Source organism: Saccharibacillus sacchari DSM 19268, assembly GCF_000585395.1.
GTDB lineage: Bacteria > Bacillota > Bacilli > Paenibacillales > Paenibacillaceae > Saccharibacillus > Saccharibacillus sacchari.
The window spans coordinates 1,983,995-2,041,665 of sequence record NZ_KK073875.1; the positions used below are offsets into that span (position 1 = coordinate 1,983,995).

Below are 57,671 nucleotides of genomic sequence, written 5' to 3' on the forward strand. Positions count from 1 at the left end.
CCCGTTATGATCCACGTACCCGTACTCCCCCGTTTCCGGCCGCTTCACCAGCATCGCCCCGTTTTCGCTGCCGAAAGCCGCTTCGAAACGAGGTTCGATTCGGTATGCGCCGTTGGTATCGATATATCCCCACAGCCCGTTCGCGTCCTGCACGACCGCCAAGCCTTCGGAAAATCCTTTGGTATGCGGAAACGTCGCCTGCACGCGTACCCGGCCGGAAGCTTCGATGAATCCCCACAGCCCATTCGATTCGAACTTCGCCAGCCCTTCCGTAAACGGCCCGACCTCGTCGTACTGCGGCGGGATGATCTCGTTTCCGTCTTTGTCGATGAATCCCCATCGGTCCCCGCGCATCACGGCCGCTTTGCCTTCGACGAAATCGCGGGCCGCATCATACGCGAACCCGGTCAGCGGATTGCCTTGTTTATCAATAAAGCCCCACTTCTGCCGCAGCATGACGACCGCATAACCTTCCTGAAAATTGCCCGCGTACCCGTACACTGTATCCAGCGCCGTTTTTCCGCTCGGATCCATAAACACCATGCCGCCGGACTCGTCCGGCATCACGGAAGCGAGTCCTTCGGAAAAGGCGTTGGCTCGGTAGAATTGTTTGTTTAACACGTTCTCGCCGTTTTTGTTGATATAGATCCAGCTTTCGCCCGCATAGGCAGCCTGCTCGTCACTTTGTTTCATCACGACGGCCATGCCGTTTTGAAAATCGCCGCCTTCCGCCTGAATGACCCTTTTCCCCGTGGCGTCGATGTATCCCGTATCCCGGCCGATCCGCACGAAGGCCAGCCCTTCCGAAAAATGCCGGGCTTCGTTGTACAACGGCGGCAGTACCAGCTCGTTCGCCGGATTCGCGTACCCGTATTTGCTGTCGACCAGCACCGGACGCCAGTCTTTGGAACGCAGCGTATCGGCGGCAGCCACGGGAGCGGGCGCATGGCGGAACCCGTCGTCTTCTTTCCCGTCTTTGCAGCCAAGCATCAACAGCAGCACAATCGCAAAAGCGGTCAAGACCGCTCGAAACCCAACTTTTTTCACCCGATCCCCTCCCGCGGCAAGTACGGAGAAGCAAATGTTCCCGACTCTCTTATGTATCGCTTAACCGTTCCGCGGGTGGGGCCAAACAGAATTCGAAGACTTGATCTCGTCGCATAACCGAAGAACTTCCGGCCAATTCGGCGAGCTGCGGAATGCCTGCATGTTCCATTCCCCGTTTTCTTGAAGCGAGACGACTTTGCCGCGAAGCTCGGAGCTTTTGCGCATCGTTTCCCGATCAATGAATCCGGATGCGTGCAGACGCTCCAAATTGGAAGGATGCAGAAAAAACAGGCCGCATTGGTTGAGGGTATGGATGTAACATTCCGTAAGATCTTCGTCACTCAGCGTCATCGAATTTCTCTCCCCCTATCAAGTTCGAATTTTAAAGTCGTCTGCGTTTCCCGTGTTGTTCACGACTCCGGCCAAGCTTTCCGCACGCTATTCGTTTAATGGATAAAGGATGCCTTCCGCCTCGATGCTGCTTCATACCTTCACCAGACGAGTCATCTCTTCGGATTCCGCTTCTTCATGCCCGGCTTGTCGCAGCGCTTCAATCACATTTTCCAATACCTTTTTCCATTCGGCCGTAAAAGCTTCGATGTCCAGCGTAACCGGACCGCTCCGGCGCAGCAGTTCATCCAGGCCGTTTCCGATCTCTCCCCATTTCGATTCGATCGTCAACCGATTATCGCTCCACTCAAACCGCCACTCGTGAGCAAACGTATTCGACACCCAATGATTGGTCAGCTTGCCCGAATGCCGACTTTGCAGTTCTTCGATGATAAGCAAAAGATCTTCGATCATGCAAGAGAGGTCGTACTTGTAACTCAGCAGGATCGGAATATGGTTCCATACCAGTACCGCATGCTCGCCGTGTAGGGGAAACACCGATTCCACCGCATCCCATGGCGTCTCGTCCTCCTCCGATCGAACAGGAAGGCTCTCAGGCGCTCCGGCTTGTATAAAAAATGACATATTATTCAGCTCCCGACTTCTTACCATTTTCCTGATCATCCAATTTGACCGTTACTCATCGATCGGCTTGATCAAGATTGCATAAATCTGATTTTGCAGCAAAACCCGACTTCGAAATTAGCAGCAGAAACCACCTTATACTCGATTGAATTTTCGAAGACATGCTGTGTGTAAAAAGTCATTCCTTTGTATTCCAAATACTTTAAAAAGTCATGAAAAACGATATTAACGTCGATGATGCTGTACTTTCTTACATTGATATGAATCACGTACATCGACTCGTGCGCAGACACGAAAAAATTCTCGATTTGATCGAGATCTGCAAGAAAATCGTTGATCTCGATATCCAAACCGGGGTCCAAGCCATAACGTATGTTTTTCAAAACCAGTTCAAACAACTCGTTTTTCATCGCTTATGTCCTTCTTTTGTTGGAGTAGGGTTCGGGTTGTCGATCGCTTCTTGTTTATCTTCAATTCATTCGTATACAACATCCAAAATTGTCCCTTTTCCGACTACCCGAGAACCTGCCTGGATAGAAAAAGAATGGCCTACCTTGACCAAATGACCGATCGCTTCGAATGCTTCTTCCTCGATCGTAAACATATGGATCAAGACGTCGTATGTTCTGCCTCTGTAAAGAATGTCGACTTCGTCTCGTGCAAGAATCTCGCCCGAAAATAACAGATCGTTCCCGAAATTGATCGCCGGCCTCAAAACATGTTTGGCTGCCAAATCTTTTGTTAAAGCATTCGTATTTTGCGAAGGGGTGTCTAAATAGATCGTCGCCTCCAACAGCAGCATGCTACACCTCTTTCGATCTTCGGCGTGGAACAAAACGTATCCCGTATTTCTAAAAATCTTATTTCCCCACGATCCCGTTCCAGACCTGAACGACGATATGCGGCGCATTTTCCTGCGGATAAAGCCAGATCGTAACGACCAAAGTCAGCGCAACCGTAACAAGGAACGTCGCGGAAGCATGTTTATTCGTAAATGCTCTGCTGATCAAAAACGCGAATCCGATCAGTCCGAGATTGATGATGTACGTCAAAGGAGTCGTGAGAATTCTGCCTAATCCGGTGTTCGGGAAGATCATGAATAGTAGAAAAAGCAGAATCGTACTCGGCAGTACGGCTGCGATAAATTTCGTGAAAACAGGTGCTTTGTTCTCCGCATCGGCTTCTTTCGGCATCGTTTCTTCCCCCTTTTCATGATTCGTCCGAACGATATTTTTGCAGCAATTTTTGCGCTTCTTCAAGCAACGATGCTTTTAATTTCCTGTTTTTCTCGCCGGCTTCGGGACGTTCAAAAATCTCCAGCGCGGCGGGATCGACCTTCTCGTCTTGCAGCATAAATTGTAAAGTTCGATAAGCTTCGCGTGCGTAAAGTTTTTCGACTTCCGTCCGGTTTAGCTTTTGTCCGTTCTTCGATTTCAGTCTTGCTTGGAGAGAAAGAGATTCTTTTGAAAAAACTTTTTCGCTTAATAAGCCATGATTATTGAAAAACTCGCGAATCGTGCCCAACTGAGTGATCGAAACTTTATCTTCTTTTATTGCCGTGATGATAACGCTCTCAATAGCGAGCAGCCTTTTTTCTTTATACTTGTTCAAGATCTCGGATAGCAGGTGTCCATCGAGGCTTTCTTTTTCGTCCAACTTGTTTTTAAAATAAGCCCATATCAAATGCTCTTGAACCTCTTCCGAAAAGTTCAACTCGTTCATCACCGGATAAATCCGATTGATCATGTTTTGCGAGAAGGCTTCTGGAATCCTGCTCTGCTCTTCGTCTGAGATTGATTCAAGGAAATTTTTGATTTGAAGTAAAAATTCCTGCTCGTCTTTTTCGTCTTCGATTTTTTGGATCATCTTTTCTGTCCGCTGTTTGCCTGACGGATGACGAGATTTACGACCGCGACCAGCAGCACGGACACCATAACCCCGCAAAGAAGGATGTACCACAGATGTCCCATACCGGTTCCGCCGAGAAACACGCTGCCCAAGAATCCTCCGACCATACCGGCCAGCAGGCTTCCTACCAAGCTTCCCGGAATGTGTTTGACCATCATTCTCCAACCGATCCACCCGATCACGATGCCGAGCAGCACTCCTATGATCATGCCGCATTCACTCCTTTCAGCTGTACGTCATTCGTGTCCCTTAACGTCCTTTGATCCAATCCCATGTTTGATACACGATATGAGGGGAACCTTCCTGCGGATAAATCCAAACGGTCATTACCAGCGTAATTAAGACCACGGCTGTCCATATCCAGACCGATCGCTTTTTGCCCCACCGACGAACAGCCAAAAACCCCAAACCGATTATTCCGATATTCACGCAGATCGTAAACGGAATAGTAACGATTCTGCCTAACCCCGTGTAAGGAAAAATCTCGATCAGGACAAACGTCAGAACGATGCTCGGAATCAAAGCGACGATAATCGCTGTTAAAGTTCTCAAGTTGGCCGACATTTTGCACCCCTTTCTTAATTAATGATATATACCCAAAATATCCCTTAGGACCAATTCAATTAAAACTTCATGTCAAAAAGAACCGTCTCTCCGACAAACCGGAATGACCGTTCTTCTTTATCCGTTGAATGCTTTTTTGTAACAGGAAGGCTTTTCGGCACTTCGGCTTGTATGAAAAACGGCATATCATTCAGTTCCCGACTTCTTGCACGATTTGGCCTTTCCGGTTGAGCAGCTGCACGGTATGCGACTTGATCCACCTCAGCGAACCCAAATGTCGGGCATAAGCGAACTCGTCGGGCTGTTCCGACAAGATTTTCGTCTGCTTTTTCACTATGCCGTTTTTGTCTTTGATGACGAGAAACAGATCCATATATTGAACGGAATGTTGGCATAACACTTCCGCCGACTCTCCCGTTTCAGGATGCTTCGCCTTTTTCCACACCCATTCGTTCCGATACTCCGCTGCCCGGATTTCATCTGCGACTTTTTCGAATACGGACAACTCCCACTCCTGCACTCGGGCCGCTTTTTCAATCCCTTGCATCAACAGGTCGAGCGTTATTTTCTTTTTATCCGTATCGCCGCTTTTCAAAAACCCCTCTAAATCGAAGGACATCGGAATGCTCAATACGCCTCCTATGCCGGACATCCGCTCATTGCCGACAACCGGTACGCATTCCACGATAATCTTCCAAATCCCTTCGGTTTGCATGCCCGGAAAAAGCCGTTCGAAAAACGCGGTCATACATCGGGTCTGCAAACCGTATTCGCGCCTTTTCCATTTCCAGTTTTCCTGATAGTCCAGCCTGACTGCTTCTTCCCGCGTGAGTCTGTATTTGAGCATCAAGTGTTCGACAGCTTCGCTTTGCGGTTGATAAGGAAAGTCGATCGCGAATTCTTTGAGAATCAGAAAGCTCACTCCTTGTGATTGACTATGATTCATCAAGCCGCTTGATCAAGATTGCATAAATCTGATTTTGCAGCAAAACCCGACTTCGAAATTAGCAGCAGAAACCACCTTATACTCGATTGAATTTTCGAAGACATGCTGTGTGTAAAAAGTCATTCCTTTGTATTCCAAATACTTTAAAAAGTCATGAAAAACGATATTAACGTCGATGATGCTGTACTTTCTTACATTGATATGAATCACGTACATCGACTCGTGCGCAGACACGAAAAAATTCTCGATTTGATCGAGATCTGCAAGAAAATCGTTGATCTCGATATCCAAACCGGGGTCCAAGCCATAACGTATGTTTTTCAAAACCAGTTCAAACAACTCGTTTTTCATCGCTTATGTCCTTCTTTTGTTGGAGTAGGGTTCGGGTTGTCGATCGCTTCTTGTTTATCTTCAATTCATTCGTATACAACATCCAAAATTGTCCCTTTTCCGACTACCCGAGAACCTGCCTGGATAGAAAAAGAATGGCCTACCTTGACCAAATGACCGATCGTTTCGAATGCTTCTTCCTCGATCGTAAACATATGGATCAAGACGTCGTATGTTCTGCCTCTGTAAAGAATGTCGACTTCGTCTCGTGCAAGAATCTCGCCCGAAAATAACAGATCGTTCCCGAAATTGATCGCCGGCCTCAGAACATGTTTGGCTGCCAAATCTTTTGTTAAAGCATTCGCATTTTGCGAAGGGGTGTCTAAATAGATCGTCGCTTCCAACAGCAGCATGCTACACCTCTTTCGATCGCCGAAGCGGCACGAAACGGATCCCGTACTTCGAAAACAAATCGTTTAACTGCCGGGCCGATTCTTGTTCTTCGCTCGGAAAAATGTTGCGCCAATCGATCATGTCCTCATGCTGCCCGTTCATCGTATACAGCGTAAATGGCGTCGGGAGTCCCGGCTCGCAGCACAGAAGGTCATCCAAACTAAGCAAATCCCATCCGTAATAACCGGCAGGTCCGATCACAGCCTCGCCCAGGGCCAGAAAGAAAGTATTTTCGTCTTGTACGCCTTGCAGATCCAATTCGAACAACTTCGCAGAATGGCCGATTCCTGTTGTATGTCGGTTGGCTAGATATCGCACCGCGTCCAACCATCCTTTTTGCAAGTCCGCGGACAGCGACATCCATGCGTTTTTACGGATCGGCAGCGAATCTTCCCACAACGACCAGACTTGCCTTACGGAATCCGAGACGACATACGCGAAAGCCATCTTAAGCTCCAGATTCCGCACGCCTTGCTCAAACTCTTGCTGCTTCCAACCGATTTTGCCGACAGGCGCAACGTACAATTCGCTTAAGACTTGGCCTGCCCGGTTTCGCACTTCGATCGTCAACGCTTCCAATTGAACTCGCGTTCGGTTGCGGTATTTGGCAAACGACGGATTGAGCACAAAATCGATCAACGTGATCGTAGAGACTTGCATGCCTTCATCTTCCGGCTCGTATTCGCGTACCTCTGCCCATCCGGAAATTTCACTGCATGTTCCCAATGTTTCGCCCGATTCCGTAATGAACGTAAACTTTTCAAACGATTCCTTCAACACATCCATCGCCTTTCGGAAACAAAAAGTGCTTTTCGAAAAATCAGTCATACTCCCAACGAAAATATTTCGATAAGTTCGAGGCTATTTCCGCCCATGTTTCTCCGGAACAAGTTTGAAGCCTTTTTTGGATCGAAGACCTGACGCGGGAGACATCGTAATTTCTCGTAATGAGCATACCGCGTCCGAATTCGGTTTCGTTCAACTCCAACGTCTTCTCCAGCCTCGTCGGACTGATGACATCGATCACGAACGTCTCGCTCCCCTGCATAGACTCGGCTCCGATATCCAGTTCGATCTGGATCAAAAAGTCGTCCGCCTCCTCGCCGCAACTTTCCTGCGCAACCGTGAACGACTGCAATTCGGGTTTTAACATCGGAACCTCCTTGCTGCGTTTTTCCTTAATCTTTCAAGCTGTTACTTTCAACTGTTCCCTTCACTATCCAAAAAGCGAAGCAATTCCCGTGCCGGTCCGTATGTCGGGTTTTTGAATATCACGCTTTGCAAAACTTCCTTTGCTTGCTCACGCTGATTTTCTCTCAATAGCATTTTCGAAAATTTCGTAGCTACCTTGCTGTTACCGGAACTTAAAGCAAATGCTTGGGCGATGCATTTTTTAGCCTCGTACTCGTCGCCTACTGCGGAATAGGATTCATACAATAATTCAAACGTTTTAAAATGTTTTTGAAGCTCGGCAGATTTTAACAAGCAGCGTAAAGCTTCTTCGAAATTTCCCGATTCGTAACTTTCCAAGCCCAAACCGTAATAATATCGTCCGTCTCGGATCATGATGAAAAATCAAGCCTCCCAAGTTTTATGATTCAGAGTTTGTCGAACGAACAATCGAATCTACCACGAAAACCAATGCGCATGACGCGAAAAATGCAAATACAAGACTGAACCATCCACGCATTCCCCAGTACTCAAAAAAATGATTCCCGACCAGAGCACCGATTACGCCTGCAAACAAACTTGCGATCAACCCTCCGGTAGTATTTTTCGCCAAAAAAAACCGTCCGATCAAACCAACCGTTATTCCGATCATCAAAATCCAAAATAAACGCGGGCCTCTTTGTTGTAATTCTTGAGTCAGGGACAGAAACTCTTGACGGTTCCCGACTGCATTTGAAATCTGATAAATAATGTGCTCTTGATTTTCTTGAGGATACAACCAAACGGCAATACCCAGAGTAACGACCCCGACGATGATCCAGACCGCAATCGAAAAGCGATGTTTAAGAAGATGCACGATCAAAAATCCAAGTCCGATCACCCCGATGTTCAGCATATACGTCAAAGGAGTAGTCACAATTCTTCCCAGTCCTGTATAGGGGAAAATCTGAAATAAAATCAGCAATAAAAGAGTGCTCGGCGCCAACGCAGCCATGAACTTCAATAAATTATTCATATACGCGATACAGTCTCCTTTTCCGATTAGGGGCAAGAGTTTGTTTCGTTCGATTCCTTTAAAGCCATATCGCTTATTACGAGTTCTCTTTTTAAAGGAGTTAGTGTTCCACTTCATTTTATGACTCGCTTACTCTTCTACTTTCTTGACTTGGTCGGTCTCCAGGTTGATCTCAAAGTGTTCAATGGGAAAAGGAAGCTCGTCCGTAGTCGATAAATGATAAATATTTACAGTGTCCGTTGGTTCTAAATATGCCCAGTTCACATCGTCTAAAACTAATGCGCCTATACGATCTACGGGCAAATCAATTTCAATTCTTTTTTCTTCTCCGCTCTCTATATTTTTGATAAAGAGTCGACTATAGCTGTTTCTCTGAAAAATATTAATAATTTCGATGCCATATTGGTAGTTATCGTCGGATGTCGTTTTCATAGTATCTGCAGCAACCGCTTCTTCCAGCCATCCTTCTGCGGAAATTCTGTTTACCGTATGCCAAGCCATACTGATCATAACGATTGAAAGAACGATTATTACAATTTGCATGACAGAACCAGGTAATGCTTTTTTACTCAAACAAAAATACAAAGAGACGCTCGATAGCACAGTCAAAGGAATACCGATCAAAAACAACATCACGGTTCCCACTAAATCGATCGTACTTTGGAAATTCGCTGTAAAACCTAAAAGCATCCATGCCGCAAAGAAAAACCCGATCACTCCTATAATCCCGAAAGTAATTTTTATATACTTATTCATCCCTGCCTCACTTTCGATCTTTGCTCAGACAACGGCTTAAATTCCACGTGGTTCCCCTGCCGATCAATATACGAATATTCTCCGATCTGTTCTCGGCTTACCTTCATCAGACCATGCTCGGTAGGAAAAGCTTCTAAATATTCAGGCTCGATCACGATTTCGCCTTTCTTGTCGATGTATCCCCACTTTTTGATATCATCCACGAATACCGCTGCCAGTCCTTCCGAGAAATCTTGGGCGTCGTCGAACTTCGGCGGAATGACCCACTCTCCCGAAGAGTTGATGAACCCAAAATTTCCTTTATATTCAACAACGGCCAAGCCTTCCGAAAAAAGACTTGCAGAATCGTAAAGCGGGGCCACGATTTCTTTACCCTGCGCGTCGATATACCCCCACTTGTTTCCGGTCTTCACGGCTGCGCTCTTTTCGTTAAAAGCAAAAACTTCGTCATAAATGAGCGGCACGATCACTTTTCCCGTCCGATCGATGTATCCCCATTTGTCCTGTTGCGATACGGCGGCCAATCCTTCACTGAAGATATGGACTTGATCATAACCTTCGATAACCGCTGCACCCGTCTGATCCATAAACCCTTGATCTTCGATATAACTGAACCACACAGGCGCCAAGCCTTCCAAAAAGGCAAACACTCTGAAGTAGTCCGTTTTCACTTTGGTTTTGCCCGAAGTATCGATCACGCTACAATACTCGATCCCGTCCATAACGCCCGGATCTTTCCTTTTCATCGTCACGGCTAAGCCGTCTTCAAAATCATTGGCGTAATCGTAACGGGGGTTAATCGCCCATTGCCCGGAACGATCGATATATCCCCATTTTTCGTCTTTATGTACGGCTGCCAGCCCTTCGTTGAATTCTCTGGCACTTTCGAACTGAGCTTCGATTACGATTTGGCGGGCGTCGTTTACGTACCCCATCAGGTTTTCGTTACCGATGACGACAGGATAAATGTTGCCTTCGACGGAAGCGGCAGGCTTGAGCTTCGGAGGTTGGGGCTCTGCCAAGCAGCCTTGCAATAAAGCGCCTGACAGAATCAGAGCAACCCACATGAAATTTTGAGGCTTAACGAAACGTTTCACAGTCATTCCCCTCCTTCGGGGCGTGATACATCCTTTTCTTTGTTATTCAAAAAGCAGAACATACAAACCGCCCAACGCAACAAGGGTACCCAAACTCCCAAAAATTTTACCGAATACTTTTTGTGACGCAGGATTCAACTGTTTTCCGTAAACATTGGATTTCGGAGGCGAGAAGAACGCTTTTAGCGAAAGAAATAAAATGACCAGAGCCGCTACGACTAATAAGATGTTTTCCATGAAAACTCACCTCCTAGTAGCTTAACCAACCTTACATTCAACTTGACCAAGCCCGTAGCTTGGATATATCATTCTTTTTACTGAATATTAATAATTAACAGTATCTCCTATTTACCCAATAGCTATGTTCTATTCGTGCTTCGGATCGATGATTTATAAATAAATCTGTAGCGGACCCATATATCGCTAACTCCCGTAGGGTACAGCTTAAAACAAAAAAAGATCAATCGAACGAGAGTTTCTCTCGCGTTCGACTGATCTTCTAATGTATTCAACTATTGAGCTGCCGGTTCCTCGCGAATCTCATAACTCTGATCGTCCAGCGTTACCTGTTCGATCGAAGAATCAAGAGACGGAACGATGCGGTAAACCGCTTTGTACACGTACTCGGCGGGATCAGCCGACTGATAGTCAGTCTCGGCTTGATCCGTCTCCGCTGTCGGAGCGTTAGTGTCCGTGCCTGCGTCTTCCGTCCCTTCGGTCGTCGTCGAATCCGAAGAAGCCGGGTCGTCGACCGCACTGCCGCTTTCGGTTCCGTTATCCGTTCCGGTCGCTGCCGGGTCGGTCGCTTCGTTCTGCGCGCTCGGATCGGTCACGCCGCTTCCGGCGGTCCCCGTGTCCGAAGCGCCGCTTGGATCGGCTTCGGTATCCGAGCCGGCGGCGCCCGATGCGTCGCTAGTTCCGGCTGCGCTATCTTCCGGAGCGGACGCGCCGTTGCCGTCGGCATCGCTGCCGGTTGGCGTATCGCCGCTTCCGTTATCCGAGGACGGGTCCGCAGAATCGTCGGTACCGGCTGCGCCTTCAATCGGTTCGGGATCGGCGCCCAGCTCCCAAGTCGGACTGTCGTAACTATTCCGCGTGCCGTCGGCCAATTCAAGCGTCAGCGTATGTACCGTATTGATAAAAGCATCCCGCTCTTCCGCCGTGCGAAAACCGAATTCCACGGTCTTGCGATCCGAAGGAGCAAATACCAGGAACTCCGGTCCTTCGCTCTCGCCCGGCACGGTCTCCCCGGTCGTTCCCGGCGTTTCCGCATCGGTCTCGCCGGACGGATCGCTTGTCGGATCGGTCGTCTGGGCGGTCTGTTCTTGTCCGCCCAGCACGCCGGTTCCGTACAGAATGCCGACGGTCGCGCCGCCGACGATCAGGAGAGCAAGCACGCCCATCAACAGCAGCGCCAAGCCGCGGTTTTTGCGCATCCAGCGCACCAGCGGCGAAGCCTGCTGGGACTGTACTTTGCGATATACCGCCGCAAGCGGCGCAGGCGCGCCGTCGAAATAATCGCGGCGGTTGTTTTTGTCCCGGAACGCTTCCCGGTCATGCGCCGTGAAGTAATGCAAAATCGCTGCTGAATAGGCCGGATCAAGCTTTCCTCCCTGCACGTAAGGCTCCTGCGAAGCCGACCAGGCGAAGAAACGGTAGACGGATTCGCGTCCGCTGGCGTTCGAGGAGTTCATCCGAACCGCATCCACGAGGCGACGGTAATCGACGTCCTCGCCGCCCCCGCTCAAGCTGCGGGAGAAAGCAGGCATCAGGCGGCTGTAGCGTCCGGCGGCAATCTCGGCAGGGAGCAGACGGCGCCCGAGCTTCTGGACCTCGTCCATCTCCCGAACTGCCAACCCTTCTAGCAAGCCGGCATCCGGGCGTTCCAGCGTGAACCACAAGTAGGCTGCACGCAGCGCGGCGTAACGTTCGGTTCCGCGCGGGCCGCGCACTTTCTTTTTGCGATCGGCTTCGCTCTCTCCTTCGAACAAGAACCCAAGTCCCGTAACCTGCTGCAACGTGACTTTTTCCCATTCCCACTCGTCCAGCAGGTATTGAATGGCTTCGTCGGCCAGCGCAACGCACAGCGGGTGTTTCATCAACTCTTCGCCCGTGCCGTCCATCAGGCCCGCCGTCGGATTACCGTCGCCGCGCAGCGTCTCGACCACGCCGCGAACAGCGGATACCGGTTCGCTTGAACGACGCAGCTTGCTGCCGAGCACTCGGAGCGAGGCGTCGCAGAAATGCTCGTTATTGAGCAGCCCCGGATGATCGTCGGACCATTTTTGCACGATCCGAATCACGTCCGCCGCATCCCCCGCCGACTCCATTTTCCGGTCCAAATAAGGCTCGAACAGCATCTTGGACAGTTGGCGATTGCCGATCAGCGTCGAGAAGAACGTATCCGCAAGCTCCGGATCGCTCTCGATCACCGCATAGTACGCTAGCTCTCCGTCTTTGCGTTTCTGACGGCTCACCATCGGCATCAAAGTCAGCAAATAACGCAATACGAGCGCGCCCGCGCCTTTGCCGCCGACCCGGAAATACGCCACGATGTCGCGCAGCAGCTCGGGTTCGGGAATCCGTCCGGCCATCAAGTCTTGAAGCTCGCTATCAAAGCGTCCGCCGAGCAGGTCGAGCATCCGCGCCTTCAGACGCGAATCGCCCGGACGTCCCGTCCATCCGAGCAGCAGTCCCAGAATGCCCCGGCGATTTTCCTCGTATACGCTCTCGTCGCCTTCCTCGATCCGGAACAGACGCGACAATTCCAGATAACGCTCGGGGTTCAGCTCGTCCGGCGTGCTGCCCAGCGCCTCGTCCGCAAACGAGTAGAATCGCTCCAAACGCTGCGGGTCGCGCAACCCGTCCAGCAGAAAGTCAGCCAGTTCCTGAAGGCTTCCGCCTTCCGCCGCGTTGACGATCCGCCCCCGCGAGAAGTCGAACAGAAAGTCTTTTTCGATGTTCCGGTCGCCCGGACGCATCGAACCTTGTTCCACAAAAGTCAGGTGAACGCCTTTGCGGCTTTGCGGTTCGCGCGAGTACGTCACGAATCCGAGGCGACGGCGGAATTGCGGCGGCAGCGCCATGTACAGCACCTCAAGCAGCCGCAGCGCACGATTCGTCATCTCCGCGACAGGCGCATCCAGCGTGACATATACTTTGCGCCGTCCGTTGATGGATTCCATTAAAGCAAGCAGCATCCGTTTAAACGAAGCGCCGTCCAAACCCAGTTCTTCGAGCTTGTCCGGGCCGGTCTTAGGCTGCGGCAAATCGCTGCGCATCGGCAGTTCGTCCAACTCGGGCAGTACGGCACTGCGCGGCAGTTCCTCGACCGGTTCGGCTTCTTCCGACACGTAATCGGCATACAAGAAATTCATGTATTCCGACGTCAGCGCATCCGCTTTTTCTGCCGGAATCACATAGTTATGGGTAAAAAAGGTGCTGCGCAATCCTGCAAAGTCCACCGACTTGTACAGACTGCGTCCCAGTACGACATCGCCGTTTTCAAGCTGCACCAGATGCACGGCATCCGGATACGCAGACTCTTCCTTCACGCCCGATGCGGTCAGTTCGGCCGGCGCATCGTAGGTGCAGAGCGGATGCAGCGTCTTTTTCACGAACGAATCGTCCAGTCCTTGCGAGCGCGAGATCGTATCGTAACCTTCCGTGTCCCGGAAAATGCCGCTCCGCGCTCTCGTATACATTTGCTGTCCGATTTTTTTGGAGGAGAAAGGACTCACGTGTTATTCTCTCCCCTCGATATATTTGAGTTTATGCAGCAGCCAGATAAACGGTTCGTCGACCCGGATCGGACTGACGACGCCCTGGATTTTCTGGTCGACCGGATTACTGCCGAGCGCCGACACCGCGAAATAGCCGGTCTCGTTGAAGTAAACGTCCATCGTGCCTTTAAACGGACGGTCGACTTTTTCGATAAAGCGCCGAACTTCCCCGTCGATATTGGAGAACTCGGTCAGGTCGAAATAATCGTGGTGCTCCATATTGTTGAAAACGTTGCTGTTCGGGCGAATATAATCTCCGTCCTCGTCGGCCAAAGCGCGCAGCATATCGCTTTTGGTCAGCACGACGGCCGTCGGGATATCCGTTTTGCCTTTTTCCTGATGCGAAATGAAGTCGCTGAACATGGTCAACACCACGTCGCGCGGTTCGTCGTAACGGTTGGTCCATTCGCCCGGCTTGTCGCCCAGCATAATGCGGATCCGCTCGCGGATCGAACGGATTTGCAGCGGGTCAACCATGAACAGGATGCCCGCGGAGTTGCGGATATGCCGGCCGTGCAGATTCAGATACTCTTCGTCCACCATACCCTCGCCCGCCACGTCGAAAAATACGAGCGTGAGTGGCGGCTTCTTCTCGTCTTTGAACACGAATTGGAAAATGAACGGTTCCTGCATCCGTTCCTTCTGCGTGGAAGCCAGCAGGTCGCCGCGCTCGAACAACGGTTCTTCGTAGTTCATGCGGAATTTGCGGCTGATCTCCGCGTTCAGCGGCATGCACGCCGCGTCGAACCGGTCCGCCGTCGTCTGCTGAAGCGTGTGGATCAGCGACGTCATGTAGACGGACTTGCCGACCTGCGACGCGCCCACGATCGAGATGATGTTGCTCGGCACCTTGCCCGCCGTCACCGGCAGCTCGTTATGGCAGTGCGGACACAGGCGTCTGCGCGTCGTCTCGCCGTAGCGGTCCGTCAGCGCGGTCAGCACGTTATCCGTGTATGTACGATGTTCGGGCAAAATATCCTGCGGATTCAGGATCGCTTCCATATCGTAAACCGTATCCAGTCCGAAACGCTCCCGATACCGGTTCAGCGGCGCGTCTTCGCGAAGCGCGAAATCCTCGTCGTCCTCGCGGTGATGCGAAGCGCGGAACACGACCTCCTCCGGCGAAAACTTGCTGAAGCAATACGGGCAGACGATATCGTAAAACAACGGCCTAGGCTCTTCTTGAGACTTTCTTTTGAATAGGTTGAAAAAGCTCATTCCCTTTTTCCTCCTTCTAGATCGCAAGCAAGCTCTAACCCCCATGGGCAAAAAGCTTGCTTCCGAGTGGCGCAGCCACATTCTTTTATCTGTTCGTCACTCATTATTCCGGCAGCAGCTCGTACAGCTGCCCGTACTTCTTCCCGTCCGTAAAAAACACCCGCACGTAATCGTTCTTTCCGACCTCGATCTCCGGCAAGCCGGTGCGTCCTGCCGGGAACGGCGCGGCAAACGGATACATCGTCCCGTCCTGCGGCCCGGTCGGGTGAGAGCCGCTTTTTTTCACGTAACAAAGCACATCTTCCGCCAGCGGTACTTCGCAGGAAATCTCGATCTTGACCGTCTTGAATGCGCGGAACAAAGGCTTCTTTTCCCGGATCGCATACCGGATTTTGGCCCGCCCGGCAGGCGTCTCCACGATATTCGAACCGTCCGGCTGCCGGATCAGCACTGGATCCCCGGAGCCCGGCATGGCCGCGTACACCATATAAACGTAACGCCCGATCCCGTTCAAACGGTCTCGATAACCGCCCGCCGTCTTGTACTCTTCCCGCGTATAGAGCTTCAGGCCGGACGCATCGAACCCTCCGTCCGGTCCGAATGTCACGGATTCCGCGTCCGATGTCAGATCGTGCTCGGCATCCAGCGCGCGGCGCCCGACGTACACCGAGTCGGTGCCGGCAGGCCATTGCCACTGAAGCGTGCAGACGTCGCCGCTTACCCGGCGAGTCAGCTCGCGGATGACCGGCGAATCCGGTCCCGCTTCGATAAACCGCATCGCGGATGTCCCCTTTCGTCCAATCGTTCGTCAAGCTTCATAACTTCCTTCATTATAACACAGCCGTCCCGTTCATTCCCCCGCCCGAAGCCCAGTCATATGGATAAAAAAAGGAGACGAAAACAAAAGATACGACAAAAAGGCAGCCGACGTTCCTTGCGTGCATCGGCTGCCTCCCGAACTTTTTCAAGCTGATTGTCTTCAACATCGCGGCGCGGTTTTTTCCCGGATCCTAAACATGCGATTTTGCAGGAAAGCTGGGCTTGTTCGGCCGATTGTTTACTGTTACTCCGTCTGCCCCTGACGCAGCAGCCCCGCGATCGTCGATTCGAACGAAGGGAACGCGTACACCAGGCGATCCGCCTGCTCGGCGGTCAGCTTCAGCGTGATGACCGGCGTCAGCGCGTTGATCACGTCCAACGCTTCGCGGCTGTAAGCCGAAGCGCCGACCAGCAGACCTTTGCCGTCGAATACCAGCGTCATATGCGCATCGGTGTCTCCCCGGCCGGCGAAATCCCACTGTTTGCCGAGTTCGACCGGTTTCACCTTATAACCTTCCGACTGCTTCGCTTCTTCCGGCGATACGCCGATCTGCGCGATGCGCGGCAGCGTGAACGCGATCGTGGCAATCGGCGGATAATTGATCGGAGCATCGCTCATCCCGGACAGGAGAGCGCCCAAATATTTCGCTTCGAACACGGAGGTCGGCGTTAGACGCGGCTGCTTTTTATCCAACACGTCGCCGCTCGCGTAAATATGCGGCTGGGACGTGCGCAGATACTCGTCGACGACGATGCCTTTTTCCGTATACTCGACGCCCGCCGCTTCCAGGCCGATGCCGTCCGTATTGGGAATGCGGCCGGTAGCGTTGATGACCAGATCGGTCTTCAGCGACAAACCTTTTTCCGTGAACAGCACGAACTCTTCGCCCTGCTGCTCCAAACGAACGGCTTTATCCTCGAAATGGAACACCACGCCGTCGCCTTTCATTTTTTCGATCAACGCTTCGGCATAAGGCTGATGGAATCCCGACAGGACATGATCCGAATTTTGCACGACTTCGACCTCAGAACCGGCTTTGGACGCGATCGACGCGATCTCCATCGCCACGTAGCCCGCCCCGATTAGCACGATCCGCTTCGGCAGCTTCGGCAGGTACAGGAAGTCGTCGCTTGTTTTCAGCAGCTCGCTGCCCGGGATCTCCGGCAGCATCGGGCGCTGTCCGGCCGCAATAACGAACTTTTCCGCCGTATAGCGTTCGCCGTTCACGATGACCGTCCGCGCGTCTTCGAATTTCGCTTCGCCGTGCACGATCTCGACGCCCGCGTCGCTCAGCATTTTGCCCAGGAAATCCGGCAGCGGATCGAGAATGGAGTTTTTGTGCTCCATCAATTTCGACCAATCCAGCGAGAACGAGCTTTCCAATCCTTTTCCGCCGTACAGCTGCGCGTCTTCGATCGTTTTGATCGGGCTGTCCAAAATGATCTTCGGATTGCAGCCGTAGCTGGTGCAGACTCCCGCAATCTTGTGGCGCTCGACGATCGCGACTTTTTTTCCGGCTTGGGTCAAAGGCAGGGCAGCGTTCCAGGCCGCTTGGCCGCTTCCGATAAACAGGACGTCAAAAGCATGTTCGGTAGATGGTGTCATGGGATTCTTCCTCTCGGATTGGATTTAGATAGCATGCTATTTAATCACTCGCAATATCTTTACCCGTCCCATGAAGCGGTTAACCGGAGCACGGCGGAAGTTCATGAGTCGTCCGCATCATGATGCGACGCCGGAATTGCCCGACCCTATCCGTTTAAAAACCGCTGCTGCGATCTCCCGGACGATTGCCCAGACCCGCGGAAGGATTGGTCGCAGCGACGCCTTTGCCTCTGCGTCCGCGTTCTTTACGTTGCTGTTCGCGAATCGGAACGATCAACGTAAACAACGCGATGATCGTCGCCAGCGCCAGATCCGCGAGCAACCGGACCGTCGAATCGCCGAGCGCGTCGCCCTGCAAACCGAACTCCAGAATCAAGCCGGCCGCAAGCCCCGCTACCGCACCGCCGATCCCGAAGCTTTTGGCCAGGAAACGGTTGTCGAACATGACGCCGAGCGCGATGCCGAGACCCGCTCCGATCAGGAGAATGAGCACGATATGCAAAATTTGCAGATACGTGCTGCCTGCCGGCGCTCCCGTGCGTTCGGTGAGCAGCGTGTGGTCGTCCAGGTTGCGGTAAATGTCCTGAAAAGCCAGAGAGATTTGGTCGGCGTTCGCTACGTCGGTGTAAGTGCCGCCCGTACGTTCCGCCACGTTTTGCAGCAGTTGGAATCCGTCTTCCGCTTCGATGACGAGACCTTTTCCGAGACCGATCGCATTGATCGGCACTCGTTCGCTTTGATACGAAGACAACACGTTATCCAAATTCACGTCGGTAATCCCGTCGGATAATAAAATGACCATGGCCCCGCTGTCGGAGTCGCCTTGATCGCGAATATGTTCCATGGTTCCCGTCAGCGCCTGATCGATGTTTGTCGAAAACTCCGTTGTTTGGATCGCATCGATCTTGGCGTAAATCTGCTGCTTTTCGTTGTCGCTCGTTATCCGGGTGAGCGGCTGAACCATCTGGGGTACATCGTCAAATGTAAATACGGCAACCCGCTTATCCGTATCCATGCGGCCGATCAGTTCTTTGGCCGCGGTAAAACGTTCATTCTGCGGATCGGTATCCGTCATGCTGCCCGAATTGTCGATGACCAACACGATATCGTTGATCTTCTTCACGCCGCCCAAATCCAGTTCGTACACGAATTCGAACAAGGCTCCCAACGCCAGAAAAGCAGCCAGCGTAACCGGAACGAGCATTTTCCACGAGAAGCCCGAATACCGCTCTTTCCAAGACCGTCCGTTAAGCTTCGGCGAAATCGTCTCCGCTATCAGGCAGCCTAGCCCGATGCACAAAGCCAGCACGCCGAAATAAATGCCGACCAGCAAAATGCTGGACGTCTTTCCTTCAAAATGATTCAGCAACCATTCCCCGATCCCGAAGCCGATCGCCCCGCCGACCAAAGCCAGCAGCAGAAGCAGCAGATTGATTTTTCGCTGCATCCTTACTCACTCCCTTAGTTCTGATCAAGCTTCTAACCGAAAGCAAGAAGCTTGATCAGAAGTGGCGTAGCCACAAATTTTTATACCGCATTTCATCCGTTGACGCAGACCCCTTATTCGATTCATGCCGCTTGAGCTTTACCAAAAATAACTGCATATCTCCCGTTATTTCCGCGCTAAATCGTTTTTCGCCCCAAATACCTGCATATCTCCATTTATTCAGTGAATCCACGGCTTCATACCTCTGTATCGCCTTAAATAAATGGATATTTGCAGGTAAATCGCGCCCTAGTACTCTGTATCGCTTAAACTTCAGGGTAAAGCCGTTTAAGTCGAATTCGTGCATCTTGAGTGGTAAACTGCCAATTCACCGTCGAGTGAGCCTCATTTCGGTCAGATTCCCAAGCTTTGACGCGCGAAACCATTTCGCTTCGAGTGGAGACATAATCGGATAACGCCTGCCGACTTAGAACACCAATCTCAATTTCAGCCATGTTTAACCAACTTCCATGTTTCGGCGTGTAATGAATTTCTAACTTGTTCGCGATTCGCTTGGCTTCCGCGGGTTCAAAAGCTTCATAAAGCGATCCAATACTGTGCGTATTCAGATTGTCCATCACCAGCACGATTCGCTCGGCTTCTGCATAGTGGACGTCCACAAGCTCTTGAATACACGCCGCAAAGTCGACTCGCTTGCGTTGGTCACTCACTCGAACATGACGTTTGGACTCAAGCGGGGCAAACATCATGAACAGATTTACAACCCCATTTCGCTTGTATTCATAGTCTATTCGTTTAGGCGAACGAGGTTTAACTGGAATCGAAGACCGGATTTCTAGCGTGAGCTGTCGATTCGTTTCATCGAGACAGACTAAAGGACGTTTCGGATCGTACGGACGTTGGTATACATCCAGAATATCTTCCATATGAGCCACAAACTCTCCAGAAGCTTCGGGGATGCACCACTGCTTTTTCAGCCAAGGCTTAAGTTCGTTTTTTTCATCAGGCGCTGGACACTCATCGGAGAAATCTCATCCACCATGTCGAGTTGAACCATCCGATTCGCAAGCAGCCGAACGGACCACTTGCTGTAGCCCTCTGGCGGTTCACTGCAAGCCAGAGCCACCAGCTTGGCTTCGGTTTCTCCGTCGAATTTGATCTTGCGATTGATTTGTTTTTCGCGCTCTAACGCCGATTCAAAGCCTTTTTCGACTAATCGCTTTCGTAGATTTCGAACGGTGCTTTCGCACGTGCGATACGCTTCAGCAATTTGGACATCCGACCATGAGGGACCGAATTCACCTTCATCCGCTTGCAGCAACATGTGAGCCTGTCTGATTTTGTAGCCCGCAACTTTTCCTTTTTGAATGAGTTGTTCCAACTCGGTGCGTTCCTCTTGGCTCAACTCGACAATCCATTTTTTAGGCATGGTTAGCTCCTCAAATCAGTTTTAGATGATATATCGGTGCGTAAAACCGTTACCGTTAATTTCTACAGATACAGAGTACTAGGCCTCGCCTTGCTCCTCATTAAGTGGATATGTACAGCTAATTTTTCGAACCAAACACGGTCGCACCGACAGTTCTTCGACGAAGGAATCGCTGTCGGTGTTCCATTCCCGATCTGCTTCCGACGGAGTTTGCATACGCGTTTCAGCAAAAACCGCCGAAACTCTTTCAAATCCAAAACCCGTCAGATCTCCGGCAAACAGCCCGCGTCGATTGCGTGGAACAAATAGCCCGCTTTCACATAAGCGTCGTAATACACGCGCCCGTTACGGTAGTACATCAGGTCTTCGATATGGAAGCCGCCCATCAGGTTCAGCTTCTCCACGCCGTCGCTGCGGCGCTCGTGGACGTAGCCGACGCGGTAGATCCGCGACGTCTCTTCCTCGTTCAGCGCGTAGCGCATGAATTCGCCGTTGCCGTCGCCGAAGAAATACTTTTCTTCGTGGCGGTGCTCCTGCGTGTAGTCGAACAACCGCAGCGTGATCGACGCGCGCTCTTCCAGCTTGCGGTACAGAATGCGGAACAGGTCTTCCTTCGTCATGGTCTCGCGGTTCTCGTATTCGACGGCGACGTTCGCGCGGCGCAGCAGTTCCTGCTCGTACGTCTGCACGAGCGGCTCCGCGCCCAGAATTTCGCGCGCGCATAGCTCTTGCAGCCGCTGAAGCAGGCGCCGCTCCCCGGCGTGCATCGCCGGAAGTCCGGCTTGATTGATTCCAGCCAGAATGCCGTTGCCGTAACCCGGACCTCCGAAGCCTGAAGCGCCTCCGGCGTAACTTCCGCCGCCAGCACCACCGACCGTCTCGGCATCCCTTTCGCCGCCAGCCCCGTAAGCGTCCTCCGGACGCTCCGACACCAGCGCTGCCAGATCGCCGAGCCTGCGCTCTTCAAAGTAATAATCCCGTCCGCGGCGATCTTCGGCGTCACGCATGACCGCGTCGACGACGCGGTCATAATACGGCATCAGGTTCTGCCCGATATAATCGTCCGCGCTGCGCGCGCTGTATTCCGCGGCGCGGCGCAGTCGCTCTTCCAACTGTTCGACGCGGCGAATCGTCGCTTTGTACTGAGCATGCAGCTCCACCAGCGCGTCTTCATACCGCCGATACAACTCGATCTCCATATCCAGCCGCAGAATGCGCAACTTCAAGCCGTATACCTGCTCGAAAAAATACCGTACGAAGTTACGCACATTCTGACTGTCGCGCAGCAAAGCCTTTTTGAACGGCTGGTCTTCGACGATCCCGCCGTACAATGCGTCCAGTTCTTCCCGCGCCCCTTCGCGCTCCAACATCGCTTCGCGCATCCGCTCAAGCAGCGCCGACGGCGCCGCGTTCGCGGATTCCGACGAATCGCTCCAGGCCGCGATCCGGTACAGCCCGTGCCGCGCGTCTTCCGCCGCGGCCCGCGAAGCGTACTCGCGCAGCCCGCGCCCGATATCGGCTTCGCCCAGATACCGCTGCGCTTCCGCTTCGAAATTGCCGCGGAAAAAACTTTCCGCGGCTTTCCCGAACAGCGTCTCCTCGGCTTCCGCCAACGACATCCGCCGAATCGACGAATACGAAACGGACGAACTCATGATGCCGTTCATGTCCTCCAACTTGCCTTCGTCCGGCGCCAGCCGCTCGGCCCGCCCCCGCATATGCGGACGGTCCAGTTCCAGCCGAGCCAGCTGCTCGGCGGCAGGCGTCTCCGGAATCTCTCGCATGCGGCGGTTCAACCCGCGCGCGAACTGGTACAGCACCGCGAGCGCGATCGAACGGTCCGGCCGCGTGACCCGCGCGAATCCGCCGGAAGCCAGTCCCCGACGGCCGGATTCGCTGGACAATCCGCTTTTGAACGCCGAATTGTTGTACTGTCCGGCCCCCGTTTTGAGTCCTTCCAGCGGCTGCTCGTCCGCGGTTCCGGCAGTCCCGGCGATCGAGGCGGCCGTGCCCGCGTCGCGGCGGCGGTTTTTGAGCAGATGCGCGTGGCAGATAATTTCGTACGCCCCGCGCAGACCGCCCGGCGCGGCGATGCCCCGTTCGTTTTTGTCGGACAGGATATACACCAGGTCGAACAACGGCGAAGGGGCGTGGTTCACGTCGATCTTCAACCGATTTTCCGTCACCTGCAAAGGCGCGGAAAAACCGTATTCCGGCCGCTGCATCAGATCCAGCTCCCGCAGGAACGATACGCCGACCGAACTGGAATAGCCGAACGAATCCGACTGCTCCTGATCGCTCACCAGCACGTACAGATCGGTCTGCACCGATTTGAACGATTGGCCGAATACGGCTCCCGCCAGCAGCGAAATCTCCGGCGTCAGCACGTTCATGACATCGTCCGCGTGCACGACGACCGACAGATGAAGACGGTCGAACGAAGCGAACAACCGCCCGCTTTCCGACAGCATCCGGCTGGATCTGCGCAGGTCGCGGTTCAGCTCGTACAAATGATCGGCTTGCGAGTTGACGAACGCCCGGTGCATATCGCGCCGCAGCGTATTTTCTTCCGTACTGCGCGACCCGAAAGCATCCCAGCGAAAACGCACGGCTTGCCGGTGGCGATCCAAAGCATCTTCGGGCAACCCGTTCGTCGCAACATGGAAATACGCGATCCCCGCCGCATTGTCGTACTTATGCCCGTTCAGCTCCGTCAACGATACTGCCGCCTCGGCCGCACGGTCGCCGATGAACAGGAAAGCGGCCGGATAATGCAGGCCGCTCCTTCCTTCCGCGAAGCCGGGCAGCTCTTCTTCCCTGGCCGCATACGCGGCGGCGAATTGCTCCAGCAGCTCGTTCATATTATTTCAACCTTTTGCGCAGCTCGTTCAACTTGGCTGCCGTCTCTTGATAGAACCGGTACGCTTCTTCGCCGTTGACCAGCTCCATGCGCTCGTACTCCAACTGTTGACGCGCTTCGAGGAACGTCGTGTACAGCTCGTCCAGCTTGCCGACCAGCAGCGACACGTCTTCCGACGCCGTCAGCTCGTTCGAGCGGCGGGAAGCTTTGCGCAGCAGCGTTTGACGTTCACGGTCTCCCAAAGTGCGGAACACGTTATAAATCTCGAAGTGCGGATAGCTGCGGCTCTTCATCAGATTGACGAACGGCTCCCAGCTTTCCTCGTCCTCTTCGCGATCGTACACGTACAGCGCGCCTTTTTTGACGATCGTTTCGGTATACAGCGCTTCGATGTACTGATCCAGCAGTTGTTCTTCGCCGGCATGCTGGGACAGCAGCGACTCCAACTCCGCAATTTTCGCTTGGATCTGCTCGTACTTCGCCAGTTCTTCGCGTACGCGGCGGATTTGCTCAGGCGAACGGATCAGGTTTTCTTTGGCCAATTCTTCATTGATACTGCCGAAAATGTCCTTCGTCGATTGTCGCTCGATGCCTTCGGCCAGCAGACGCTTCAGCTCGGCATAGGCACGTTTCACTTCGCCCAGGTTCGGCTTGGCGCTTTGCAATTGCATGTCGAAGCCGGACAGCGCCGCGAACAGATCGAAGGTTTTCGTCGTCACGACGGAATAGCGGCTGCTGGTCGTTTGATCCGCGTCTTTTTCGATGATGACGCTAAATCCGCGCGCACGGTCGAACTCGCTTCTGACGCGCGCATTGTAGTCTTTTACACGGCCGTTATCGTACACGTCGCCCCACGACTGCTGCGGAATCGGCGACGGCAGATAGGTCCAGTTGTCGCGTTCCGACTGCACCAAGTGACGCCCGACGCCTTCTTTGCCCAAAATGGTGCGTTCGTAGTTTTCTTCATACACTTTGAGCGGCGTATAAACGAACAGCGGCACCCCGTTGCGCGTGTTCAGCCAGAAGATCCGGTTTTTGACCTGGCTTTCTTTGACCGTGAAGTTGGATTTGCCGATCGCGTTCTCCTGATAATTGCGGATCCCTTTGAGGATGCCCGGCGCTTGAACAGGAACTGAGACAAAGCCCCATGAAGGGAAATGCAGATTGCCGGAGCTGTTGCTCAGATGGAACACCGGAATCGCTTCTTCGTCCAGTTTGCCCGCGATATTGCGTTCGACGAACTTCTCGATCGACTCGTCTTCGCCGAACTTCATGCGCAGGAAATCTTCCATCGATTGCGTGATCAGATCGCCGAATTTGCTGGTCAGGAAGTCCGAGATCGAACCGACGATATCCACTTCCTGTTCTTTGATCCAGCGGTCGGAGTGGTCGATCAGTTCTTGCGCAAAATCGCGGATCAGATCGTCGACGTCGCGTTTTTCCATGAGGCTGCCCACGACTTTGGAGATATCCGGCACGCTAACCACGTTCCAGTAGTACGTTTTGTTGCCTTTGTGGTCCATTTGCTCGTCGCCGCGCGTCAAGATCTCCCCGTTGCGTTCGAAAATGGAGCTGAGCGCGTTCAGAATCTCGGTAAACACGCCGTAAATTCGGTTGTTTTCCCGGTTCAGCAGCTCGTAGAAATCTTCGTAGAACTCGATCATCTGCTCCGTGCGCTCGATATCGGCACGCAGCCAGTATTCGTTCATTTTGGCTTCGATATACGCATTTTTCTTTTTGTCGCGGGAGATCAGAGCGCTTTTGGCATCGCCCAGACGCTCATGCGCCTGCTCTTCCGCCGCTTCGATATCGCGAGGAATCCGCAGCAGCGACTCGCGCAGATTCTCGATGTACGCTTGCAGCATTTTGAGCAGGGAGAAGCCTTTTTCCGTATAAATGAGGCGCGATACATAGAACGGACCTTGCTCCGGACTCAGGAAAGCGCGGCGGATCTGTTCCGAAAAACGCTCCAGCATTTCGCCCGGAAGCTGCTTTTTCATCTTGATGTACTCTTCGCGCGCACGCGTCAGGAACGTCTGCTCAAGCTCCGCGTCCATGCTTACGTTCTGCATTTTGATCACGTTGGCGTAGCTGAGGCGCTCGCTGTTCTGGTAGCCCGGAATCGGTTCCGGCACCCGCGACTCGAACGCTTTGAGCATCGAATCCGGGTCGAGCGCGATCTTTTGCGCGAAGCGTTCGATCTCTTCCTGATTCGGCGCGTGCTGGAACATCTTCTCCATCTTCTGGAACAGGCGGTACGCGAGGTACGTGGTCATCTCCTCGATCGGCAGCACAGCGGACGAAGCGCCGATGATGTTGTAATCGTAGTTCGCCGGATACGCCTTCGTCATCTGCGCGATGTTCGTGCGGATATTGCTGATGTAGTCGTGGATCGCGAACTCTTCGCCGGACGCTTTTTCTTCGCTCGCCATGAAGTTCGTGATATTTTCGGCCGTGACGTTCATGCAGTAATCGTACGCGTTTTCGAGCAGCTTGCCTTCGGTGTTGGTCGCGGAGATCAGATGGCACAGGTTAAAAGGCGGCAGCGGCGAGTTGACGGTCAGGATGCTGCCGTACTGCTGCTTGAACCGCTCGCTGCGCGCGTCGACGTTCATCCAGTAATCGAGTTCTTTGAGCGCGGCGTAGCCGTTTTTGCGGACGTATTCGCGCGTATGTTCGCTGAGGCTTTTGTTCGACAGGTTGACGTCCGGCGTGAACAGATAGCCCAGCATATTGAGACGGTCGACGCCGGCCGATCCGTGGTCGCGCTCGACCAGCCCGCGGATGATGTACGAAATATCGAGGAACGAGCCGCTGCCCGTACCGCCCGACAGGCCCGTCAGCAGGAACACGGTCAGTTTTTTGTTCGTGCCGACCGACAGCGTTTTGATCTTTTTGTCGATCGCCTGCACCACTTGATTGATTTTGGTAAAAAGAAGCAAACGTCCCGCCTGGCGTACGCCGGCCGCGCCGTTCATGCCGTCGGTGATGCTCAGTTCCGGCGACAGCCATTCGGTGATGTACGGCTCCAGGATGCTGCGGTTTTGCAGCAGTCCGCCGATCTCGGCGTTGGCGAGCAGCACGAATTCGTTAATCGGGTCCAGCCCGATGCCTTTGTACCGTTTGCCTCGATCCTGCTCGTTCGTCTCGAACGCGAGGAATTCGACGTTGGACGGTTTTTCCATTTTCTTTTTGGAGACCGGATCTTCCGGCAGTTTGAAGCGGCGGTTGATCTGGTATTTGAGGCGCAGCAGCGCGTCGATGCCCGTTCCGCCCAAGCCGATGATGAGCATCGGATTGTCGATGGTATCGACGCGGATTTTCTCGCTAACGATCCCGCCTCCGAGCGAGACGTCAAGTTGTTGGATATGTTCTCTTACGATCGGTTTCATGAAAAGCTCCTTTCGGGATGCGGCTTTCGCGCTTGCTTGCAGCGAAGGAAAGCCGGGTCGGTGTGTAGAGGTATGGATACGTGCGATTGACTGAAGCTTATCTCAAACGCACGGGTTTCAAATTTCAGTCGAACGTCGCTCAATGGTTGAAGTCTGATCAGGTGCTAAGTTGCCTATTTGACAACGTAGCGCGCGGTTTGAAGTCGGCTGATGAGCTACGTTGCTTATTTGGCAGCGTAGCTTGTATGTTTGGGTCTTCTTAAAGCCGATTGTCGGTTCTACGTTGCCGAATAGGCAAGGTGACTCCGACTATTAGCGTTTTGAGTCGTCTACGTTGCATTTTAGGCAATCACGGCGAAGAGCAACACCGTCTCAAGACGGGGACGTTGATGAAAAAGCAACTTTTTAGGCAGAAAATCAGATTTTCACAGCAAAAGTGTACGAAAGGTCAACATTTTCCGCCTTTTGACCGCTGAAAGACGATTTTCCCAGTGAATTGTTGACGTGAAGTCAGCATTTGCGGGAAAAGGGGCGGGTTAGGGCGGAAATGTTGATGAGAAGTCAGGATTTTTGTGAAAAAGTCAAAACAGTTAAAACCTTTTTGCGTTCCGGAGAAGGCTTCCTTAATTCGATTGGAATCGCTCGTTGGATAGAAGATGAAGCCAGTTGAACCGTCTGGCTTCATCTTCTTTCATCAAACTCGCTGATGGATTTAAGGAAGCTTGGGGCTTCATCAATTCGATCGGAATCGCTTTCTGGATAGAACTCGAAGCCAGTTGAACCGTCTGGCTTCGAGTTCTTTCGTTAAAATCGCTGGTGGATTTGATGAAGCCTTTTATACCAAATATTCCACCAAAATCGTCTTTCCGGCCTGCACCATCGGAACGGTAATTCGATCCCCGCTTTTCAGTTCCAGCCCTTTCGACGTATCCACGACGCGGCCGGATTTTTCGATCGGGACGCCTTCGGCGCTGCTGCGCAGCACGATGCGGTCTTCGGAGCCCGGGGTGAAGACGATGTTTTCGGTGTCCTTCAACTCGGGAGCGAGCTGGAGAAGCTGATGCAAATTAAGACGGCCTTTGTACGTATTTAGTTTCTTATATTGCGGATAAGAGCGTTCGCCGGTATTTTCGTCGCGGATCTCGATCACCATTTGACCGACGAAGCCTTTGTTGACTTTTTGCAGGTACTTCATGACGAAAAACGCGATGACCGCCAGCAGGATCAGGCCGAGTACGCCGAGAATGACCGGGATCAACGGGAACTTTTTCTCGCTTTCGGTGCCCGCTCCGCCAGATACGGCACCGGATGCCGCATCGATGCTGATCGGCGCGGATTCGCGATAGAAGCTGTCCGCTTCCGCGCGAACAATCAAGGTATACTTGTGCGCTTCAGGCAGCTCGTAGCTTCCGTCGAACTGCGTACCGTTCAGCGTCATCGGAACGCTCGTCTCCGTACCCGTATCCTCGTCCTTCACGACGAGCGAACCTTGCATCGTCGCGTACAGTTCGGGCGAATCCAGCTTCGTCCCGCCGCTCGTCAGATAAGCGGAGACGTCAATTTTATCGCCTTTGCCATATGAAGAACCGCTCAGCGGAGCGGTCGCCAGCTCCAGATCGTAGTTGAAGACCAAGTTGATATCGATCTGGTCTTTGTCCGCGCCTTTGACGCTCAGCGTCCAATCGCCTTCCTGCGGCTTGATCATTTTGAGCAGGGAATACGTCTTGGACGTGGACAACGTAACCGCGTCCGAAGGGATCGCCGCTTCGGCACCGCTCGGGTCTTTCAGTTTCAGCTCTACCTTTTGAGTTGAGGTAATCGACACGTTAGCTTCCAGCACGTTGGCATTCGGCACGCTGATTTTCACGTCTTGGAAATCACCGTTGCCTGTCAGTGAACCCAACGGCACAACGTTAAGCTGCTGGTGACTGGCGAAGATTTCGCTCAGGATACCCGGCAGATCGTCGGCGGAGTCGGTCACGAACGATTTGCCGCTCGTATCGGCCGCAATCTTTTCCAACTCGGCCTGATTCAGTTTGCCGTCGGCATTGAGCCCGATCGTATAGACGGGAATGCCGGCATCTTTCGCTTTTTGCACCGAATCGGCCAGTTCCTGCTGCGATTGCTCCAACGTTTTCGACTTGGTCGTGTTGAGCTGGGTATTGCCGTCGGCAAGCAGAACGATCATCGGCTCGCGCCCCGTCTGCGCACTTCGTTGCAGCATGTTGACCGCTTCGGTGACGCCGACCGCCGTGTCCGTATAAGCGCCTCGGCCCAACTGTCCGATGAACGTCTTCAGTTCTTCTTTGTCGGACTGGCCTTGAATCTCCAGCAGCGCTTTCTCGCGCTGCACGACATCGGTGTACGAAACGATACCGACGCGATCTCCCTGAACCGGCAGCATGTCGATGAACAACCGCATCGCTTCGTTGCCTATTTTTTGCGGGTCGCTGGTTGCCATCGAATTGCTCGCATCGAGCACCAATACCGCATCGATCGGCGCGGAACCCGCCGAGCTTGCCGCCGACCCTGAAGAGGTCGTTCCCGAGGCCGCTGCAAGCCGCGATCCTGCCGGAAGTAATCCCGTCACCAGCAGCAGAGCCGCAAGCAGCGGGTAGATCAGCCTTTTTATTTTCGGAACCATGTGGACAAAACCCCTTTGATTTATCTAGTGCCTTGTCAACTCTTAATCAGAGGATTACGTTTAGTGTTGACAAGGTATGAGTGATTCAGTATTCCAACATCCATATGGCGACGAATCGCCCAACTCAACCCGGAATCGTTTCGACGGTCCGTGGCCTGAACCGCAAGACGGACGCCGACGAAACTATCATAGGCTTGTTTTCTGTGAAATTCCTTAATATTTCGTTAATAACTTCTGAAAAGGTTGTAACCTTCCTGCCCGAAGCCTGTTTTTGCATGGTAAAAGTCGCGCTTCGCCATGTTGCACAAGGCCGCTTTTCCAGCTATCGTTAAGCAAGGAGGCGCTGCCCAAATTATAACGTAAAACGTGCAGCGATTCACGAAGGGATTCCATTTTGCACCAGCCATTCGATATTTTTCTTCGAGATTTCCGAAATACGCCCGTCGCCGGGCCATGAAAGGGACGTGCAACGATTGTCCGCTTATCTCATTTATGTCACATACGGCCTACTCGGGATTTTGTTTCTTTTTGCCGGAATCAAATCCGTTCTTTATATGCGTAGTCCGAAAAAAGCCCACTCCCGGGCAGATTTGGACCAACGTCTGTTGAACACTCTAAATGAACGGCGTGAGCATCCATGATCAAGAAAAAAGCAGTCACGTTTAAGCCTTACGAACGTACCGAGTATGCCTACGACAAACTGCGGGTATGCCGAAAATGCGGCGGTTACACGGTATTGTCGGAAGAAATCTGCCCGTTTTGCGGAAAACGAACCCTGACTACCGTTCAAGGTTTCGCCAAACGCGAACTCAAGCGCTCAATGCAATCGGAGCTGCTTTTCTCCGCGCTGCTGACCTTGCTGGCCATGTTTTTCGCGGATACGATGCCTTGGATCGGCATTGCGGCGGCAGTCGGGATCGTGTTGACCGCGCTGCTGGCTTTTGCCCAATACCGGGTCTTCGAACCGCAGCTGCGCATTCGCACGGACCGACTTTTCGCGCGCGACAAAGATCGTATCCGGCACGGTCTGATCCAGGACATTCGCGCCGCGGAAGGAATACTGGAAGCCAATCCGGCCCGTGCCTACGAGATGCTGCGCGAGGTCAACACCCTGCTGCGCAACGATCCGATCCGCAGGCTTCAAGCCGAATTGCTTCAGACCTTCGTCCTGCGCCGGGACATGGACCTGCTGCTGGAACCCCTAATCATGGACGGATTCTCGCCGCATCTGGCAGGTTATATCGGCGAGGTGGCGAAGCTGAACCGCGAACTGATCAAAGAAAGCGCCATTCGCTACTGCCTGCAATACGAACCCCAAATCCGCAACATGAGCAAAGGTGACGAGATCCTCGCCGCCGTGGCCGGAGCCGCCGTGCGCATGAAAAGGTATATCCGGCTGTACCCGGAATTCATTCGCCGCTACACGCACAAGCTGCCGGAGGATCGATTGGAACGCCTGCGCGAAGTGCTGTCCCAGCATCCCGGCGAATTCGGCCCGCTGAAGCTGGAAGCCGACGAAGTCTATTGGGTTCGATTCGGCAAACGCAACGCGCGCGATACGTCCCGGCAGGGAAGCTCTCCATGATCAAAAAGCTCAAGAATACTTTTATAACGATTCGAAATGCTCTAACCCTGCGCAATCTGCTCGCCGTTCTGTGCGCGATTGCGCTGATTGCCGTGATCGTGAAGGGTTTTCGCATCGAAGCCAAGATTGAGCAGGTTCGCCAAGCCGATGCCTATTACGAACAAAATCTGCGCATTCAAGCCGAGGTCGCATACGCGGCCGCACGATCCAACACCGTCATCCGTTATCGCGAGGAACATATTGAAGAACGACTGACGGAACTGGCTCCGATCACGACGCTGCGCGAAGAACTGCTAAAATCCAAAAGCGAGTTATTGGCAGCAGCGGAGAATCGGGATTTCGATACCTTCCTTACCGCGCATGAGTCGTACGACAGCTTCCTCCAACAGTCCTTAACCGATGACTTTGCCGCTGAGTACAAGGAATTGAGCGAGCGTTATGAGCTGGCGAAGACGGTAAACGAAGGCTTTTCCGCTTTCCGCTCGAACTTCGAGCAGGCGCTGGCCTCCAATTTTGATACTGAGCGCTATGACGACGAATCGGCCAAGTGGAGTTTGCTGCGCATTCCGGCCATGTTCTTTTCCCCTGCGGACGCACAAAAGGACGCGAATGCGGAGTTGCTGAAAACAGAGACGCTGAATGCCCTTTTCCAAAACTACGATCAACGCAAGCTCAAAAAAATGGCGGCAGCGGGTCGATATCCGGATATGTTAAGTGAAGCTTCTTCAACCCTCAAGGCCTACGAAAGCCATGACTTCGGCGCACCTTGGGTGCTGCATCAAGCGGAAGAAACCACGGATACCGTGCTCCGCAAAGACCTGGATGCGCAATCGTATGCCGCCTTTTCCGGCCATGCCCGCGCATTCGGCGACTTCGTCTCCCAAGCCAATTTGAAGTCGGAAACGACGACATGGATCGACGCTCGAATCGAGGAATTGATGAGCCGTGCGCGTTCGCTGGTCACGGACCATCGTTTCGAAGAAGCGATTGCCTTGTATCGGTCGCTGGATGCTTACCGCAGCACGGATGAGGAAGTCACGCAGACAGAGAGCGCCTGGACGGAAGCGGAGCCGCTGCGCATTTTGCAAGCAGAAGATTCTTCTCTGACCTATTCGTTGGCGATCAGCGGAAAACATCGTTTCGGAGCTGATTTGTACGTCGCGGCTCTCGGGGATAACGGTTTGCTGTATTTCGGCACGAAGACGGGAGATTCGACAAGTGTCAGCACCAGCGCATCTCTGCTAAGCGGCCTGGATGTGCAAAGCTTACGGATTGAGGATACGCTGTCCACCACCGCTGCACCCGTCATTGTCGTCCAATCCGGTTCTTCGTCGCGCAAAGCGGTCTACACGGCGCTGATGCTGCAACCGGGATCGTTCAGGCAGATCTTCCAGATCGAAGCCGACGGCTATACGATTGCAGACGGCGGCAACACGCTGCGAGCGGACAACCCGGCCGATGCGGAAGAAGACGGTCAGACGGCGATCTACGAGCGCTCCGGCGCGGGCGGCGAATTCTACTTCTCCTCGCTTGAAGGCGGGACGCTCGATATCGGCGCAGGCAATCCCGAGCAGTATCCGCAGAAAAAAGTACGCGCGCAGCTTGTCGTGCTGTCGTCCGACGCGGATCAAACGCTCGCCCAAACCGGCGACGGATCATCCGTTTTGCTGCGCGGCGTGTCGAACGTTACGCCCGGAGCCTATACGGTTACCGGAACATTCGAAGGCGACTATGCGGAGATTGAACAGGAATCCGCATATCCGAGCGATACTGAAGTTGAAAATGCGACCCCGGAATCGATACCCGATCCCGTTGTGGCCGATGAATCCGGTACGGATTTCCCGGCTGCCGAACCGTCGGAAGAAGATCCGGGCGCATCCGGCGACGTCAATTCGGCAACCCCGGAAAACACGCCTTCGGACGTGCCGGCGGCGCCGGATGCGGAATCGGGTACCGAACCGCAAAAATCCTTCATTCGCGTTCCCGTATTCGTGGTCGATCAGCTGAACGAAGGTCAATAAGCAAGCCGATCCGACCATTCAAAAACATAGGAACCGAACGACGCTTCCACGTTGAGGCGTCGTTTTTCTTTTTCCGTTACGACTCTTGCCTCGAATACACGACAAACGTGCCGAAAACGCTTATACTATTTGAGTACAATTTGTCCTTTTCGATTTTGATATACATAAGCTTTTTCAAGTCCGTTTGACCGATTCATAACCAGTCTGGAGGAGACTCACTTGAGCTATAAGACAAGGCAGCTTTTGGGGTTCGGTTCCCTGTTCGCCATCATGCTGTTGATCTTGGCCGTGTCCGCTTCGTTTCTCTACTCGATCGATCGTTCCGTCAATATCGCGATCGCCGAACGCTATGACAAGTTAAAAGCAGGCTCCGATCTGCGCAGCGCCTTCTACGCGCTCGACAGCGAGCTTGGTCGCTTGAGCGACGAGGATGATCCGGTAGAAATTCAGCAACGGCTCGACAAAATTGCCGAATATCGCCAACTATCGCTGGAGCGTCTGCTGATCGTGGAACGCTTTGACGTGAGCGAGCGAGGCATCGTTCGTTTGGCGGCGATCCGTACCGCTTACGACGGTTATTTGGATGCCGCTCAGCAAATGACCGCCGAAATTCTCGAAGACGCGCCTCAAGGAACCATTGCCGAACCCAGCAGCAAAACCGAAGAGTTTCGGGCGCAGTTGGTCGAAAACCTGGACGCTTTTCAGACCGCACAGCAAAACGCGCTGAGCGAAGCCCGGGCCGACAGCGGCAACGCGGCGCGCACTATGCTGTGGAGCATGGCGATTTCGGCTCCTTTGCTCTTGGCCGCAGCAGCTATGCTGAGCCTTTGGACGATTCGCAGCACGGCTCGCAGACTGCAGCATGTCAGCAATGTGATGCGCAGCGCGGACTTCAAGGAAAATGCGTCTTTGCCGCGCTTGGATGCCCGAATTCAAGACGAGATCGGCGATATCGAGGCTTCGTTTAATGCGATGGCCGCTTCGTTGGAACATCATAACCGTCAAGAGCGAGAAATGACGGCGAATCTTGAAGAACATACCTGGATTCAGACCACTTTGGCCGAATCCTTCGTACTGTATCAAAATATCAATTCCGTTGAACAATTGGCGTCGACGTTTCTGCAAAAGACGGTTCCGCTCAGCGGAGCGGCTTACGGCGTCTTCTATTTACGGGTCGGCGAAAAGGACTTGGTTCGAATCGCTTCCTTTTCCGATTATGCCGCAGAGGCCTCGATCGCCGCGTTCAAGATGGGCGAAGGGCTGGTCGGACGCGCTGCGACCAGCGGAGAATCTCTATTGATCGAGGATTTGCCGGAGCATTACTTGCGCGTCGCTTCGGGGTTGGGAGAAATGCCTCCTCGAAGCCTCCTTGTTGCCCCCGTTCATTTCGAACGTCGCGTCGAGGCCGTGGTAGAACTGGCTTCACAGCACGTCTTCACCTCCGCGCAGCGGAGATTAATCGAGCAGTTGGTCGGAACGCTCGGCATCGCGATCAGCGGAGTATCGGGCCGGATGGAAGTGGATCGATTGCTGCGGCAAACCCAGCAATCGGAAGAAGAACTCCAAAGTCAGACCGAAGAGCTTCAAGTTCAATCGGAAGAACTTCGTACCCAACAGGAAACGCTGCGCACGGTCAACGACGGGCTGGAGCGTACAAACTTGCAGGTCGAAGAAAAAAACCGGCTGCTTGAGATCGCGCAGCGCGATCTGCTGCTCAGCGCCGAGTTCCAGTCGGAGTTCCTTGCCAATATGTCGCATGAACTGCGTACCCCGCTCAATAGCATCCTGATCCTGTCCCAACTTCTTTCGGAGAAGGAAGACGGCGTACTGACAGATCAGGAACGGGAGTACGCGACGACGATCTACAGCTCGGGACACGATCTGCTCGGTCTGATCGATGACATCCTGGATCTGGCCAAAGCCGAATCCGGCAAGATGGAGGTCACGATCGAAGCCTATAATCTGACGGAATTGCCGCAAGCGATGCAAAGTCTGTTCAACGAGGTTGCGAAGAAAAAAGATCTGGCGTTTGAAATTACCACGGAACCCGGCTTGCCGAAGCTGATCTGGACCGACGGACGACGACTTCAGCAAATCGTGCAAAATCTGCTGTCTAACGCGATCAAGTTTACTTCCGAAGGCCAGGTGACTTTGCGTATTGCGTCAACTACCTTGCCAAGTTCGGAAGGTGGACGCAGCGGGATTCAGATCGAAGTGACGGATACCGGGATCGGGATCGAGCCGGAGAAGCAAGAGTTGATCTTCGAAGCGTTCCGACAAGCGGACGGTTCGACAGAGCGGCGATTTGGCGGAACCGGTCTGGGTCTCTCCATCTGCCGCGAATTCTCTCGCTTATTGGGCGGGACGATCTTGCTGAATAGTACGCCTGGACAGGGAAGCTCCTTTACCGTTCTTTTGCCGACCGACCTCAGAAACGCAACCCGGTCCGCAGCGGAATCGATTGAAGTTTCCGCCGAGCCGGTATCCTCGTCTCCGACGGAGGATCAGTCCGATTCGGAGAGCTTGGAGGAAATGTCCGCGATTCAATTGCCGCGGGAGCAGGAAGGAGATCATAAGATTTTCAAGGGCAGGCGTCTGTTGATCGTCGACGATGATGCGCGTAACATTTACGCCATCACGGTCGCTCTGGAAAGCCGCGGAGCCGAGGTCGGCATTGCGGAAAACGGACGCGAAGCTTTGGAAATCCTGGCGCGCGATCCGGCTTACGATCTGGTATTGATGGATATTATGATGCCGGTCATGGATGGGTATGAGGCCATGCGGTCGCTTAGGTCCCAGCCGATGTTCGCGGAGCTTCCGATCATCGTATTGACGGCAAAGGCGATGAAGGACGAGCGCGAACTGTGTCTGGAGGCCGGGGCATCGGACTATATCAGCAAGCCGTTGGATGTGGAAAAGTTGTTCTCGCTGCTGCGAGTGTGGTTGTCGCGGGAATAACGAAGTTCCTGTTCGTGGGGAAGCTTGGGCGGCGAAGAGATAAATTCGTTCAAGGCGCTGTTTCACGCAGAAAGCTTACAGCTTTCCGCGTTCAAAGGCCAACATAAAGCTTGATGTTACCGCAGGTTTTCTTCGAAATCCTGTATTTCACTGAATTTCTCCCTTCGCCTATCGCTTCTGGAAATAACAGACTTCGTGTTTTTTTATAGGTTTAGGGAAGAAGAATACATATGTTCCAGACGTATGAAATACGCATCGTTTCATTTGCAAAAAGAAAAAAAGGCTTCGCCTTTCACTGGATTAGAGTGAGAGGCGAAGCCTTTTTTCGCGTGTACTTATTTGGTGCTCGTTCGCTTCGTCGCCGGATATGTAAGGTTTGGGATAGGAATATATCATTAGACCCTGATATCGAGTCGGCGGTCGGGGTTGATGCTTTGCAAGTCGCGGCCGGCGCGGATCAGGCCGTAAAGGATGAGGAGCATGGCGATTAGGCTGACGCCGCCTGCGATAAGCAGGATGACGGGGAGGGCTCCGATGTCGAAATTAAGCAAAAATGGAGAGATCAGCATTAACGGGACAACGGAGAATAGGTAGACGTACCAACTGCCGCGCATATGTTCGAACAGGCCGTTCTCGCCTCGGGATTTGGCTAGGCGGCTCGGGCCTTCGCATAAGGTGTAGACGAGAAGGAGCAAGGCGAACTCGCCCAAGACGCCCGAAATCCAGATTTCCCACCACGTTCCTTCCAGTAAGAGCGGCTGCTCGAACAAAGAGACAGATTTTTCGGAAAAGGTAGCGGGGATCGAGATGATCGCTAACAGCGCGGCGAGCCAACGTCCGAAGCGAAATAAAGGAATAGGCTTGCTGATCCGGTGCATGCCGTAAGCAATCAATAGATAGCCTACCGTATCGTTGAATACATCGAATGCGGAGAGGCGAATATCGACCAAGACGAGCAGCAATCCCCAGAATAAGTTTGCAAAAGCCGGCTTCACGGATGATCCCTCCTCTCTTCGACAAACTGCCGCACCTCGTCTTCGCTCGGATAAGGATCATACTGCACGACCATGGGGCGGGCTTCGACGGTTTCCTGCTTCGTCTCAACCTGAAAGCGCGGGAGCAAGCGGTACACCTTCGTCCAGTCGTGTGCGGTCGCATCTTGAAAACGATAGCGAACGGTCGCGTCCTCGCCGAGTTTCAACCCGATCGGAAATTCGACTTCGTTGATCGGCTTGCCGATAATCCTTTCGTCCTCCGGCCGTTCGAAATCCCATTCCCCGACTTCGCTCCCCTGACCCCAGTACAACTCCAGGCGATTGCCGAGCCTTGACGCATCATCGTAATCGACGCCTGCTATTTTCAAGTCTTCCTGAGCCATAACCGTAGACTGGCCGCTTTGCGATTGCATAGCCGCATACTGAGCGGACAGCGGCTTATCGGTGCTATAAAGTCTCGGATAAAGCCGAATTTCCCCGATATTTTCATTCAAGACGCTGCCATCCGTGTACATGGCCTCTACCTGCTCGATCACAATCGGTTCCTCGGCGTTCTCCCAATTTTCAAAATAAATTTCCGAAGCCGCTTCCTGATCCAAAAAGACTTCAAAGCGCGCCAACTCTTGATAACGGTAGGTATCGCGCCATGAAAGGCTTACCCTCGCTTCTTCAAGTCCGGGAATTCGGATGCGTTCCACGCGATTGCCTGCCCCGCGATTTTCCAACACGTAGAGATAGAAGATTGCGCCGCTGCCGCTTTCCGCCTCAATGTAATGATCGAGAAAGATCGGCTTTTCCAATTGAGATTCCCGATAATAGGCAACGTTGAATAACCAACAAGCCGCTACGGCAACCGCCAAGCCGATAAATCCCCAATACGCCGTCCGATAATGTCGAAACAAAATCCGCTCCTTCCCGGAAGCCCGAACTCCCGCCTGCTTTCCCCATAAACGCCTTGATGCTTCGATTCGTTACGGCTCAAATTCGAAGCCAGAACCGCTCTCCAACAGAATCAATCTTCAAATTTTCGTCAAATTCAAGGCATTTCTTCTAATCGTTCAACATTTGTGCTCACTAACTCGTTGCATTTTGCTTAAAAATATGGATAATAGGACTTAGATAAACGTGATAATGATTATCATTCCCCGTACGGTCATTTTATATTTAAAGGAGCACAATCGCATGCAACCATCGACTTCCAGAGTAAACCTTACCCTTGACGACTATTTGGTTCTGCTAAATGTGGCCGTTCAGGCAGGCGACAAGAAATGGCAAAAAGAAATTACGCGCAAGCTCGAACGAATCGCGCGTTTTGAAGCGGCGAAAGCCTAATAGAGATTTTTTGAGCAACTTTCCGCTATACAACATAAAAACCGGAACTCCTTTTCGGGAGCTTCCGGTTTTTTATTTCCCGAATATGATGTGATCTATTCAATCGCCCTATCCTCGCTCGAAGCCGCATGCACCTGAGCCGTTCCTTTATCGCTAAATTCCACTTTCAGATTGCCGTAAGCCTTTTTCCCGATTAACTTGATCGTATTCTCGCCTTCTGGCAATTCAACCGTAATGACTCCCGCGCCGCTCTTCGCATCCGCCAATTTCACGACATCGCCGCCGGGCATCACATGCACCAGCTTGCATTTCCCGTTGTCGATCCCCAAATCCAAGTGAAAGGTTAATTGCGAATTCTCGGGTGCATCCACGGTCCACAACGTATGCTTGCCCGTAAACTGCTTGAAGCCGAGTTCCGTGCCTTCCGAATGCGCTTCTCCCTCGCGGAAATTATAGCTGTAGCGATCTCCGCTTTGCGCAATCAACTCGTTGTTTCCGTAAATCTGCAATTGTCCCATCGTTTCGCGTACCGTCGTGCATCCCGTCAGCATCACCATCCCGACGAGTCCGAGCATCAGCGCATTCCGTTTCGCCCGCTTGCGCCATTTACGTCTGAACATGACAAAGCGCCCCCTTATTGATGTGTGCCTAGTAGCTTAAGTCTACACCAACAAGAAAGCGCTTTAATGTGATTTTTCTCCGTTTTCAAAGACATTTTTAGCCGGTTGCCGAAGTCTGCGACGGTGCAGCGAGCACGGTCGGGTTCAATCCAAGCGACGCAAACTCATTCAAAAACTCGGCTCGCAGACGCGCTTTCTCTTCCGGGCGAAGAAAAGCGGCATCTATGCCATTCAGGATCAGCGTTCCGATCTCCGATATCGTGAACCCGAACTTTTCGATCAATACGCCATACTCCTTCGCCAGCGACGTGTCGGATACAGTCAAATTATCGGTATTGATCGTCAGCTTAAGTCCTGCGTCGAAATATTCGCGAATCGGATAGACCTCCCAGCTGTCCATCGCCTTTGTCTGATAATTGCTGATCGGGCACATCTCCAGTACGATTCCTCGGGCATGCACCAGCTCCAGCACCTTCATGTCCTCGCGCAAGCGTACGCCATGGCCGATTCGCGTCGCGCCCAGACGCGTGACCGCTTCGTATACATTTTCCGCGCCGCCCGCTTCGCCCGCATGAATCGTCACCGGCATGTCCAATAGTTGTGCATATTCGAACACGGCCCGATGCAAATGCGCAGGGAACGCCGCTTCCGGCCCTGCCAGATCAACGGCAACCAGCCCTTGATTTTTAAAAGCTGCGGCAGCCGAAATCACTTCCATGTTCCGGTGCGGAGAGTGATGACGTAAGCAAGCCGCGATCCCGCGTGCCGTAACGCCGAACTCCGCCTCCCCGCGACGCAATCCGCGCAGCACCGCATCAATAACCTCTTCGCAGCTCAACCCTTCCGAACGATGCAGTTGGGGACCGAAACGAACCTCGATATATCGGCAATTCTGCTCGGCCGCCTGCTCAACAAGCTCGTACGCGATACGCTCCAGCACATGCTCTTGATGCAAGAAACCTTCCACGAAATCGAACTTTTCCAAATATTCCAGCAAACTCCGGCATTCTTCCGTTACTTTCATGAAAGGTACAAGCTCTTCAGCGCTCGGCGCAGGCAGCTTTATACCTTGTTCGGCAGCAATCTCCCACAACGTCGATTCCCGAATACTTCCATCCAAATGCAGGTGCAGATCGACTTTCGGCAGCTTGTGCAACAGCTCCGGCAAACGTTGTTCCAGCATAAAACTTCCTCCCCTTCGCGCCAATGGCGTTTTTTGATTTCGCAAATCCATGTATGGATATTGTCAAGTTTTATACCATAACCAACCTAACATCGGCAAATTAAAATTTTTTATACCCAAACATCATCCCTCCCCCAAAGTAAATTAGAGGATCAATAAAGTCCAACGTAGCTGGAAGCGAGAAGACGGAGAGAGAAATTCAGTGTAGGAGCGATAGCGTTCGCCTTTGAAATCGAGAAAAAACCAACCAAAGTTTAAATCCATTTTCTCGATTTCAACACGCGACCGAAACGAATTTCTCTCGCAGTCTTCTCGCTTCCCCGCGCCAACGCGACTTTATCGCCCTCTAATTTTTGCCCAATTAACAAAAAAACGTATCCGCCAGCCCGTTGATCTGTTCAACTTCCCAGATCAACGCACCTCGCGGATACGCTTATGTTGCCTCCATCGATCAGATGGGTAAAACTCAGTAATACGGAGCCATGAACAGATACACGATAACGCCCGTAGAACTTACGTACAGCCAGATCGGCATCGTCCAACGAGCAATTTTGCGGTGCTTCGCCACTTGCATCGTCCAGCCGAATACCAGCGTGAACAGAGCCAACGGCACGATTAGCGCTGCCAGAATGCTGTGCGAGATCAGAATGAAGAAGTAAATCGGACGCAGAATGCCTTCTCCGCCGAACTTCGTCGTCTCCGGCGAGATGTAGTGGAACGTCAGATACGAGACAAGGAACAGCAGCGTCGAAACAAAAGCCGCTACGATAAAGGCCTTGTGTACGGGAACGTTCTTGCGGATGATCGCAATCAAGGCGCAGACCAAGAAAATAAACGTAAAGCTGTTAAAGATGGCGTTCAACCGCGGGAAGATCGTGAGATCGAAATGCACGCTGCCCTGATAGCCGATCGGAGAGAAGAACAACAACAGGATGATGATGTTCGCAACGATAGAAACGGTAATAATCAGCCCGGCAAAGTTGCGATTCGTGGTCGGACGGTAATTCTCGTTTTCGTTGGGTGAGCTCATAAAGGGCGTATTCTCCTTAAATTTTGTCGTTAACTATTATATCGCGCCAAAGCTTTGATGTTAAGTGACAACAATTTGAAATATTTACGCCGAAAGAAAGACGTCAACTTTTTACTTCGCAAGTTGAAAATGGTAAGGTTATAAGTATCGCACAAGTCGAAAGGGGATCATCATGTACTCGGCAAAAAGAAACCGCAATCGGCATTACCTCGCTAACACGCTCAAAATCAGCGCCTTATCGCTGTTGCTGTTCTCGGCAGCCTGCACGGCGGACAGCGCAACGACCGACACCGAAAAAGAAGCCAAACCGTCCGGCGAAACGACGCAAACGGCCGCTTCGGTCTACGATCTCGCTGTAAAAGAAGCTCAAGCGCTAGAGAGTTATGCCATCGAATCGAAAACAAGCTACACGGTTGAACAACCTGCCGCGGAAGGCGCGGAAGCACCCGACCCGACAGAGACCGCTATCGATATCACGGGCGACGTGATCGCCAAGCCGGAAGTCCAATACGGACTGAAGATCGATACGCTATCCCAAGGCCAACAAGGCTCGACCGAATTGTATGCAGCCGGTAACGAACTACATACCAAAAGCAACGACGGCGCATGGAAGACGCAAAATCTTGAAGAAGCAGGCGAAGACGTGTCGATCACGACCGAAATCCTCGATCCGGCTCCGTTGCTCGAAGAGCTCGAGTCTTACAAGGATAGCCTCAAGCTGACCGAAGACGATAATGCCTACATGCTGAGCCTTGAAGCAAGCGGCGAAGAAGCCGGCAAGCTGATCCAAGCTTCCCTGGCACGCCAAATGGGCGATTCCGCCCAAGCCGACCAGCTGTCCGCTTTACTGCAAAGCGGCTCCGAAGGCAGCGTCAGCTACAGCCTGATGATCGACAAGTCCACCAACCAACTGACCTCGTCCAGCGTCAAGCTTGATACGACGCTTCAAGTGTCCGAACAGTCCCTGCACATCGTAGCCAATACGGACGGCACCTACTCCAAGCAAAACGAAGTAGGCGAAATCGCCGTCCCGGCCGAAGCCACCTCGGGCGGCGCAGCCACGGAAACCGATGCAGGCACCGACGCTTCCGAAGAACCGACAGATACGGAAACGGATACTTCCGGCGAATAATAAATACAGGCAAAGAAGCCCTTTCCCATTCGGAAAAGGGCTTCTTCTCTTTTTCTTTTTCTTTCTCTCCTAAAAAAACCTGAAGCTGCGCGCGGAGGAGAAAATTCAGCTTCATTCGCCTTTGAACCCGGAAAGCTTCTCCCCCGAAATCCCGTCTAGCGGCTTTCCGGGTGAGACAGCGGATGCAGCGAATTTTCCCCGCAGCCCTCCAACTTCACCTGAACACCCACCATCGTCAACACGCCCTTATGCGGTTCGTACGCAATCTGCCGCTCGCGGCTTCGTACAAACGTACCGTCTTTGCCGCGACCGCCCGCATCATGCACGAGCAAGAATGCTGTTCCGTCGTCCTCGATCCGGTAACCGCAGCCTACCGTCCAATGATAATCAAACGCAGGCCGTTGGCCCCACCAACGAAAAGAAAACCATTTGTCGAACTTTACGGCCACCAGGCGCCCTGCATCAATCTCCGCGCAATAGGCTTCGAATCCGCTAAGCCGCCGGGTTGCTGCGCGCCCCGGCAATCCGCTGTCTCGCAACCGCTTGTTCAGCAACCTCCGCAACGCGAACGCAAGCACCGGAGCCGGCATGCCAAGCGGCGTTCCGCCGCTAAATGCGTAGATATCGTTTACCGCTTGCACCGGATCGGCAGGCAGCCGGCCGAACGGCTTCCCGCTTTTTCGGGCTAACCGTTCTTCCCAAAAGCCGACGATCCCCGCGATAGCGGCCGGACCGCATGCAGAAGAGGGAGACCGAATGCCGGTCTCCCATTGAGTGTACGGATAGAAAGACAATCTGTTCTGCCGCATGTCTCGTCCTCCTGCTGCTATTGCGTCCTTCGCTTCGCAAGCGAAGGATTTCCGATCCTTTTATATTAAACGATGTTCAGCGTCACATCAATATTGCCGCGGGTTGCTTTGGAGTACGGGCATACTTGGTGAGCCGCTTCAACCAGCTTGTGAGCCGTCTCCGCGTCTACGCCTTCGATTTTTACATTCAGCGTAACTTCGAGCTTGAAGCCGTTATCCGCAGCGTCTTTCAGGATCGAAACATCGCCGGTGACGCTCGTGCCCGTCACTTCCTTCATGCGCTGCATGCGGATGACCATGTTCAGGGCGCTATCGAAACAAGCAGAGTAACCAGCTGCGAAGAGTTGTTCAGGGTTCGTACCGTCTCCGCCCGGGCCGCCAAGACCTTTTGGCGTTTTCAGGCTGATATCGATAATACCGTCCGAAGAAGTAACCTTACCGTCACGTCCACCTACTGCTGTTGCTGTTGCCGTATACAATGCGCTCATCTAAATTCTCTCCTTTTCGCTTCCGTTATTTTGGGTCATGCACCGTTCTTTAATATAAATTGTTTACAATCAAATTGTATTCTATTTAGATTTCAAAGTCAACATTGCTCGTAATTTAATTTGTGAACATTTAGACATAAAAATACCCTGCGTCCATTTTCCGCGGACAACAGGGTGTTGAATCAACTTGTAACGCTTAGTCTTTTTGCCAAACATCCTCGTATTCCTTTTTCCGTTTGAACAAAGCTTCCGCAAACGGGCAAACCGGCTCGATCTTCACTCCGCTTTCGCGCGCCAGATCCACAACGCGCTCTACCAATTGCTCGCCTGCATGTTGACCCCGCATGGATTCGGCCACAAACGTATGATCGACCATCAGTACCCCGTCGTCGCGTACCGTCCAATTCACCTTACCGACTTCCTGTCCGTCTTTAATCATGACGAAGGCATGTTCCTTGCGCTCAATGCTTGCCATCTTGCATCCTCCTCTATCCGATTCCAAAATCAATGCTTTTATTCCGACTTGCCGCTGATCATCTTCAGCACGTCCGAAGCGTCTCCGGCCTCATAGCCCACTTGGTAGACGAGATCGTAGAATTCGGTCGTCGTGCCTCCGCTTTCTGCGCGCTCGTCAGCCGAGATCGTGACATAGACGCTGACTGTTCCGTCCCCGTTTTCCACGCCGATGCAGTAATCGAGATAGACGCCGAGCGTATCCTTGTAGCCGTCAGCGAAGTTCTTATACGATTGCTTCGCCTGCCACTCGGCGCCCAGCAGATTATAGGCCGTCTTGTAATCTTGCAGCGCAACCGCGTCGTAAAAGGCATACAGGACGTCCTCGGACGCATATTCCAGTTCGGTTGCATCTACCGGAACATCGTCGTAGCCGTAATCGTCGCCATAATAATCATCGCCGTACTCGTCTGTCGGAAGGCCGTATTCGTCATATCCGTAATCCGGCGCCGGCAACACGTCCATCGGGCTGTCGGACCAGCCTTTGGCCGAATCGACAATGCTGATCACCGGGATACTGAAACCTATGCCGCCTTCGTCGGTAACCGCCGAGTTGATCCCCAGCACCTGCCCGGTTCGACGGTCAACCAACGGCCCGCCGCTATTGCCGGGCGCGATCGGCGCGGAGATTTGATACAAGCCTTCATAGTAATAAGGCGCAATATCGAAAGTTCGATCGACGCCGCTGACGATGCCTGTCGTGACTGTGTTCTGCAAGCCCAACGGGCTGCCGAGCGCCAACACTTCGTCTCCGACTTCCGCTTCGGCATTAAGCTTCAGCTCCAGCGGTTCCACGCCTTCAAGATCCGGTACTCGCACCACCGCGACATCCGTTTCTTCGCCGATCCCGATAACCGTGCCCGGCATTTGATCGGAGTCGGACATGGTGATCGTAACATCCGCATATCCCGCAACCACGTGAGCGTTCGTCAGGATGTCGCCCCGATCATTGTACAGGAAGCCCGATCCGATCGATCCGTCTGCCGTTTCGATCATGACGACCTTTTCGCCGACCGTAGAGATGATTTGCTTAAGCGTCAAGCCGTCATCCTCGCCGCCTTGCCCGGCTGAATCATTCGACGTCTCGTCATCGGTCGCGTTTCCCGAGTCCGCACCTCCGCCCGAAGAATCGGCGGGGTCATCGGAACCTCCATTATCCGCCGCTGAACCGGAGGTTACCCGCGTCGAGGCAAGTTCGGTTCCGCCCGCTGCGTCAGCCAGCAGAGACCCTTCACCCGCATTCACCGAATAGCTTCGATGAATGGCATATGAGCCGGCGGAACCGGCCAGCAAGACGACTGCACTGACTACAATGCTAATGATCGCCTGTTTTTTCATGCCGATTCCTCCTCTACCTGGCTGCGCAACTTGTCAAAACGAGCGCGAAGACGGTTGTAAGCGCCGCCTTTCAGCTCAGAAAGTTCCTGCTCGACTTCATTTAGCTTTGCAGCTGCTCCGGACGCGTCCGCGCTTCCGAGCATCCGCTGAGCTTCCGTAAGCTGCGTATCCAGACGGCGGATCGTTTGCACGGCTTGCAAGTCGGACCGGATCCCCGGATCATCCGGACGTTTGTCCAACGCTTCACCAAGCTTGGACTCCGCAATCTCGTAGTTGCCGCCCAATGCCGCATCCGCAGCAGAACGCTGAATTCCCGCAGCTTCGGCACTGACCCCGCGCTCATGGCCCACCTGCCATATCAATACACCCGCAACGCAAACGGCGAGTAGCGGCGGCACGATCCAGGGAACCAGATTCTTTTTCCCCGCAGCAGGACGTTCAGAAGCACTCGGATCGCGGACGCCCGGACGCTGCCCCGCAATCGGCGCATGCGGCGGCGCGAAGCGAGTATCCCCTCCAGAAAGCGGTACGGGCCGCATTTGCGGCGGAGCAGACTCGCCGGTACCAAACAACCCTCCGGACTCTACGGACCGCCTCCCGGATGCTCCCTGTTCGCCATCCGGCTTCGTTAACCTTACAGCAATCGGCTCCCTTACGGGAGGAGGCACAGTTTCAGTTTTTACAGACTCCTCCGGTTCTGAGCTTCGTCGCAGTCTCGGCGTCTCGCCGACCCCCGTAACGGAAGGATGCGGCATACTGCGCGCTTCCGGCCATGCCGCGTTAGACGACGGGTCCCGCTGCCCCGCGCTCGCTTCGTCACCTCCCCAACCCGGGGCAGTGCCTGTTCGGGCGTCCAACTCCCGTACCTTCGATTCGGACGACGCTTCCGGTTGCTTCGCGCCGCAGCTGCTGCAAAAACGGCTGCCTTCCGGCAGTTCAGTTCCGCATTGTACACATCGCATTTTGCACTCCCCCTCGCTTTGCCTGTATCCATTTTAACGAATTCGGCAGTGTTTTGTCTGTATTCGATCCACGGACCTCTCCCAGCCACGGTCGTTTCGAATTAAGATTTATTACCCACATACAAGGAAGATAGCGACGCGCATAAAAAAATAAAAACGAGTCGTCCGTACCCGAAAGCTTCGGGCAGTCGGTACGACTCGCCATATTCACTAGACTCCCGTGCGGGCAATCCGGCGTTTCCATTTTTCAATCAAGGATTCGACTTCTTCCACGAATAGCGGCTTGCTGATAAAGTCTTGCATCCCGGCCTTGCGGCACCGCTCCTGATTCTCCTTATCGGAAAAGGCCGTAACCGCTACAATGACCGGATCTTCCCCCGCAAACAACTCTCGAATCCGGGCCGCGGACTCCAATCCGTCCATCTCGGGCATCTGCACATCCATGAAGATCAGATCGTATCGGCGCGCCATTGCAGCTTCGATCGCCTCGCGGCCGTTATGAGCCACATCGCAGGCGCAACCGAACCTGGTCAACATCTCGTTCAACAAACGGCAATTAACCGGATGATCCTCCACGATAAGCGCTCGCAGGTCGCCTTCAGGAGCGATCGATTCCGCCACCGGCTCTTCTCGGCGCTCACGAGCGGAAGCCTGCGTAAGCCGCTCCCCCAACCCTTCCAAGCCCGTCGGTTCTTCTTCAAACACCGGCTCTTCGCCCGGAATATGCAGCGGCAGCGTAAAGTGGAAGTTCGATCCTTCGCCTTCCCGGCTTTGCACCCCGATAAAGCCGTCCATCAGATCAATCAGCTTCTGACAGATCGCAAGACCGAGTCCTGTTCCCCCATACTTCCGATTGATCGACGGATCGATCTGGGAGAACGATTGGAACAACAAGCCCTGCTTATCCGGCGGGATGCCGATGCCCGTATCGCGCACCGCCACCTCCAAAGTCAGCACATTGTTGGGATGAAAAAACCCCGGTTCGATCGTGACCGCGACGCCGCCCTCATCCGTAAACTTAATCGCGTTGCTGATCAGGTTAACCAGCACTTGCCTCACGCGGTCCGGATCTCCGACCAACACCTCGGGCACGGACGGCGCCACGCTGGCCGTGAGCATTAAGCCTTTTTCCGCCGCCCGCGACGAGAAGAGGTCGATCGCCTGGTCCAGCACGTGCCGAATCTGCATGGGCTCGTGGCTCAAGGTCATTTTGCCTGCCTCGATCTTGCTGAAGTCCAGCACTTCGTTCAGGATATGCATCAGGTTCTCGCTGCTCTGAAGGATGATATCCACGTAAGAGTGCTGGGATTCGTCAAGTTCCGTCTCGCCAAGCAGCGTAGCCATCCCGATGACCCCGTTCATCGGCGTACGCAACTCATGGCTCATGATCGCCAGGAACTCGGATTTTGCGCGATCGGCACGTTCCGCCGATTCTTTCGCCCGAATGATTTCCTTCTCGCCCGTGATGTCGGTAAAAACGACGACGACGCCTTTGCGCTCTCCTTGATCGTATAGCGGCGTGACCCGGTAGGAGACCAGGAAACTTGAACCGTCTTTGCGCCAGAATACCGATTCGCTGTCCTGATGGGCTTCTCCGGTGCGCAGTGCATTCATGAGCGGAGAACCGTTGGGGTCGTATTGAATGCCGTCCTGACTGGTTTGTTGAATTTGGGACAGATCCAGCCCGTTGATTGCTTCATTCGGACGGCATCCCAGCATCTCCGCGCCTGTCGGATTGATAAATACGAGTTTTCCTTCAAAATCAGTCCCGAAAATCCCTTCGGACACGGAGTTCAGGATCAACGTATGCTCATAACTCAGTTTTTCGATCTGGGCCAGATGCCGCTTCCGCTCGGTGATGTCGCTGGCAATGCCGTAAACGCCGACTACCCTCTCGTCTACAATAATCGGCGTGTTCGTCACGCTGACATCGATCCGGCTTTCGTCTTTGCGAACCAGACACACTTCATACGTCTGCGCTTCGCCGCGCTTGACTCTCTCGAAACCGGATTCCACCCGCTCCCGGTGCTCCGGCACCGCCAGTTCCGCAATCGGAAGACCGATCAGTTCGCTCTCGGAATAACCGGTCAGCCGCTCTTGGCCTGCATTCACCGTCACGAATCGCCCTTCCAGATCGTACGCGTACACGCCGGACGGATTATAGTCGAACAAGGATTTGTATCGCTGCTCGCTCTCGCGAATCAGATTTTCGATAGTCGCTTGCTGCGTGATATCCTGCGTCATCCCGATGATGCGCAGCGTCTCGCCGTCCGGTCCCCGAGATACTTCGTACTGGCTCCGAATCGTTTTGACCGTCCGGTCCGACAAGATGACCCGATAATTGATATAAGGCTCGGCCTCCCCGCGCAGCATTCGTTCCGTATAATCGAGCAAAGGCGCCTGATCCGCAGGATGCAGAATGCGCAGCAGCGACTTCGGGTAGCTCTCGTCCTGAACCAATTCCCCTTCGAAAATGCGCAGCGTCTCCTCGGAGTAATGAATCCGTTCTTCCGCCAGATTCCATTCCCAGGAACCGATATGCGCGATCCGTTGCACTTCGTCAAGCATGTCTTCGTACATTTTGCGCGTCGTGACGTCCCGTCCGATGCCCATGATCGTGTCCGCTTCTCCGATTCGCCCGCGCAAGATGCGGAACATGGTCTCGAACCATAGATAACGACCGTCCTTGTGGCGAATGCGGCGCATCAATACCTGGCCCTGCGCATCCTCAACCGATAAAGCGGAAATCGCTTGAAACTCGTCAGGGTGATAAAATTCCGAGCGATAATGCCCGATCATCTCTTCGGGCGTATAGCCGACCAACGTCTTCACGGACGGCGAAACATATAATAAACGCCCGTCCATCGAGCTTTGCGTAATCATTTCGCGGGTGTTGTCCATCAGCATCTCATAAGCGTCGCTGCTCTCCATCAGCTGCTGACGGTCCTTATACTCCGTAGTCACGTCAAGCGCATGTACGATCACGCAGCGCCCCGGCTGCCCGTCCGCCGCATCCAATTCGGCTAAATGGAACGACACCCAGACAAAGCTCCCGTCTTTGCGTTGACATCGGCGTTCAAACTCCAGCGGGTCTTCCGGATCGGCGATCGCTTCGCGAATCTGCGCATTGGCACGTTCCGACTCCGGGGCGGCTTCGGCATGCAGCAATGCCATGAACTCCAAACCGATCAGTTCCTCCTCGCGATACCCGAGGATCAGACCCAATTTGGCATTCGCATATAACAGATGCCCTCTGCCTACCGCCAGCACGGCGATGCCGACCGGAGACTGTTTGTAGATTCTCTCGAAGATTGTCGTTCCCTGTTCCGGCTGCTTGCTCATCCCATTCCCCTCGCTCTGCCGCATATTCCGCTTCGGCTGTTCGAACGCTGCTGCCGGTCTTCCGCGCGCGGTCATTTACCAATAGTATACATTTATTTTTTTCGAATCCAAAACCTTTTTCACCGATCCTGAAGCAACTTATAAAATCGGACTATCCATTTAGTCGAATTTCGTCGATATAAGGAAGTGAGCGATTTTTTTACATGAAAAGAGCTGAATGCAGATGAACTTTTACTTTGAAATGAACGAGCTGAATATGTACTACCTCGGAGCGGCCATGCTCTGTGCCCTTGCGGCCTGCTTGACTATTTTATTGCTGACGGCCGGCCCCGCGTCTTCGCTGCGAATTCTGTTGGGACGCGAACGTCTTCCCCTGTTGCTGCTGGCAGGCTTTTTCCTGGGCGGCAATCAATTTTTCGGCATACGTTCGGTTTTGACCGACAGTTACCCCGCCACAAATCTTTTCGCCTTGCTGTTCCCGCTGGCAGCCGGCATGTTGATTTGCCTATTGGCCCTTCGCGTGTCAAGCCTTGAGCGCGTGGGCGCCTTATATTCGCTGGGAGGCGCGCTTGTGCTTACGGTGCTGATCATTGCGATCGATTATTCCAGCATTTACATGAATTTCGGCCGCGTCGATTGGAGGCCCGAACCCTTCCTCATGGCCGTCATCGGGTTATTTTGCGTACTGTTCCCGCTGCTTCGCTTGTTGTCGCTCATCACTCGACGAAAAGGTCGAATGCTGGAACGGTTTCCGATTCCGGGCATGCTCTTCTGCGCACTGGCGATTACCTCCATCGCTCCCGTTCTTGCCTTATCCGCTTTGCCTCCCGATCCGCAGTTGGCTCCGCTCGGGATGTCCGACGGTCAAATCCCTTATATTCTGCTATTCGCAATCGCGGCGGGCTTGCTCATTCTGACCGATCGCTACCGCGAAAGCGATTCGAGCAAGCAGCTTCAACAAATTCGGGAAAAAGAGACCCATTACATGTCGTTGTTCTCCAACAATCCGGATGCCGTCATCGCACTCAACGAACACGGCAAGTTGTCGGACATGAACGACCGGGCACGCGAACTGCTCAAGTCGCTTCCCGGCGGCGTGCCCGACCGTTTGTCCGGCGAATGGTTGCCCGAAGGCCAAAAAAAGAAACTTCAGGCGCATTTCGGCAAAGTGTTGAGCGGTTTCTCGGACGAGATCGACGTCGAGTTGATCGACGCCGAAAGCAACTCCATGCACCTGCTGCTGACTTCCCAACCCATTCTGATCGAAGGTCGTTTTACAGGCTCCTACAGCATCGCCAAAGACGTTACCGAGAGCAAAAACACGCAAGAAAAAATCCGGCACCTGGCCTATCACGACGATCTGACGGGCCTGACCAATCGCAAATACGTGCGCGAATGCGTTGAAAGCCTGACAAACTCCGCGAATGTTCAACCGTTCCATCTATTCTTTATCGACTTTGACCGTTTTAAAAAGGTCAATGACCTGTTCGGACACGAATTCGGAGATAAAGTGATTCGGCGCTCTGCCCATAAGCTTCAAAGCGCATTGCCCGAAGGTACCCTCCTGTCGCGTTCCACGGCAGACGAATTTATTGCGATCGTGCCGTCTAAATTCGATGCGATTTACGCTGCGCAACGCGTCGGCGACGAGTTTTCGCATCCGTTCCGCATCGGACAGCAAATGGTCAGCTTGTCGGCAAGTATCGGGATTGCGCGCTTTCCCGAAGACGGAACCGATGGCGAAGCTTTGTTTAAAAATGCCGATTTGGCTCGATTCGATGCGCAAAGCCGGGGCGGAGGAAGGTTTGTTTTCTTCGATCACGACCGCGCGGCAGAAAATCACGAGCGTTTAATTCTGGAGCGTGATCTTCAGAGCGCAATCGAGCACGGGAACTTGGTGTTGTTCTACCAGCCGAAGGTAGACACGCGTACCGGCGGAATCGTAGGCCTTGAAGCACTCGTGCGCTGGCAGCACCCGACGCTCGGCATGGTACCGCCGCTGAAGTTCATTTCCATTGCGGAAGAATCCGGACTGATCGTGCCGCTGGAGCGTTGGGTGCTGCGCACCGCCTGCATCCAAATGCAGGCCTGGATCAGCGAAGGAAGACCTTCTATTCCGGTAGCCGTCAACCTCTCGCAAATCCATCTGATGCAAAGCAACATTGTCGAAAATGTGATGTCCACGCTGGAGGGTCTGAACTTCGATACGCGCTTGCTGGAGCTGGAAGTGACCGAAAGCGCGATGATGCACAACGAAGAGCAGGTTATCGCCATTCTGAGACAGTTCAAGCAAGTCGGAATCGCGGTCAGTCTCGACGACTTCGGAACCGGCTACAGCTCGTTGAGCTACCTCCACTCCTTGCCGATCGATTGCCTGAAAATCGACCGTTCCTTCATCAAAGGCATCACGACCAACGAAAACAGCCGCGCGATCGTGGAGATGATTCTCACGATGGCCCGCCAATTGGGTCTTCGCATCATCGCGGAAGGCATCGAGCATGAAGAACAGGCCGAGCTGCTGCGCGAGCTGCAATGCTTCACCGCTCAAGGCTTCTATTACAGCAAGCCCGTTCCGGCCGACGAAGTGTATGCCAGCCATCAGCTCAGCTCCTAATCCCCCTGAAAAAGCCTGCTGCATCAAAAGACCGTCCGGCGTCTTGCGACGACCCGGGCGGTCTTTTTGCCGGAAGCGCGCCTAAGTTTCGTTGCCGGTCCGGCGCCGCGCTCCCTTTTCTTTTTTACAAACCGATCCTTAACAAATCACTTCGACGCCAAGCTTCTCCAACCGCTCCATCCATTCGTCCGAAGGCTGACGGTCGGTGACCAGATAATCGACGGAGCCGAGATCGAAGAGCTTCACGAACGCGACTTTGTCGAATTTGGTATGATCGGCCAGCAGGACCGTCTTGCGCGCCTGTGCCAGCATGCGCTTCTTCAGCTCGCTTTCCGGTTCGTTCGAATCGGTGGCTCCGTATTCGGTCGATAGCCCTTTGCAGCTGAACAGCGCCGTGTCGACGACATACTTGGACACGGTTTCGTTGGCGACGGCGCCGACGAGCGAGTTCGAGTGCGGACGCAGCGTGCCTCCGGTCGAGATGACGGTGTGGCCCAGCTTCGCATATTCGGAAAAAATGATGCTGGAGTTGGTAATGACGGTGAGGTTCTTTTTGGCCGTTCCGAGTTCCTTCAGCGCCTCGAACACGGTAGAGCTCGGGTCGGCCATCAACGTATCGCCGTCGGAAATAAGGCGTGCCAACTTGCGGGCGATATCGTTCTTCTCCGGCAGGTTGGTCGTGTGGCGAGTCTGGTAAGACAGATCCTCGTTGGTGTGCACGTTGAGCACCGCTCCCCCGTAGGTGCGCGTCACGATGCCTTCCTTCTCCAACTTCTCCAGGTCGCGGCGGATCGTCTCCTCGGTGACTTCGAACAAGGTGCTCAAAGCGGCGACAAATACCTTTTGGTCCCGGCGTAAAAATTCGATAATTTTCTCTCTGCGCTCAAATCCCAGCACAAGCATCCCTCGATTCGTTCGTTCATCGGCCGCAGCCGTCGGTATGGATCAGGCGAGACGGATAAAACAGATTGCTTATGCATGCTGCTCGTTTCTGCGTTTTGACCGTGTTTTTGTTTGGGTTTTCTTGTTTTCAGTATAGAGGATGTAGGGGAAAGGCGAAAGGCCCATGCGGGGAAATGTTGGCCCGGGTGCGGCAAGGGGCAAATGAGGCTGGGCTGGGCTGGGCTGGGCTGGGCTGGGCTGGGCTGGGCTGGGCTGGGCTAACGGATTGTATGTCCTTCAAAAGCCCAAATCAACCCCCGCTGCGATTTTAACGGATCGCATGTCCGTTAGAAGCTTTTTTTGCCGTTTTTTTCGCCAATATCAAGCTCATTTTCACGCTAAGCGTCACCTCAATCCGTTAAAAATCCTACACTGCTCCAAAAGCCTGCTAAGCGTCGTCTCGATCCGTTAGAATTCCGAAAACAGCAACCTGATCGGCAACAGTCACTTTTGCAGCCGTGGCAACTTCCGCGTCAAGCACGGCGATCGGCGATTTCCGCACGCAAAAAGGCACAGCGAACAAGTCGCCGTGCCTTCAGGTTATCGGCGAGCGGATCGCCGTGCGTTGCGGTTGTCGATTGCATGACGTTCAAGCCGAGCTTAAACGAGAATCGAGCCGAATGCGAATCGGTAATTTAAGCTTCGAAAGCTTTCGTCAGAACCGGAACGATTTGCGATTTGCGGGAAACGACGCCTTTGAGCAGGGCGGTGTTGTTTTCCAGCGTGACGCCGTAAGCGCGCTCGACCGCGTCCGTTTTGCTGCCGATCGCGAGCGCGACGGAGTCGTTGTTGAGGATGTCGGTGATCGCCAGAACGAACAGATCCAGGCCTTTGTCGACGATCTTGCCTCTCAACGCTTCTTCGAGTTCGGCTTGCTGCTCCAGAACTTCGTTCACGTCAACCGCGTTGATTTGCGCGATTTCGACTTTGCTGCCGCCCATCGTGAATTCTTTCGCGTCGATGGAGATCAGGTCAAGGGCTGTTTTGCCGCTCAGGTCCGCGCCGGCTTTGAGCATGTCGAGGCCGTACGCGTCGAGGTCAACGCCCGCGATTGCCGCCAGTTCTTTCGCTGCCGCAACGTCTTGCTCGGTGCAGGTCGGCGATTTGAACAGCAGGGAGTCGGATACGATCGCCGAAGCCATCAGACCCGCGATTTCCTTGCGAATTTCGATTCCGTTCTCTTTGTAGAGCTTGTTCAGGATAGTTGCGGTGCAACCTACAGGCTCGGCGCGGTAGTACAGCGGGTGAGCCGTCTCGAAGTTCGCGATCCGGTGGTGGTCGATGACTTCAAGCACGTGCGCGTCCGCGATATCGACGGCGCTTTGTTGGCTTTCGTTGTGGTCGACCAAAATCACGCCTTCCGACTGATCCGCTACCGTTTCGACGAGACGGGGAGCTTCTACGCCGAAATGCTTCAGCGCGTACGCCGTTTCGCCGTTCACTTCGCCCAGACGAACCGCTTCCGCGTCCACGCCGAGCTGCTTTTTCAATTCCGCGTACGCAATCGCCGACGCGATCGTGTCCGTATCCGGATTCTTATGACCGAAAACCAATACCTTTGCCATGGTTTAACGCCTCCTATGAACTTATCTCCTGAATTCCGATGCTAATTATATCATTAATTTCGAAACGGTAAAATGTTTATATCCGCGACAATGCGAAATTTCATGCCTTATTTGCCCGGAGCAGGCTTCAAGCCGCCGAAAACGATAGCTTCGTACGGGCGGAGTTTGCGCGGCACGACGTCGGCCTTCGCGTCGGTATCGCCGTTTTCTCCCGCACGCTCCCCGTCTTCGCCGTCCGGTTCGTAGTTGCCGAGCAAACGGTACGCGGACTCCGTGCACACGCCGACGTCCTCGGGCAGCTCGAACTCCGCTTCTTTTTCCGAAAAGTTCAGCAGAACAAGACCTTGGCTTTTATGGTTTCGGCGAATGTAGGCAAAGACCTGCTCGTGCTCTTCCAGAATCGGCACATACTCGCCGTGCACGACCACTTCGGCGTGCTCGCGTCGGATTTTGATCAGCTTGCGGTAGTAATTGAGGATGGAGTCCGGATCGGCCTCCTGCGCCGCCGCGTTGATCGACGCATGGTTCGGGTTGACGGGCATCCACGGCTCTCCGGTCGTGAAGCCCGCATTCTCGCCGTCGTCCCACTGCATCGGCGTGCGCGCATGATCCCTCGTGCCCGCCAGGACGCGTTTTTCCACCTCTTCGGGGTCTTCCCCCAGCTCCTCCGTTCGCGTCCGGTAATAATGCCGCGCCATCTGGTCGTCGAGCTGATCGATCGATTCGAACGGATAATCGGTCATACCGATCTCCTCGCCTTGATAAATGAACGGCGTGCCCCACAGCGTATGCACCAGCGTCGCCAGCATTTTAGCCGATTCCGCATGATATTTGCCGTCGTTGCCGAAATGCGACACCATGCGAGGATGGTCGTGGTTGCTCGCGAACAGACCGAACCAGCCGATGTTCAGCAGCTCTTTTTCCCAACGCGTCACGATTTCTTTCAGTTCGGTCAGTTTCCAATCGCGGCTTTTGAACGCATCGTTCGGATCGTTTCCGATGCTCGGCGATTCCATCATGAAGATCATGTCCAGCTCGCGGCGATCGGGGTGCGTGTAACGGGCCACGTCGTCCATCGAGACCATCGAAGCTTCGCCGACCGTGATGATGCCTTCTTTATGGGAAAACGCTTTTTCGTTCAACTCGCGCAGGTATTCGTGGACGTTCGGGCCGTTTTTGAAATGCTTGTAGCCGCTGCCTTCCATCTTCTGCTCGGACGTGTCCGGCAGCCCGCTATCTTTGGAAATGACGTTGATCGCGTCGAGCCGGAAGCCGTTCACGCCTTTATCGATCCAATAGCGCACCATCTTCTGGATTTCTTCGCGTACTTTCGGATTGTCCCAATTGAGGTCGGGTTGCTTTTTATTGTACAAGTGCAAATAGTATTCGCCGGTCGCATCGTCGTACGTCCATGCGCTGCCGCCGAGGTAGGAAGTCCAGTTGTTCGGCGGTTCGCCGTCTTTTTCTCCCTTGCGCCAAATATAGTAGTCGCGGTAAGGGTTGTCCTTCGAGCTGCGGGAACGCTTGAACCAACGATGCTCGTCGGACGTGTGGTTCAGCACCAGATCCATCCAGAGCTCCATGCCGCGCGCATGCGTCTCGCGCAGCAGCTCTTCCCAATCCTCCATCGTTCCCATCATGGGATCGATCTCGCGCTGATTCGACACGTCATAGCCCTGATCGACGCGGGGAGATTCGTAAACGGGACCGAGCCATATCGTGTCGACGCCGATCGAGCGAATATAATCCAAACGGGAAACGATACCCGGAATGTCGCCGTTCCCGTCTCCGTTCGAATCCTGAAAGCTGCGAGGGAAGATTTGATAGACGACTTTTTCTTTCCATGATTCGTGTTTCATTGACGGTTGCCCCTTCCCGTATCCGGTGAGTTGTTGGGTTGCTTGATTTATTTACCCGCGAAAAGGGATTTGCGATCCGAAATCGGACGCAAACGCGCTTTTTGTCGAAAAAATCGCATTTGCGCAGCAAGCGGAAGGACTTTCCGGACACGCCGAAAACCCTTCGAAACGAAGTCGAAGGGTTCGCGAAGCACGGCAGGCTCGCAGCGAAGCGAACGCTTTCGGCCGCGCCGCGGCGGCAAACGCCGGAATTTCGCGAAGCTTTGCAAAGCTTCGCGCCGCGGCCGACGGCGGTTAGTTCGTTACCGCGAACAGGCGGCTGCCGTGCGGCGGGAGTTCCGCCCGCAGCAGGCCTTCCGGCGCGGCTACGTCCTGCCGCGCCCACAGATCGCGAACGCGCGCGTCCGGCGCGGAAGCGATCTCGCCCAGGGCCAGGGAGATCTCGGCAGGCTCGTCGCCGAGATTGAACAAGCCCACGTTCAAGCCGCCATCCGGGCGGCGCGAAGTCCAGATCCGGATGCCGTCCGGATCCTCCGCGCGCTGCGGCAGCGGGCGCGGGTCGGAGCCGTCGCGCGAGACGGCCAGCACTTCGTCGTTGGTGAGCAGCGACAAGGTCCACTCGTCGTTGCTGCGCAGTTCGCCGCCGAACATGAGCGGCGAGCGGAACAGGCTCCACAGGGTCATCATCGTGACCTGCTCGTCGCGGGTAAAACGCGTCATGCGGTCTTCGTCGCCGCCGTCGACGCTGCGAATGCCGATCCGTCCCAGCGGCAGCATGTCGCAGTCCGGGAAATGCCCCGGTCCCACATGCGGCGCCCAGGCTTCGCAGCGCTCGAACATGCCGCGCAGCAAGAACCAATGATCCCAATAATCGTCGGTCATGCGCCATAGATTGGCGTTGGCGATCAAATGCTCGGCTTTGTCC

49 protein-coding genes (1 of these 49 cut by a window edge) are annotated in these 57,671 nt (G+C 53.7%); 6 read left to right on the top strand and 43 right to left on the bottom strand.

Annotation, left to right across the window (positions count from 1 at the left end; translation table 11 throughout):
- From SACSAC_RS08455 to SACSAC_RS08595, 28 genes are all read right to left on the bottom strand, one after another.
- Positions 1-1,047: WG repeat-containing protein (locus SACSAC_RS08455; protein WP_169833761.1), on the bottom strand; the 1,047-nt coding region annotated here is incomplete at its 3' end.
- Positions 1,048-1,107: 60 nt separating this feature from the next.
- On the bottom strand, positions 1,108-1,398 hold the full coding sequence (locus tag SACSAC_RS08460) for a hypothetical protein (RefSeq protein ID WP_037285288.1): 291 nt from the start codon (positions 1,396-1,398) through the stop codon (positions 1,108-1,110).
- Between the two features lie 132 nt (positions 1,399-1,530).
- Positions 1,531-2,022: a hypothetical protein gene (locus SACSAC_RS26965; RefSeq protein ID WP_051506978.1), complete on the bottom strand. Its 492-nt coding sequence runs from the start codon at positions 2,020-2,022 to the stop codon at positions 1,531-1,533.
- A 71-nt stretch (positions 2,023-2,093) separates the two neighbouring features.
- Positions 2,094-2,432 carry a hypothetical protein gene (locus SACSAC_RS08470; RefSeq protein ID WP_037285298.1) on the bottom strand — a complete coding sequence of 113 codons (339 nt, stop codon included), beginning with the start codon at positions 2,430-2,432 and terminating at the stop codon, positions 2,094-2,096.
- Between the two features lie 65 nt (positions 2,433-2,497).
- On the bottom strand, positions 2,498-2,824 hold the full coding sequence (locus tag SACSAC_RS08475; RefSeq protein ID WP_037285300.1) for a hypothetical protein: 327 nt from the start codon (positions 2,822-2,824) through the stop codon (positions 2,498-2,500).
- Positions 2,825-2,882: 58 nt separating this feature from the next.
- Positions 2,883-3,215, bottom strand: a complete 333-nt coding sequence (locus tag SACSAC_RS08480) for a hypothetical protein (RefSeq protein ID WP_037285294.1) — start codon at positions 3,213-3,215, stop codon at positions 2,883-2,885.
- Positions 3,216-3,231: 16 nt separating this feature from the next.
- Positions 3,232-3,966, bottom strand: coding sequence for a hypothetical protein (locus SACSAC_RS08485; protein WP_156950975.1), 735 nt, complete (start codon positions 3,964-3,966; stop codon positions 3,232-3,234).
- Complete coding sequence (locus tag SACSAC_RS08490; protein ID WP_037285304.1) at positions 3,885-4,139, bottom strand: hypothetical protein; 255 nt, start codon at positions 4,137-4,139, stop codon at positions 3,885-3,887. Before SACSAC_RS08490 ends, SACSAC_RS08485 begins: the two co-directional genes overlap by 82 nt.
- Before the next feature lie 40 nt (positions 4,140-4,179).
- Positions 4,180-4,494 carry a hypothetical protein gene (locus tag SACSAC_RS08495; protein ID WP_037285306.1) on the bottom strand — a complete coding sequence of 105 codons (315 nt, stop codon included), beginning with the start codon at positions 4,492-4,494 and terminating at the stop codon, positions 4,180-4,182.
- Between the two features lie 190 nt (positions 4,495-4,684).
- Positions 4,685-5,440 (bottom strand): hypothetical protein, encoded by a 756-nt coding sequence (locus tag SACSAC_RS08500; RefSeq protein WP_156950976.1) that lies wholly within the window; start codon positions 5,438-5,440, stop codon positions 4,685-4,687.
- Positions 5,441-5,452: 12 nt separating this feature from the next.
- Positions 5,453-5,791, bottom strand: coding sequence for a hypothetical protein (locus tag SACSAC_RS08505; protein ID WP_037285298.1), 339 nt, complete (start codon positions 5,789-5,791; stop codon positions 5,453-5,455).
- A gap of 65 nt (positions 5,792-5,856) precedes the next feature.
- Positions 5,857-6,183 carry a hypothetical protein gene (locus SACSAC_RS08510; RefSeq protein WP_037285311.1) on the bottom strand — a complete coding sequence of 109 codons (327 nt, stop codon included), beginning with the start codon at positions 6,181-6,183 and terminating at the stop codon, positions 5,857-5,859.
- A gap of 1 nt (position 6,184) precedes the next feature.
- Complete coding sequence (locus tag SACSAC_RS08515; RefSeq protein WP_037285313.1) at positions 6,185-7,000, bottom strand: barstar family protein; 816 nt, start codon at positions 6,998-7,000, stop codon at positions 6,185-6,187.
- 43 nt (positions 7,001-7,043) lie between these two features.
- Complete coding sequence (locus SACSAC_RS08520) at positions 7,044-7,376, bottom strand: Imm8 family immunity protein (protein ID WP_037285315.1); 333 nt, start codon at positions 7,374-7,376, stop codon at positions 7,044-7,046.
- A gap of 47 nt (positions 7,377-7,423) precedes the next feature.
- Positions 7,424-7,789: a tetratricopeptide repeat protein gene (locus SACSAC_RS08525; protein ID WP_037285317.1), complete on the bottom strand. Its 366-nt coding sequence runs from the start codon at positions 7,787-7,789 to the stop codon at positions 7,424-7,426.
- Positions 7,790-7,814: 25 nt separating this feature from the next.
- Positions 7,815-8,408, bottom strand: coding sequence for a GlsB/YeaQ/YmgE family stress response membrane protein (locus tag SACSAC_RS08530; RefSeq protein ID WP_037285319.1), 594 nt, complete (start codon positions 8,406-8,408; stop codon positions 7,815-7,817).
- Positions 8,409-8,537: 129 nt separating this feature from the next.
- Complete coding sequence (locus tag SACSAC_RS08535; RefSeq protein WP_037285321.1) at positions 8,538-9,164, bottom strand: hypothetical protein; 627 nt, start codon at positions 9,162-9,164, stop codon at positions 8,538-8,540.
- Positions 9,161-10,261, bottom strand: a complete 1,101-nt coding sequence (locus tag SACSAC_RS08540) for a WG repeat-containing protein (protein ID WP_051506979.1) — start codon at positions 10,259-10,261, stop codon at positions 9,161-9,163. The genes SACSAC_RS08535 and SACSAC_RS08540 overlap by 4 nt, the downstream gene beginning before the upstream one ends.
- Positions 10,262-10,303: 42 nt before the next feature.
- Positions 10,304-10,498 carry a hypothetical protein gene (locus SACSAC_RS08545; RefSeq protein WP_037285323.1) on the bottom strand — a complete coding sequence of 65 codons (195 nt, stop codon included), beginning with the start codon at positions 10,496-10,498 and terminating at the stop codon, positions 10,304-10,306.
- 275 nt (positions 10,499-10,773) lie between these two features.
- Entirely contained in the window at positions 10,774-14,001 is a 3,228-nt protein-coding gene (locus tag SACSAC_RS08550; protein WP_037285325.1) for a GAP1-N2 domain-containing protein, read from the bottom strand.
- 3 nt (positions 14,002-14,004) lie between these two features.
- On the bottom strand, positions 14,005-15,261 hold the full coding sequence (locus SACSAC_RS08555) for a TRAFAC clade GTPase domain-containing protein (RefSeq protein WP_037285327.1): 1,257 nt from the start codon (positions 15,259-15,261) through the stop codon (positions 14,005-14,007).
- A gap of 103 nt (positions 15,262-15,364) precedes the next feature.
- Positions 15,365-16,039, bottom strand: a complete 675-nt coding sequence (locus SACSAC_RS08560) for a hypothetical protein (RefSeq protein WP_037285329.1) — start codon at positions 16,037-16,039, stop codon at positions 15,365-15,367.
- A 285-nt stretch (positions 16,040-16,324) separates the two neighbouring features.
- Positions 16,325-17,686, bottom strand: coding sequence for a dihydrolipoyl dehydrogenase family protein (locus SACSAC_RS08565; protein ID WP_037285331.1), 1,362 nt, complete (start codon positions 17,684-17,686; stop codon positions 16,325-16,327).
- Between the two features lie 154 nt (positions 17,687-17,840).
- Positions 17,841-19,133: a vWA domain-containing protein gene (locus SACSAC_RS08570; RefSeq protein ID WP_037285333.1), complete on the bottom strand. Its 1,293-nt coding sequence runs from the start codon at positions 19,131-19,133 to the stop codon at positions 17,841-17,843.
- 305 nt (positions 19,134-19,438) lie between these two features.
- A protein-coding gene (locus SACSAC_RS27595) for an IS630 family transposase (protein ID WP_156950977.1) occupies positions 19,439-20,562 on the bottom strand; the annotation gives its coding sequence in 2 pieces (ribosomal slippage) (positions 19,439-20,133 and positions 20,133-20,562; 1,125 coding nt in all).
- 263 nt (positions 20,563-20,825) lie between these two features.
- Positions 20,826-23,423 (bottom strand): hypothetical protein, encoded by a 2,598-nt coding sequence (locus SACSAC_RS08585; protein ID WP_037285339.1) that lies wholly within the window; start codon positions 23,421-23,423, stop codon positions 20,826-20,828.
- A 1-nt stretch (position 23,424) separates the two neighbouring features.
- Positions 23,425-26,814 carry a tubulin-like doman-containing protein gene (locus SACSAC_RS08590; RefSeq protein ID WP_037285341.1) on the bottom strand — a complete coding sequence of 1,130 codons (3,390 nt, stop codon included), beginning with the start codon at positions 26,812-26,814 and terminating at the stop codon, positions 23,425-23,427.
- An 835-nt stretch (positions 26,815-27,649) separates the two neighbouring features.
- Positions 27,650-29,458, bottom strand: a complete 1,809-nt coding sequence (locus SACSAC_RS08595) for a vWA domain-containing protein (protein WP_051506980.1) — start codon at positions 29,456-29,458, stop codon at positions 27,650-27,652.
- A gap of 637 nt (positions 29,459-30,095) precedes the next feature.
- Between SACSAC_RS08595 and SACSAC_RS08600 the strand changes: the two genes are divergently transcribed.
- From SACSAC_RS08600 to SACSAC_RS08610, 3 genes are all read left to right on the top strand, one after another.
- Positions 30,096-31,043 (top strand): hypothetical protein, encoded by a 948-nt coding sequence (locus tag SACSAC_RS08600; protein ID WP_051506981.1) that lies wholly within the window; start codon positions 30,096-30,098, stop codon positions 31,041-31,043.
- On the top strand, positions 31,040-33,064 hold the full coding sequence (locus SACSAC_RS08605; RefSeq protein WP_037285343.1) for a hypothetical protein: 2,025 nt from the start codon (positions 31,040-31,042) through the stop codon (positions 33,062-33,064). Before SACSAC_RS08600 ends, SACSAC_RS08605 begins: the two co-directional genes overlap by 4 nt.
- Before the next feature lie 219 nt (positions 33,065-33,283).
- Positions 33,284-36,022: an ATP-binding protein gene (locus tag SACSAC_RS08610; protein ID WP_037285345.1), complete on the top strand. Its 2,739-nt coding sequence runs from the start codon at positions 33,284-33,286 to the stop codon at positions 36,020-36,022.
- A gap of 395 nt (positions 36,023-36,417) precedes the next feature.
- On the opposite strand, the gene SACSAC_RS26970 is transcribed toward SACSAC_RS08610, so the two are convergent.
- Positions 36,418-37,017: a hypothetical protein gene (locus tag SACSAC_RS26970; RefSeq protein WP_051506982.1), complete on the bottom strand. Its 600-nt coding sequence runs from the start codon at positions 37,015-37,017 to the stop codon at positions 36,418-36,420.
- A complete protein-coding gene (locus tag SACSAC_RS08620; protein ID WP_037285346.1) occupies positions 37,014-37,919 on the bottom strand; it encodes a hypothetical protein in 906 nt (301 codons plus the stop codon). The genes SACSAC_RS26970 and SACSAC_RS08620 overlap by 4 nt, the downstream gene beginning before the upstream one ends.
- 280 nt (positions 37,920-38,199) lie before the next feature.
- Between SACSAC_RS08620 and SACSAC_RS28210 the strand changes: the two genes are divergently transcribed.
- The gene (locus SACSAC_RS28210; protein WP_169833762.1) at positions 38,200-38,349 is read left to right on the top strand and encodes a hypothetical protein; all 150 of its coding nucleotides are present in this window, start codon (positions 38,200-38,202) and stop codon (positions 38,347-38,349) included.
- Positions 38,350-38,444: 95 nt separating this feature from the next.
- On the opposite strand, the gene SACSAC_RS08625 is transcribed toward SACSAC_RS28210, so the two are convergent.
- The 3 genes from SACSAC_RS08625 to SACSAC_RS08635 form a co-directional block, all read right to left on the bottom strand.
- The gene (locus tag SACSAC_RS08625) at positions 38,445-38,969 is read right to left on the bottom strand and encodes a hypothetical protein (protein WP_037285347.1); all 525 of its coding nucleotides are present in this window, start codon (positions 38,967-38,969) and stop codon (positions 38,445-38,447) included.
- A 97-nt stretch (positions 38,970-39,066) separates the two neighbouring features.
- A complete protein-coding gene (gene add / locus SACSAC_RS08630; RefSeq protein ID WP_051506983.1) occupies positions 39,067-40,152 on the bottom strand; it encodes an adenosine deaminase in 1,086 nt (361 codons plus the stop codon).
- Positions 40,153-40,618: 466 nt separating this feature from the next.
- Positions 40,619-41,182, bottom strand: coding sequence for a DUF420 domain-containing protein (locus SACSAC_RS08635; protein ID WP_037285349.1), 564 nt, complete (start codon positions 41,180-41,182; stop codon positions 40,619-40,621).
- A 172-nt stretch (positions 41,183-41,354) separates the two neighbouring features.
- Between SACSAC_RS08635 and SACSAC_RS08640 the strand changes: the two genes are divergently transcribed.
- Positions 41,355-42,314, top strand: a complete 960-nt coding sequence (locus SACSAC_RS08640; RefSeq protein WP_037285351.1) for a DUF6612 family protein — start codon at positions 41,355-41,357, stop codon at positions 42,312-42,314.
- Positions 42,315-42,469: 155 nt separating this feature from the next.
- Here SACSAC_RS08640 and SACSAC_RS26975 read toward each other — a convergent pair whose 3' ends face one another.
- From SACSAC_RS26975 to SACSAC_RS08670, 6 genes are all read right to left on the bottom strand, one after another.
- On the bottom strand, positions 42,470-43,123 hold the full coding sequence (locus tag SACSAC_RS26975; RefSeq protein WP_051506984.1) for a hypothetical protein: 654 nt from the start codon (positions 43,121-43,123) through the stop codon (positions 42,470-42,472).
- A 65-nt stretch (positions 43,124-43,188) separates the two neighbouring features.
- Positions 43,189-43,611: an organic hydroperoxide resistance protein gene (locus tag SACSAC_RS08650; RefSeq protein ID WP_037285353.1), complete on the bottom strand. Its 423-nt coding sequence runs from the start codon at positions 43,609-43,611 to the stop codon at positions 43,189-43,191.
- A 196-nt stretch (positions 43,612-43,807) separates the two neighbouring features.
- Complete coding sequence (locus tag SACSAC_RS08655) at positions 43,808-44,086, bottom strand: GNAT family N-acetyltransferase (RefSeq protein WP_037285355.1); 279 nt, start codon at positions 44,084-44,086, stop codon at positions 43,808-43,810.
- A 38-nt stretch (positions 44,087-44,124) separates the two neighbouring features.
- Positions 44,125-45,462 carry a S1C family serine protease gene (locus tag SACSAC_RS08660; RefSeq protein WP_037285356.1) on the bottom strand — a complete coding sequence of 446 codons (1,338 nt, stop codon included), beginning with the start codon at positions 45,460-45,462 and terminating at the stop codon, positions 44,125-44,127.
- On the bottom strand, positions 45,459-46,424 hold the full coding sequence (locus SACSAC_RS08665; RefSeq protein WP_037285358.1) for a zinc ribbon domain-containing protein: 966 nt from the start codon (positions 46,422-46,424) through the stop codon (positions 45,459-45,461). Before SACSAC_RS08665 ends, SACSAC_RS08660 begins: the two co-directional genes overlap by 4 nt.
- 210 nt (positions 46,425-46,634) lie before the next feature.
- Positions 46,635-49,766 carry a PAS domain S-box protein gene (locus SACSAC_RS08670; RefSeq protein ID WP_051506985.1) on the bottom strand — a complete coding sequence of 1,044 codons (3,132 nt, stop codon included), beginning with the start codon at positions 49,764-49,766 and terminating at the stop codon, positions 46,635-46,637.
- Positions 49,767-49,989: 223 nt separating this feature from the next.
- Here SACSAC_RS08670 and SACSAC_RS26980 point away from each other — a divergent pair, with 223 nt between their 5' ends.
- Positions 49,990-52,380, top strand: a complete 2,391-nt coding sequence (locus tag SACSAC_RS26980; protein ID WP_051506986.1) for a putative bifunctional diguanylate cyclase/phosphodiesterase — start codon at positions 49,990-49,992, stop codon at positions 52,378-52,380.
- 138 nt (positions 52,381-52,518) lie between these two features.
- On the opposite strand, the gene SACSAC_RS08680 is transcribed toward SACSAC_RS26980, so the two are convergent.
- The 4 genes from SACSAC_RS08680 to SACSAC_RS08700 all read right to left on the bottom strand — a co-directional run.
- A complete protein-coding gene (locus tag SACSAC_RS08680) occupies positions 52,519-53,277 on the bottom strand; it encodes a DeoR/GlpR family DNA-binding transcription regulator (protein WP_037292453.1) in 759 nt (252 codons plus the stop codon).
- A 680-nt stretch (positions 53,278-53,957) separates the two neighbouring features.
- Positions 53,958-54,887, bottom strand: a complete 930-nt coding sequence (locus tag SACSAC_RS08685; protein ID WP_037285359.1) for a manganese-dependent inorganic pyrophosphatase — start codon at positions 54,885-54,887, stop codon at positions 53,958-53,960.
- A gap of 107 nt (positions 54,888-54,994) precedes the next feature.
- Entirely contained in the window at positions 54,995-56,746 is a 1,752-nt protein-coding gene (locus SACSAC_RS08690) for a glycoside hydrolase family 13 protein (RefSeq protein ID WP_037285361.1), read from the bottom strand.
- A gap of 294 nt (positions 56,747-57,040) precedes the next feature.
- Positions 57,041-57,671: the end of a glycoside hydrolase family 27 protein gene (locus tag SACSAC_RS08700; RefSeq protein ID WP_037285365.1), read on the bottom strand. 665 nt of this gene lie beyond the right edge of the window; 631 of the gene's 1,296 nt are visible here — the last part of the coding sequence; its start codon lies beyond the right edge, outside the window; its stop codon occupies positions 57,041-57,043.

Excerpts from the sequence above, each read along its gene's own strand:
- SACSAC_RS08460 (WP_037285288.1), bottom strand. The coding sequence starts at position 1,398 with ATGACGCTGAGTGACGAAGATCTTACGGAATGTTACATCCATACCCTC.
- SACSAC_RS26965 (WP_051506978.1), bottom strand. The coding sequence starts at position 2,022 with ATGTCATTTTTTATACAAGCCGGAGCGCCTGAGAGCCTTCCTGTTCGA.
- SACSAC_RS08470 (WP_037285298.1), bottom strand. The coding sequence starts at position 2,432 with ATGAAAAACGAGTTGTTTGAACTGGTTTTGAAAAACATACGTTATGGC.
- SACSAC_RS08475 (WP_037285300.1), bottom strand. The coding sequence starts at position 2,824 with ATGCTGCTGTTGGAGGCGACGATCTATTTAGACACCCCTTCGCAAAAT.
- SACSAC_RS08480 (WP_037285294.1), bottom strand. The coding sequence starts at position 3,215 with ATGCCGAAAGAAGCCGATGCGGAGAACAAAGCACCTGTTTTCACGAAA.
- SACSAC_RS08490 (WP_037285304.1), bottom strand. The coding sequence starts at position 4,139 with ATGATCATAGGAGTGCTGCTCGGCATCGTGATCGGGTGGATCGGTTGG.
- SACSAC_RS08495 (WP_037285306.1), bottom strand. The coding sequence starts at position 4,494 with ATGTCGGCCAACTTGAGAACTTTAACAGCGATTATCGTCGCTTTGATT.
- SACSAC_RS08500 (WP_156950976.1), bottom strand. The coding sequence starts at position 5,440 with ATGAATCATAGTCAATCACAAGGAGTGAGCTTTCTGATTCTCAAAGAA.
- SACSAC_RS08505 (WP_037285298.1), bottom strand. The coding sequence starts at position 5,791 with ATGAAAAACGAGTTGTTTGAACTGGTTTTGAAAAACATACGTTATGGC.
- SACSAC_RS08510 (WP_037285311.1), bottom strand. The coding sequence starts at position 6,183 with ATGCTGCTGTTGGAAGCGACGATCTATTTAGACACCCCTTCGCAAAAT.
- SACSAC_RS08520 (WP_037285315.1), bottom strand. The coding sequence starts at position 7,376 with ATGTTAAAACCCGAATTGCAGTCGTTCACGGTTGCGCAGGAAAGTTGC.
- SACSAC_RS08525 (WP_037285317.1), bottom strand. The coding sequence starts at position 7,789 with ATGATCCGAGACGGACGATATTATTACGGTTTGGGCTTGGAAAGTTAC.
- SACSAC_RS08530 (WP_037285319.1), bottom strand. The coding sequence starts at position 8,408 with ATGAATAATTTATTGAAGTTCATGGCTGCGTTGGCGCCGAGCACTCTT.
- SACSAC_RS08535 (WP_037285321.1), bottom strand. The coding sequence starts at position 9,164 with ATGAATAAGTATATAAAAATTACTTTCGGGATTATAGGAGTGATCGGG.
- SACSAC_RS08545 (WP_037285323.1), bottom strand. The coding sequence starts at position 10,498 with ATGGAAAACATCTTATTAGTCGTAGCGGCTCTGGTCATTTTATTTCTT.
- SACSAC_RS08555 (WP_037285327.1), bottom strand. The coding sequence starts at position 15,261 with ATGAGCTTTTTCAACCTATTCAAAAGAAAGTCTCAAGAAGAGCCTAGG.
- SACSAC_RS08560 (WP_037285329.1), bottom strand. The coding sequence starts at position 16,039 with ATGCGGTTTATCGAAGCGGGACCGGATTCGCCGGTCATCCGCGAGCTG.
- SACSAC_RS08565 (WP_037285331.1), bottom strand. The coding sequence starts at position 17,686 with ATGACACCATCTACCGAACATGCTTTTGACGTCCTGTTTATCGGAAGC.
- SACSAC_RS08570 (WP_037285333.1), bottom strand. The coding sequence starts at position 19,133 with ATGCAGCGAAAAATCAATCTGCTGCTTCTGCTGCTGGCTTTGGTCGGC.
- SACSAC_RS08585 (WP_037285339.1), bottom strand. The coding sequence starts at position 23,423 with ATGAACGAGCTGCTGGAGCAATTCGCCGCCGCGTATGCGGCCAGGGAA.
- SACSAC_RS08590 (WP_037285341.1), bottom strand. The coding sequence starts at position 26,814 with ATGAAACCGATCGTAAGAGAACATATCCAACAACTTGACGTCTCGCTC.
- SACSAC_RS08595 (WP_051506980.1), bottom strand. The coding sequence starts at position 29,458 with ATGGTTCCGAAAATAAAAAGGCTGATCTACCCGCTGCTTGCGGCTCTG.
- SACSAC_RS08600 (WP_051506981.1), top strand. The coding sequence starts at position 30,096 with ATGATCAAGAAAAAAGCAGTCACGTTTAAGCCTTACGAACGTACCGAG.
- SACSAC_RS08605 (WP_037285343.1), top strand. The coding sequence starts at position 31,040 with ATGATCAAAAAGCTCAAGAATACTTTTATAACGATTCGAAATGCTCTA.
- SACSAC_RS28210 (WP_169833762.1), top strand. The coding sequence starts at position 38,200 with ATGCAACCATCGACTTCCAGAGTAAACCTTACCCTTGACGACTATTTG.
- SACSAC_RS08625 (WP_037285347.1), bottom strand. The coding sequence starts at position 38,969 with ATGTTCAGACGTAAATGGCGCAAGCGGGCGAAACGGAATGCGCTGATG.
- add (WP_051506983.1), bottom strand. The coding sequence starts at position 40,152 with ATGCTGGAACAACGTTTGCCGGAGCTGTTGCACAAGCTGCCGAAAGTC.
- SACSAC_RS08635 (WP_037285349.1), bottom strand. The coding sequence starts at position 41,182 with ATGAGCTCACCCAACGAAAACGAGAATTACCGTCCGACCACGAATCGC.
- SACSAC_RS08640 (WP_037285351.1), top strand. The coding sequence starts at position 41,355 with ATGTACTCGGCAAAAAGAAACCGCAATCGGCATTACCTCGCTAACACG.
- SACSAC_RS26975 (WP_051506984.1), bottom strand. The coding sequence starts at position 43,123 with ATGCGGCAGAACAGATTGTCTTTCTATCCGTACACTCAATGGGAGACC.
- SACSAC_RS08650 (WP_037285353.1), bottom strand. The coding sequence starts at position 43,611 with ATGAGCGCATTGTATACGGCAACAGCAACAGCAGTAGGTGGACGTGAC.
- SACSAC_RS08655 (WP_037285355.1), bottom strand. The coding sequence starts at position 44,086 with ATGGCAAGCATTGAGCGCAAGGAACATGCCTTCGTCATGATTAAAGAC.
- SACSAC_RS08660 (WP_037285356.1), bottom strand. The coding sequence starts at position 45,462 with ATGAAAAAACAGGCGATCATTAGCATTGTAGTCAGTGCAGTCGTCTTG.
- SACSAC_RS08665 (WP_037285358.1), bottom strand. The coding sequence starts at position 46,424 with ATGCGATGTGTACAATGCGGAACTGAACTGCCGGAAGGCAGCCGTTTT.
- SACSAC_RS08670 (WP_051506985.1), bottom strand. The coding sequence starts at position 49,766 with ATGAGCAAGCAGCCGGAACAGGGAACGACAATCTTCGAGAGAATCTAC.
- SACSAC_RS26980 (WP_051506986.1), top strand. The coding sequence starts at position 49,990 with ATGAACTTTTACTTTGAAATGAACGAGCTGAATATGTACTACCTCGGA.
- SACSAC_RS08685 (WP_037285359.1), bottom strand. The coding sequence starts at position 54,887 with ATGGCAAAGGTATTGGTTTTCGGTCATAAGAATCCGGATACGGACACG.
- SACSAC_RS08690 (WP_037285361.1), bottom strand. The coding sequence starts at position 56,746 with ATGAAACACGAATCATGGAAAGAAAAAGTCGTCTATCAAATCTTCCCT.